The following is a 57,671-nucleotide window of genomic DNA, read 5'->3' as shown; positions in this document are numbered from 1 at the left end:
GGCGCGATCATGCCGGCGCGCGCACCGGCTTCGATCGACATGTTGCACACGGTCATGCGCTCGTCCATTGTCATCTTGCGAATCGCGTCGCCACGGTATTCGATGACGTGACCTTGGCCGCCGCCGGTGCCGATTTTCGCGATGATCGCAAGGATAACGTCCTTGGCGGTCGCATCGGCTGGCAGTTCGCCGTTGACGTTGATCGCCATTGTCTTAAACGGCTTCAACGACAGTGTTTGCGTTGCCATCACATGCTCGACTTCAGATGTACCAATACCGAACGCGAGCGCACCGAACGCACCGTGCGTCGACGTATGCGAGTCGCCGCACACGATCGTCATACCCGGCTGCGTGAGGCCAAGAATCGGCGCGAACGCGTGCACGATACCTTGATCAGCGTCACCGAGCGGATGCAGACGCACACCGAATTCCTTGCAGTTCTTTTCCAGCGTGCTCAGCTGCAACGCACTCGTTTTGTCTGGATTCGGGCGATCGATGTCGACGGTCGGCGTGTTGTGATCTTCCGTAGCGATGAGCTGATCAACGTGACGCGGTTTGCGACCTGCTAAACGCAAGCCTTCAAACGCCTGCGGACTCGTAACCTCATGCATGAGCATCAGATCGATGTACAGCAGGTCGGGTGCCCCATCGCTGCCCTTGCGCACCAAATGATCGGCCCAGACCTTTTCGGCCAGTGTCGTTCCCATTCGGAATTCCTCCTAATTTTTTTCTGCGAGGTCTTGTACTCTCGCGTTCTTCGTGGTATATAGCCTATGATTTGCACCTTGGACACAAGCGGCGGCGGCCGGTATATGAGATAAGATGTGGACTGACGTGTGCCATATTCCCCCGAATACCTCACGCTATCTCAAACGTGTTTGATCGCCATACCGCGCAACCCGCCCGAGCGCATTTTGCGTTTCACTATGTGAGATGGCATAATCAACGACTATGACTTCTCCCAGCGCAAACGAGACAACCACGCCCGAAGAGCGGCTTGACAACCAGACGATCGACGACACTCAGCCAGACGATATTGAGACGGCTGAGACTGCCGAAGCTGCCGAGGATGCAGCAGATGATGCAGATGACGCAGCAACCGAAGCGGACGGCGAAATCCATTCCGGCGTCGGCGTACTCGATAAAACAGTAAAAATCCTTGACGCGCTCGAATCTGGCCCAGCCACGCTCGGTCAGTTGGTCGCGGCGACCGGACTGGCGCGTCCGACCGCGCATCGTCTAGCAATCGCACTGGAACGGCATCGCTTTGTACTGCGCGACCAGCACAGCCGATTTGCGCTCGGCTCGCGTTTCGCTGAGCTGGCTGCGGCCGCTGGCGAAGATCGACTGCTGACTGCTGCTGGACCGATTTTGCAAACGCTGCTTGATCGTACCGGTGAGTCTGCGCAAATTTACCGCCGTCAAGGCGATCAGCGCGTGTGTATCGCTGCTGTGGAGCGCGCTTCTGGCTTGCGTGATTCGATTCCGGTGGGCGCGATGCTGTCGATGGAAGCTGGCTCAGCTGCACAGATTTTGCTCGCGTGGGAAGATTCTGAACGCATGCATCAGGGATTGCGTCACGCAAAGTTCAGCGCGGCGAAGCTGGCTGCTGTGCGCAAACGCGGTTGGAGCGAATCGGTGAACGAACGCGAAGAAGGCGTGTGCTCGATTTCTGCGCCGATTCGCAACGCTTCCGGTCAGGTGATTGCCGCGATCTCAATTTCCGGCCCGTCTGGCCGTATGGGCAACGCACCCGGCCGCCGCTACGCGCCGCTGGTGATGGCCGCTGGCAAGTATCTGACCGATGCGCTGATCAAGGCATCCGCTGGCCGCTAAGTTTTCTCCACGCTTATCGGCGCAAGGCTGCGCGAATCCTGCTCCACAATGTCTTTTTGTGGAGCAGGTTCATGCCTTCACTGTCGGCTTTCACCGACGCAATATCGTACGCATACGCTTTACGCGAGCTCGGTTTGCCTACTAAATCACCAAATTCCAACAGTTGCGTGCGCGGATTGTACGGATGACGAATATCAAACTCGAACAGTCGCGCCGCCCGCTGTTCCGGCGCGGGACCGTACGAGCCAAATCCACAGGTCGGTGTTGCGACCATCATCAAACCGCCAGACTCGCCGACGAATCCGTTGCGATGATCGTGACCCGCGACAATACCGAAGTAACCGCCGTCTCGCAGCATCGCAAACTCACGACCGTCGTAATCTGGGCAACTAATTCCCTCGCCCAAGTAACTACCGGGCTGCGTTTTCGATTCATCCAGCACGTAATACTGCGATTCGTACGCGCGGTAACCCTGAATCGCACCCGGCGCGTTGCGTTCGGCGACCTTGAGCAGATCGTAGTACTGCGGAACCGGCATGTGCTGGAATACCAACGATTTCGCGCCAAGCATTTCTGGTACCGAGTACAGAAAGTTGAGCGTGCGCTGATCTGGCCTCGCGTAACCACCTTCAGGCGAGTAGTCGCCGGAATCTGCAACGACGAGCGCGAGGACTGTACGAGTACGATCAACATCCATGACCGGCAGCGCGAACGTGCCCGGTGCGAACGGATATACGCGCTGATCTGGCAGACCGCTCATCGGCGCGGCTTGTGCAGTTGGTATCGCGTATGTGCCGCCGCTGGATTGAGTACGATCGGTTTCAGATACAACTTCGATCGTTCCTGTCTTTACGATATCGCTGTCATCTGCCGCAGACTTGTCAGCAGTACTGTCGTCCGGCACAACGTTCAGGCATCCGGGAAACTCGCGGTAGATCGAGTCTAACTGTGCGTTGTCAAGTCCGCACTGGAAATCGTGATTGCCGTACGTGACCGCGAACGGAATCCCGCGGTCGACGAGCGGCTTGAGAAACGCTGCAATCTCTTTGCGGACCAGCGCACGCGTTGCGTCGAGCTGATCAGGTCGACTCGTTTTAGCCGGCGTCCAGCGACGTTTGCGGAACGTCGCCGCGAACGCAGTATCATATCCGGCGATCTGATTGCCAGTGAACACGACGAGATCTGGACGCGCGGCATCGAGCGCGGCTGCGATCAGTTTGATCGTGTCTTTGGCAACGTTCGGACCGTCTTGGATATCAGCAAGTTGCAGAATACGGAATTTGCCCGAATTATGGAACTGCAGACGACCCAGCCGAGCCGATACGGACAGCGGTCGCTGCTCTTCGCCACCTTGCGCGCGATCATGATTGAGTTCCGTCATGTCCTCAAGACTAACGCACTTCCTGAGAAGAAACTGAATGTTGTGGGGCGAGTTTTCAGTAGAAGAGGTATGAATCTGTATGAATCTTTAGGGACGCAGCGGGACAGTGACGTTTGTGTGGGCCTTGCGTGGGCATAAACTGTCTAATCCAAGTCCCCTTCTGTTCCCTTCCGCCGGAATATCACAAAAACAGGGGTCAAAACGTGATATTCCGGCGGAAATCAAACAAGGTCCGCCGGAATATCACGTTTCGGGACCTATTTGTGTGATATTCCGGCGGAACATCAGTCCCCTTCCGTTCTGTCTAATTCAAACTGCAATGTGGGCATAAACTGTTCATGAAAAAGCCAATTCCGCTTCCACATGAACAGTCCATGCCTACATCGTGTGTAAACAGACAGTCCATGCCCATGCCGCATTCTTACACGGTGGCTGGTATCGTGCTGAAAGACTACTGATGTGACATCCGCAACGTTATTGACAGGATTTTCATGGGTTTTATCAATTTCATCATCGAGCTACTGAAAGACCCGCGTGCTGCGATCGCAAGCTGGATTGCGATGGGCGTGGCGCCTACGCTCGGTTTTATTTTCCTCATTGTGTTCATCGAGACCGGTGTGGTCTTCTTCCCGTTCCTACCCGGCGATTCGCTACTGTTCGCGGCTGGTGTGTTTGCCGCGCCCGACGCAACCACAGGTCAGGTCGCACTGCCACTGCACTATTTATTGCCGGTTGTGTGGTGCGCGCCGATTATTGGCGACCAGTGCAACTATTTCATCGGTCATTTCTTCGGTCGCCGCATCATTGAATCCGGCAAAGTGAAAGCCATGACGCCGGAGCGCATTGAAAAAACCGAAAAGATGATCGAAAAGTGGGGTCCGCTCGCTGTGTTCCTCGGTCGTTTCTTCCCGTTTATCCGCACGTTTATGCCGTTTATCTCTGGCATTTCGGGTATGCGTTGGCGCAGATTCACCCCGTTCTCAATGCTTGGTGGTTTCGTCTGGTCGTCGCTGTTCACGCTGCTCGGCTACTTCTTCGGTAATATTCCGGCCGTGCAAAAGCACTTTGAGCTGGTGATCGTACTGATTTTGGCCGTATCGTTGATTCCAACGATTGTCGGTCTGCTCAAAGCCAAGTTCGGCAAGAAGAAGCCAGCCGATAACGAGTCAGGCGATCAGGATTCCCCAGTGATTCCCAAGCACGCCAAGTAACAGCTCCCGTCAGCACCCTCATGCGCGCGCTGACAACTGTGCCCCGCGTTCGCTGACAAGCATCACAGTGCCCCTCCACCGCGTTCGCTGACAGCCCCCCCCCTAGTGGCGGAAAACGCTCGCTGAGCATGTCCTCAGCGAGCGTTTTCCGCCACTACCTATATACCTCGAACGGTGGGTGGCGGTTTTCTCTCACTGAGTCACTCTCAGTGAGAGAAAACCGCCACCCACCGTATCGGGCAGTCAGTATCGGCCATTCACGGCCATCATTCCTAACCAGTTCCCACCGCCTATCCGTTCGTCTCAACTTCAAAAAGCCTTTTAACCAGTCGCACACATCGAAGCACAGTCCTCAGCAACGAGGTAACACACCCACTTATCTCTTATTTATAACTCTATAAATAACATGATAGACTTAAGCGCATAGCAGTGACCAACGGTGCAGCTATCGTGAATGCCGTACTCGTATCCCGGCCAATCGACAAACCGGATATCGAATGTTGTCAGAGAGGATGTTTCATGCAGTACATTGACCAAACTATCACCGGCATTGACGGCACCGAGGCGCGTTTCGTTGGCTATGTGATCGACAACTCCCCCGAAGTCGACATGCAACGTCGTCGCCCGGCCGTACTCGTCATCCCCGGCGGCGGCTACGAAATGACCTCTGACCGCGAAGCCGAGCCAATCGCGTTGAAGTTCGTGGGCGCCGGTTATAACGCATTCGTACTGCGATACTCGTGCAAGCCGAGCGTATATCCGACTGCACTGTGCGAGGCTGCTGAAGCAATGCGACTGATTCGTGCGCACGCCGACGACTGGCACACCAACCCCGATCGCGTGGCCGTGATCGGCTTCTCAGCAGGCGGTCACTTGGCTGCGAACCTCGCCACGAGCGTTGGCGACGACGATCTGGTCGCGCATAGCTACGATCCCGACGCGGTACGTCCGAACGCGCTCATGCTCGGCTATCCGGTGATTACTTCCGGACCGCTCGCCCACCGCGGCAGTTTCAACGCATTGCTCGGCCCGGATCGCAAGGACGATCAGGCGTGGCTTGACAAGCTGTCGATCGAGAAGCATATCGACTCGAAAACGCCGCCGGTGTTCGTCTGGCACACCGTACCGGACGACTGCGTACCGATGGAAAATACGCTAATGCTGATTTCCGCATGCAAGGCAGCTGGCGTGAGCATTGAGGCACACCTGTTCCCTGAAGGCGGCCACGGCCTCGCGCTCGGCACCGAAGAGACCGCGTGGGGCGGCCAAGGCAATATCTTCCCATGCATTCAAGTCTGGCCACGTCTAGCCATCGATTGGCTCGGCCGCCTGTTCGACTAGCCGTCGGCGTATCACCATACCACCCGACACATCGCGCCATCACGCACCTCAGTGCTCAGTTACGGCCTCCACAGCCCCTCCAAACGGCCGTAACTCAGCACTATCCGCACCCCACCATTGAGTTACGGCCTCCACAGCCCCTCCAAACGACCGTAACTGAGCACTATCCGCACCCCACCATTGAGTTACGGCCTCCACTCGCGCAACACGCCCGGAATCATAGCCTTATTTATAGAGTTATAATTAACGAAAGCACGACACCAATCGCGCACTCCGTCAACATAAGGAGGATGTGGTCATGACCGTCGCAGCATGGGAACGGTTCCTAAACGACGAGGCCAGCTGGCCAGCAGCCTCGCGCACCACGGAACACGCCACGGTGCGCGACACCACGTCAGGCACCACGTTCACCAAGCGCAAGCGCATGAGCCCCGAGGAACGCCATCTGCAGATCATGCGCGCCGCCACGAAAATCATTGCATCTAAAGGCTTCTGGGGCATGTCATTGCAGGATATTGCTGACGAAATAGGCATTACTGAAGCCGCACTCTACCACTACATTGACTCGAAAAACGAGTTACTGTACGCGATTTTGGCGGAAGATTACGATACACAAGACGCGGAAGAATATAACGCAGCTACTGCGGCAGTCACTGATGCGGACGGTCATCGCGTGTTCTATTTCCCGCGTTACTGCGTCAATATCGTGCTGTACAACTTGCAGCGACCGGAGATGGTACAACTGTTTTCGATGCTCAACGGCGAGGCATTGAATCCTGAGCACCCTGCACACAATTTCTTTATCGGCCGTCACCTGCGTAACTGGGAGCAGATCGGTTCGATGAACTGGATTATGCCGGACAGTTACGATGAAGAGCGGTTTTATCACGTGTATACGCTGGCGATGTCCGCGATGGACGGACTGCAGTATCGTTGGCTGGCGGACCATTCCGTAAACTTGTTGGAGGAATGGCTCGCGTTTTCTGACGAGATGTTCCCGGAAACAATTTGGAACGGATTCCGTGATCCGAGCGAACGTGAGCTCAACGACGACTGCTTGTTACCGCTCACACTGGCGTGGCGACAGTAGCACGACACGATTGACTACAGCACAAGCTACGCAGCAAGCGCATCACTACCAGAGATACTCGCCCCGCGTTCGGCCATGAACGCATCGTATGCACCGTAGAAGGCGGACACGTTTGCGTACCGGCAGCGCGTAATCGGTGTACGGAAATCCTTCCACGACGGATGCCGTTCAAGCGCCTGCCGAATCAGCGCAATGAAATCAGTCTCCTGACTAATCAAACCGCCGAGCAACACACACTGCGGATCCATTACCGCGATCACGTTGAAAATCGCGATCGCAATATATTCCGCCCAATCCTCCACGAGCGGGCGAATTTCCGGCTCATCAATGCGCCGCAGCAAGCTCGACGGCACTACGCTGTCCGCAGGCACATGGAATCGCTCAGCGTATCTCGTCGCGAGAGATGTCATACCAGTATATTCGTGTAACGTTTTCCAGCCACCAGTTTCATAATTACTGGCGATCATGCCGAACTCACCGGCACGCCATGCACGACCGCGGTGGAGTTTTCCGTCGATGACAATCGCGCCGCCCATACCGGTATCGGTGATCGTAATGACTACGAAATCATCGTATTTACGCGCGTTACCACGGTTTTTCTCCGCGATCGCCACGCAGTTTGCATCATTTTCCATCCATGTAGGAATCGACGTGCCGAGCGCGGCGTTAATATCGTCACCAAGACGATGATGTGAGATAGGCGCAAGTCGTCCGGATGCGGTTGCAAACTGCTGATCAACGTTGACGAATCCCGGCACGCTGAACGCAATACCGTCAATCGGCTCGGTTTGCTGGCGAACAATCTTAACTAGCGCCTGCAGAAAATCATCGTAACTTGCCGACGGTGTCGCGATGGACGACGGCACTCCCATGACACCGTTCGTCATCTGCATATATCGGGTAAAATTAAACCCGACTTCAAACGTCAAGATTCGTTGGACGCCGCTCATGGTTTTCCTCCTTATCGTCACCACCACAAACAACACCGCACGTCGAATGGCGACCAGCTTACGCCAGACACTGGTCGCCGTGGCGTTCGACTAACTTATCGTTCGACAATCACGATCTGATATGGAGCGAACGTCAGTTCACTGCTGAGTACGCTGCCGCTGAGTAGATCATTATGACCGGCGAGTTCCGGCACGACTACTCGCTGTTCGCGATCAGTCAGATTCATGACGAACGTGAACGTGCGGCCGTCGTCGCTCGTGCGTTCGGCAAACTCGACACCGTCCGGCAGATCGTGTGTGGTCAGTCCAGCCGCAGCGATGATCGGCTCAGCGAACGCATCCATGCCAGCCTCGTCAAGCGGCGTGCCGACGTAGTAGCATTCGCCGTCGCCGACCGCATGCACGCTGACGGCTGGCGTACCTGCGTAGAATTCGTCACCACCGTAGATCGCGAGCGCACGGGCGCCTTCGAGATGCATGATGCTTGCCACGATTTCGCCGGATGCCTGCCGCAGTGCGTCGCACTTGGCATCGCCGCAGAACTCGACCGGAATCGTCTCACCCGGTGCGATAGCATCGATTTCTTCAGCCCACACGCCGGCAAGCGCGCGCAACGGTCCGGGGTAGCCGCCCGGAATCACGAGATCATGTTCGTCGTGTACGGCGCTCATGTATCCGGTGATGAACCGTCCGCCGCCGCGCACATACGACTCAACCGCGTCCGCAACGCCCGGCTTGATCACCATCAACGCAGGCGCGACGACAATCGCATACTGCGCAAGCTGATCGGCTGGCGTCGTACTTTCGATCACGTCGACCGCAATGCCGCGCTTGTTAAACGCGCGATAGAAACGATGTACTTCTTCCGGATATGAGAATCCGGCGGTCGGACCAACGCAACCTTCGAGCGACCAGTAGCTATCCCAGTCGAACATGACGGCGACGCGAGCGCGTACGGTCGAGCCCATGATTTGCGGTGCGACGCGTTCCAATGCAGCTCCGAGCGCGGCCGTTTCGCGGAATACGCGCGATTGTTCCGTACCGTCGTGCGCGATGACTGCGCCGTGGAACCGTTCGCAACCGCCGATCGACTGACGCATTTGGAAGAACTGGACCGTGTCCGCACCGTGCGCGACCGCTTGCCAGCTGAGCGCAGCAACTTCGCCGGGACGCTTGACTTTGCAGTACGGGAACCAGTTCTGCTGATTCGGCGTCTGTTCCATGAGCATGAACGGTTTGCCACCGCCCACGCCGCGCATCAGGTCATGGTTGAGGCCCACACGGCTCGCCGGCATGCCCATGCCCGGGTAGTTGTCCCAGCTGACCACGTCCATTTCGCGACCCCATGCGAAATAGTAGATGTCTTTGAACGTGCCCATGAGATTCGTGGTGATCGGAGTGGCGGTGTCGTGCGCGCGCACGGCATCGCGTTCACCCTTGTAGCAGGCGAGTTGCGATTCGCTTTGGAAGCGACGATAGTCCATCATCAGGCCCGAGATAACGCCTTTTTTGAGGTCCCAGTCGGAGCCGAGTCCGTCACCGAGTTCGACTGGCGGCATGATATCGTCCCAGTCGAGGATCGTGTGACTCCAGAAATTCGCGCACCACGCGTAATTGAGCGCGTCGATCGTGCCATATTTCGCGCGCAGCCATGTGCGGAACGCTGCGGCGCAATGATCGCAGTAGCACAGTCCGCCGCCACCGCCGTACTCGTTGCCGATATGCCATGCGACCAATCCGGGCGTTCCAGCGTAACGTTCGGCGATCTTGCCAGCGAGTGCAGTTGACATCGTGCGGAAGACGGTCGAGTTCGGGCAGAAGTTATGACGGCCACCGAACACGCGACGCTGACTGTTGAACGTCGTGCGAATGACTTCGGGATGCGTACGCACGAGCCACGCGGGCAGTGCGGCAGTGCCAGTAGCGAGCACGATATTGAAGTGATGTTTGACGAGCAGATTGACAATCTTGTCGAGCGTCGTGAAGTCGTACGTGTGCTCGTCTCGCTGGAGTAGCGCCCACGAGAACACGTTTATCGTGGCCTCGTTGATGTGCGCGTCTTCGAGCATCTCGATATCATGCTCCCACGTGTCTTCTGGCCATTGTTCGGGATTCCAGTCGCCGCCGAAGAGGACTGTATCAAAAAGTGGTGTGGTCATTGGTGGTCCTTTATTTATTTAGGTCGCAAGCGTTATCTCGGCTCCCCTTATCAGGCGAGCCGAGATGGTGGCGGTCATACGGTGTAGCGGACGTTGGTGTAGGTGATTTCGCCGCGGCCGTGCGCGTAGACACCGAGCAGGATGCCAGTGAATCCACCTGCGTTGACGAAACTCAGCACTTTGCCGGGAATGTGTCCAAGTGGCTGCTCTTCGCCGGTGAACGTGTTCTTCACAGCGAAGTCGTAGCCGCGATCGTCGCCGCGCACGATCAGCCGTAATGTCGCATCCGCAGATTCGTGAACCGAGCCAACCACCGACGTCAATCCAGCGTTGTGCGCAACCGTCTCAATCGTCAGCAGTCCGTCATCGTCCGCCACGTGCACGGCGATCGTCAGATAATGATTCGCATTCGCGTACACAGCTACGCCAGTCTCGCCGTCCGTCAACTCGCGCGCATCGGCAAGCGTCGCACCGAACTCGAACCGGAAATCAGTCTGCCGTGTACCAACCATCGTCGGACCGTCATCAAGCGAAAAGTCCTGCTCAGCCGCGTGAATATCGATCGTCACACCGTTGGAATCACACAGCAAACCGTCCTCGCGCGGTACTGGGCCTGCGATCATACGCTTGTCGCCGCCACCGACCGTAAACCGTCCAGCCGCATCAATCGACGGCGTAATCCACTCGACGTCCCGTTCCAGCGAGTCGCCGCAACCGTTGAGCTCGCAGTCGTATGACTGGTCAGCGAGCGCCGGCCAATCGTTCTCCCACGTAAACCACACGGCGTACGGTTCGCGGCCGATCCAACCTTGCGCAGGATACTCGTCGTTATTACGCGTGCCGTGGAACACCATCAGCGTGCGCTCGTCGCCGAACCGCGCGCAATCGCAGTGGCCGATCGCCTGCAACGTCAAGTGCGTGGAACGATTGGTGATCAGCGGATTGCCGGCGTACATTTCGTACGGACCTTCCGGAGCGGTCGCGCGCGCGATGTTCTCCATGTGCCCGGATTCAGTACCGCCTTCCGCCCACATCAGGTAGTAGAAACCGCCGCGCTTGTACAAGTGCGGACCTTCCGGATTCGAGCCAGTGATACCGCCGCAGATACGCTGACGTTTGGTCAGTACTGTGCCGGTAGTCGGGTCGATTTTCGACAGGTAGATGCCGGCCGGTTCACGTTCGCCGCCCTCGTTGCCGCAGATGTACGCGGTGCCGTCGTCGTCGAAGAACAGGCTCGGATCGATGCCGGGCCAGCCGTCTACCCAGATCGGATCGGACCAACCGGCGTGCGGGTCGGCGGACGTGAGAATCATATTGCCTTTGTTGACGTTCGTGACGATGAGATAGAACGTACCGTCAAAGTACCGTAACGTGGGCGCGTAGATGCCTTGACTGTTGCCCATTGATTCGTATGGGAATTGAGTGGTGCGGTTCATGGCGTCGCCGATTTTATGCCAGTGCATGCCGTCTTCGGATTCAAACACGGGCAGACCGGGGAAATATTCGAACGAGCTGTTGACCATCAGATACGTGCCTTGCGGGGTCTCACAGATCGTCGGATCGGGGTGAAAACCGGACGCGATGCGGCGGGCCGGTTTGCAGTTGAACAGGGTCATGGAATCACCTTTGATTGTGTTGTGGCGCGCGATTACGCAGCGGCGGCGCGAATCAGACAGTTGACTCGCACCGCCGAGCAAAATATCAACAAATCACGCGTTGAGCGGGTCCGAACCCGGACGCACGAGGACCGGCAGGGTGTGGTAGTCGTACTGCTCGGTGTACCAGCGGCCCGGCTCGTAAGTCTTGCCAGTCAGCAAGTTCGCCCACGACTCTCCCGCGTGATCGCCGCCGGCATCCGGCACGTAGAAGCGCGCGGTGCCATCCTCGGAGAACACCGGAGCAACCAGCAGATCATCGCCCAGCATGTACTGGGTGTCGATGTCCTCGCAAGCCGGGTCAGTCGGGAACTCAAGCACCATCGCACGCATCATCGGTACACCAGTCTCGTGCGTCTCGTGCGCCATAGCTTCCAGATACGGCTTGAGCTTGAGCTTGAGCTCAGTGAACTCACGCGACACCTCGACCGCCTCGTCGCCGTACAGCCACGGCACCTTGTACTCGGTGGAACCGTGGTAACGCGAGTGCGAGCTCAGCAGACCGAACTGCGTCCAACGCTTGAACAGATCCGGGGTCGGCTTGTCCTCGAAACCGGCGATATCGTGGCTCCAATAACCAAAACCAGACATGCCGAAGCTTAAGCCCGCGCGCAACGACTCGGCCATCGACGGGTAGTTCGACGAGCAGTCGCCGCCCCAGTGCACCGGGAACTGCTGGCCGCCGACAGTCGCGGAACGGGCGAACAGGATCGCCTCATCTGCGCCCTTGGTCTCAACGAGTACATCGTAAACGGCCTTGTTGTACAGATACGTGTAGTAGTTGTGCATGAGCTCTGGGTCAGAACCGTCATAGTACTTCACGCCCTCGGTCGGGATGCGCTCGCCGAAGTCGGTCTTGAAGCAGTCGACGCCCTGTGCGACGAGATGCTTGAGCTTATCCTGATACCACTTGGTGGCTTCGGGGTTGGTGAAGTCGACGATCGCCATGCCGGCCTGCCACTTATCCCACTGCCAGACCTCGCCGTCGGTGGTCTTGATGAAGTAGCCCTTCTTGGCGCCTTCCTCAAACAGCGGCGACTTCTGGCCGATGTAGCTGTTGATCCACACGCAGACTTTCAGTCCGCGGTCGTGCAGCTTCTTGAGCAGACCTTCAGGATCAGGGAACTTCGTCTCATCCCACTCGAAGTTGCACCATTCGAGTTCCTTCATCCAACGGCAGTCGAAGTGGAACACGGACAGCGGAATGCTGCGCTCGGCCATGCCGTCGACGAACTCCATCACGGTCTTTTCGTCGTAATCGGTGGTGAACGAGGTGGACAGCCACAGGCCGTAGCTCCAGTCCGGCACCAGCGGCGGCTTGCCGGTCAGATCGGTGTACGTGTTGAGGATGCCCTTGAGATTGTCGCCACCGATAACCGAGTAGCTCATCTCCTCGCCCGGCACGGAGAACTGCACGCGGGAGACTTTTTCGGAGCCGACCTCGAAGCTCACTTTGCCCGGGTTGTCAACGAACAGGCCGTAGCCCTTGTTTGACAGGTAGAACGGGATGTTCTTGTACGCCTGCTCGGTACCAGTGCCGCCGTCCTCGTTCCAGATGTCGACAGTCTGACCGTTCTTGACGAAGTTCGTGAAGCGCTCGCCGAGGCCGTAGATTTTCTCGCCGACGCCGAGGTCGAGCTGCTCGGAGACGTGCAACTGGTTGTGGTCGTCGGTGACGAGGGCCTTGGCGCGCCAGCCGGAATGTGCGATGGTCTTGCCGTCGTACTTGTAGGTGAAGTCGATCGTCTCGCCCTTAGCGATTTCCAGCGTGAGCTTGCCGGAGGTGAAGGTCCACTGCTCGTCGGTTTCAGTGATTTCGACGTTCGGGTCGGATTCGTTGAGCGCGAACTTCGGGCAGCGGCTGCGGTCTTTCTTGAAGTTGATCAGGCGCGTGGTGATGATGTCTTCGCGAGGGGAAGTGACTTCGATCGTCAGGATGCCGCCGTCGAGCGTCTGACCTGGGTGATGAATCGGCACACCGAACGGGCAGAACAGGGTGATTTTCTTCGGCTCGACATTCGCAGCGTACACGTTTGCCGCGTATTTGACGTCGAATCCGTCTTTGACGAGCCAGCCGCCATTGAGGAACTTCATTGTCGCGTCTCCTTTTGCTGTGTTGACCACATGCTTAACGCATGGGTTCGCTCGGTTTTTATTATGTTATTTATAAGTCTATAAATAACAAGATTCGACACGCCGTGATTATGCGAATCCTCTCCTTCACGCGATGGAAAAATGATTCATTTTGACATCCCGTGCCCGAGTAACAACACATTACGCGGTCACGCGATGGATTGTAACGAGCCAATTCCATCGCGTGACCTAGATCCAATAACGAATCTCATCGTGGATAGTTGTCTTCAAATTAGAAATCAGCCCTGTACTCGTTTTGGAGACAATATTTCTGTCTGCAAATCCTCAAATATGGCTTTTCACGAAAGTAAAGACAACACATTCTTCCCGCAAATCCTTGAAATTCCGCCATTCTCTATTATTGCAGCATCATTAACCACGCACATCACTTGTCTCCAAATCCGCAAAAACATTCATAGACGATTTCAAGACAAAATTCCAGCACTCAGCACGGGAGACTCACCGCGCAACAGCCATCAAGCACAACTACAATATGCCTGCTCGTGGGCGATGAGGGGTTCGAACCCCCATCGCCCACATATTCAGCCAATATGCCCGGTCAGACGAATATCGCGCACGGATTCACCAACATAGACCACAGCCGCAGGGGCTACAGTGTACGCACCCGCACCGTTCGACCAATAGCGCAATGCGCGCGCAGCATCCAGCGTGATCTCCACCTGCCGACTCTCACCCGCACCAAGTGCGACCTTAGTAAACCCGCGTAACTCCTTGACCGGCCGGTCTTCACCCGTACCCTCAAGCCCGAAATACACCTGCGGCACGGCCTTACCCGCACGCTCCCCAGTATTCGTCACCGTGAACGCAATGCGAATCGCATCATCCACGCGACGCACATCGAGATCAGAATACGCAAACGTGGTGTAGCTCAAGCCGTGACCGAAGCAGAATCGCACCGGCACATCACGCGTCTCAAAATAACGGTAACCGACGTAAATATCCTCGTCGTAGCGCACATGCAGCCCCGGACCGAATGTACCGACCGAGTGCGCCGGCGAATCAGCGAGCGCGATCGGGAATGTCTCCGGCAGGTGTCCGCTTGGATTGACTCGGCCGAGTAACACTTCTGCAAGAGCCGTACCGGATTCGCACCCGTTATACCAATTCCACACAATCGCATGCGCACGGTCAGCCCACGGCATGGCGACTGGCGAACCCGCAACAAACACGAGCACCGTGTCGGGAGCGACGTCAAGAAGCGCGGAAATCAGCGCATCCTGACCGTATGGCAGTTCAATCGTCTCGCGATCACGACCTTCAAGATCATGCTCATGATCAAGACCACCAACAAACACCACCGGATCACCGCTCGCTGCATACTCGCGGGCGCGGGCTACAGCTCCATCGCGCAATGCGGCCGCACGCTCGGCATCGTCAGCAGCTGAACCGACCGAGTTCTCAAGACTGTCTTCCTGCCATGAATCGTCCTGCACAACCTGCTTTGCATCGTAACCGAGCACGTACTCAATAGTCACGTTGCCGCCGAGTTGACCGTTCAACCCGAGTAACGGCGTAACCTCATGCAACGCCTTGATAACCGCACTGCCACCGCCGTTAGAGTGGATGCGGTCTGCGTTCGCACCGACAACAAGCACGCGGCGCAGCGAGCCCTCGTTCAGCGGCAACACCGGCCGACCAGACACACCGGCATCGTTTTTGAGCAGCACAATCGACTCACGCGCCACGGTAAGCGCTTTCGCAGCGTGCGCGATCGTCGCGTAGGAGCCGGCCTTGCGAGCTGGTTTCGTACCGTCATCGGCGGGCAGCATGTGCAACGCATCCATGACGGCGAGCACACGCAATACCTTGGTGTCCACGTCCGCTTCGCTCACCTCGCCAGCTGCGATCGCTCGTCGTAGCGGATTCGCGAAATAATACTCGTCAAAGTTTGGCGTGACGGACATTTCGACGTCGAGTCCGACGCGCGCGGATGCAGCGGTACGCTTAACCGCACTCCAGTCGGAGACGACGAATCCATCGAATCCCCATTCGTCGCGCAGAATATCGTCGAGCAGTTTCTTCGATTCGCAGCACTGTTCGCCGTTCACCAAGTTGTACGCACCCATGATCGACAGCACACCGCCGCGTTTGACCGCATCCTCGAACGCGGGCAGATAGATTTCACGCAGTGCACGCTCGCTGATGGTTTCGTCGACGTCGAGTCGATCAGTTTCCTGACTGTTGGCCGCGTAATGCTTAGCGCAGGCGGCGACGTCGGATTCCTGCACGCCGCGAATGTAGGCAGCACCCTGCTCTCCGGCAAGATACGGGTCCTCGCTCATGTATTCGAAGTTGCGGCCGCACAGCGGGCTGCGTTTGATATTGAGTGAGGGGCCGAGGATGACATCCTTACCACGGCCGCGCGCCTCTTCGCCGAGCACTTCGCCGACGGTGTGCGCGAGCGCACGATTCCACGTCGATGCAACAGCCGAGCCAGACGGCAAATACGTCACGCGATCACGCGTATTCCACAGCGGTGCCCAGTTGTCGTTGTGCAGCTCCTCGCGCGGCCCCATCGGACCGTCATCCATGTGAAATTCGGGGATGCCGAGTCGCACAGCTCCGCCGCTTTTGAACAGTCCGGCGGCGTGGATGATGTCGACTTTCTCGTCGAGCGTGAGTTGGGCGAGCAGTGCGCGCGCCTTGGCTTTGTTGGTTTCAGTGATAGTAGTCATGATGTCTCTCTTCCGTAAGTGTTTTGTACTGATGCTCTGCGTGATAAGTGATGTACGTATGCGCTTATGTACGACTGCGTACGCCGGTTTATTTGACGCTGATCCTGAAGCCGAGCGGCACATCCGTCGCGATGCCGGCACGCAAGGCCGGTTCGATGACGAGGCCGTCGTCGGTGCGCTCGTAGTGCACCGGTCCGGAGCCGAGCTGTTCGACACCGGTGACGATGCCGTGGAACGGTGCCACCTTGCCGTCATGGTAGGCGGCGAATGCGGCGCAGGTGAGCGTGCGAGCGCCGTCCGGGTTGAGGCAGAATGCGTACACGTCGCCGTCTTTCGCAGTGAATCGCCAGTCGGCGGCCGTGTACTGCAACGCGTTCTGGTCCGCGAACGAGCCTTCTGCGGCATGAGTCGGTCCTTCTTCGGCGATTTTCCACGGTCGAGTGCCGTAGATGCCGTCGCCGTTCGCGTCCAGCCATGTGCCAATCGATTCGAGCAGTTCGCGATCGTGAGCGGCGATCGAACCGTCCGCACGCGGGCCGACGTTGAGCAGCAGGTTGCCGTTTTTGCTGACCGTATCGACCAGCGTGACGATCAGTTCGGCGATGCTCTTGTAGTCGAGCGTGTTCGTGTAGCACCACGAGTTGCGTGCGATGGCGGTGTCGGTTTGCCATACGTACGGCGTCGCGGTGGCGAGACCGCCGCGTTCGACGTCGTACAGTCCCGCACCCCATGCCATGCCGTCCTGCTTGTAGCAGATGATGACCGGCACGTCCCATTCGACACCGCGGTTGTAGTAGAAGGCGGCCAGTTTCTTGATGTACGGCTTGAACGCGTCGTGCTGGATCCACCAGTCGAAGTACAGCATTTCCGGACGGTAGTTGTCGATCAGCTCGCACACGCGCAGCAGCCAGTCGTCGAGATATTCCTCGGTCGGCCGCGGCACGGAGAACAGGTCTTGATTGTCGGGCTCGGGCATGGCCGGCCAATAGAAATCACCGCGATGCATTGGCTCAGCCGCGCGCACATCGGAGTCAAATTCGCGTCCGTGACTCATGAACCACCAGTGTTCGGCACGGTGATTGCTGGTGGCGAAATGCAGTCCGTGACGCAGCGTCGCTTCGCGCAATTCACCAATGATGTCGCGGTGCGGGCCGGTTTCGACCGTGTTCCAGTGCGAGAGATCACTTGCGTACATTTGGTAGCCGTCGTGATGTTCGGATACCGGGAAGTAGTACCGTGCGCCGGCAGCCGCGAACAGGTCGAGCCATTCGTCCGGATTGAATCGCTCGGCGGTGAACATCGGAATGAAATCCTTGTAGCCGAAATCGCTTTGCGGGCCGAAGGTTTCGCGGTGATGGTCGAATTCGGGGTAGCCTTCGATGTACATGTTGCGCGAATACCATTCGTTGCGGTATTCGGGTACCGTGTACAGACCCCAGTGGGTGAAAATGCCGAATTTCGCGTCCGGGAACCAGCTAGGTACCTGTACGCGGGATAGCGATTCCCATGTGTCGCAGTAGGGACCGGCTTTGATCACGGCGTCTATGGTGTTCAGATCGATCATGGATGCTCCTCATGTGTCTGTGACTGATTGCGGTTGCGCGAATGCGCGCATATCTGCACGTATCTGATTACGTTGGTGCACGTTCGTCCGACCGGCAATTGATCGCGTGCGTTCAGTCGCCGAATGTGGTGCGGTTCCAGTCGAAACCGACCGCCTGGCACCATGCGCGGGCGATGATCATCGCACCCCGCTCGTAAGGATGCACGCGGTCCTGACTGGCGAGGCAACCATGCAACTGGGTGAGCCAGTGGTCGACGGCGGCTTGCGTATCCACGAAAATCGCATTGTTGCGTTCCGCCACGCGTTTCGACGCGGCCGCGAACTCTTCGATTTTGGCGCGCATGATGTCGTGCGGATTCGGCTCGAACATGAACGGACGCATGATGATGAATCCTTTGAGGTTCGGGGATTCGCGGCGCGTACGCTCCAGCAGTTCGTCGTAGATGCGTTCGTAATCCTCGACCGTGTTGAGACGGGCCTGCCACAGTGGTCCGTCATAGTATCGCCACGCGTCGTTGACGCCGATCATCACCGACACATAGTCCGGATTCATGCCGATGATGTCGCTGTCCCAGCGTTCGGCCAGTTCGACGATGTCGTTGCCGCTGATGCCCTGGTTGATCGTACACAGCGCACGGTCGGGGTATACGGCGGTGAGCAGATTGTGCAACGTGTTCACGTAGCCGTGTCCGTAGCCCCAGCCGCCGGGAATGGCGGTTCGGTCACGATCGGCGTCGGTGATGGAATCTCCCGCGAATACGATGCGGGCATGTTTCGGGAAAATCAGCATGATGGTTGCCTTATGCGCGTGCGGATATGCGAAGGGCACCGGGATTCGGTTGCCGGATCCGGTGCCCTTGATGGCTGCGGGCCGATGATCGTCAATTGCCGTCATCGACCGCGACCTGTTGAGTTATGTGGGTTGTGCTGCGGGCCGCACATCCTGACCGTTCAGGAACGGACGCCCCGCATCACGTTCACTCGGAATCGTTCGGACTCACTTGGATTCACTCGGAATCGGAAGAGGAATCCTTGTTCTCCGCCTGATAATCCTTGACGGCGGCCTTGCGGGCGGCGTCCTGATCCTTGGCGTTCTTCATGTCCACTTCGAGGACCTGATCGATGCCGAGGCCCTTGACGGTCTCACGCATCTGATCCATGATCTTCTCGGCTTCAGCTTCGGAGGAGGCGAAGGATGCCTTCCACGAAGCGTTCACGATCTCGGTCTTTATGGAACCGCGCAGGGTGGTGATCTGGGAATCCTCATCCGGGGTCATGTAGGCGGAGCCCGGAGCGACCTCGATCATGTTGTTGGCCTCGAGGTACTCCATCGTGGTCTTCGCGCCGCCCATGTGAGAGGACCAATCCTGGTTCAGCGGGTTGTTGTTGGCCTTCTCGAGCTCGCTCGGCCACATGGTCGCGTTGTACGGGTAGCCGGTGTCCGGATCGTTGTCGTTGACGTTCACGGTGGTGAAGTTCAGCGCGGAGATGCCGTCGGAGTAGGAGCCGCCGCCGTACTCTTCCGGAACGTTCTCGCTGGCGCCGGACAGCACGCTGGAACCGAAGTCGGTGAGCACCGGCTCGCCGTCCTTGATCTCCCAGTTCAGACCCTTCGGACCTGCGGCGCCACCGGTCTGGGCGCCGGAGTCATACACGCCTTCCGCGGAATACAGCCAGTCGATGAACTTGACGAGACGCTGCTTGTTCTTGGCCTGGGAACCGATGCCGATGAAGGTCTTGCCACCGGTCGGGGTGGAGCCGTAGGAGAAGATCTTCTGATCCTTGAGCGGGGCGATCATGAAGCCCTTGCCGGCAGCCTTGTTCTCGTTGGTGTTGTAGGCGGCCTGACCGAGCCACGGCCAGAAGGAGAACAGCACCTTGCCTTCCTTGTACTTGGAGTTCATGGTGTCGTAGTTCTGGGTGGTCGACTCAGGATCGACGATGCCGGCGCGATAGGCGGCGTTGAAGAACTTGATGGTGCGGTCGTAGATGCCGTCCTTGTCGGTGATGGACTGGTACTCGGAACCGTCGGCCTTGGCCAGCACGAAGCCCATCTCGTCGAAGCCGTAGAAGCAGGTCGGCTGCTTGGCGTTGTTCATCATGTTGCCATCCCAGTCCTTGAACAGGGACATGGCGTAGATGTCGTTACGACCTTCGGTTTCGCGGGCCTTGTCCTGCATCTGCTTGAGCACCGGGATCAGATCCTCGAGGGTATCGATCTCCGGGTAGCCGATGGCCTTGTAGTAATCCCAGCGCAGGTACGGGCCGAACGTCGGTTCGAGGCCTTCGGACGCCTCGGTCGGAGCCTTGTCGGAGACGGAGCCCGGGATGCCGTAGACGCCGGAATCCACACCGATGACATCGTTCATGGCGTCGATGGCGGCCTGATGGTTCTTGATGTTGTCCATGCCGTCGAGGTACGGGGTCATGTCGGCGAGCAGCTTGGCCTTGACCATCTTGGAGCCGTAACCGCCGTCATAGCCGTAGATGATGATGTCGCCGAGGTTGCCCGAAGCGGAACGGGTATCGAACAGGGTGGAGCCGCCGCCGGCCACGTTCGGAGCGATGATGTTCAGCTTGATGTTGAACTTGTCCTTGATGATCTTGGCGAACCAGCCCTTCTGTTCGCCCTGGTAGTTGGCGAGGCCGTCGAAGACGTCGACGGTCATCAGCGATCCATCATCCTTCTCGGAAGCGGTCTTGTCGCCACCGCAGGCCGCCAGCGACATCAGCAGCGCCACGCTCAAGCCGGTGGCGAACACCGCTTGGATCTTCTTCTTGATTTCCATAATGGAATCCTCCTTGGTTCCTTTGGTTTCCCTAGATTGAGGAAAAATTGTTGTGATTCAGTTATGAGATACGACTGGTTTGTTTGAGGCCTACCGGCCTCACTCAGGCTGAACCTATGAACAGTCCACAGGGCTTCGCGTTACGCGTCAGCCCTTTACCGCTCCCAGCATCATGCCTTTGACGAAGAAGCGCTGGAAGAACGGGTAGACGAACAGGATCGGGAGCACGACGATCACGGAGACCGTCATACGGATCGAGGTCGGGGTCTGCTGCGTGGCCAGTGCCGCGACGTTCATTGCGGTGCCGGCGCTCGCCTTCACCGACGCGGCCAGTGCATTGGCCTGATTGATGTAGGTGTACAGCAGGTACTGCAGCGACCACAACTTGGAGTCGGTCATGTAGATCAGCGTGTCCTGGAAGGAGTTCCACTGGCCGACCGCGGAGAAGATGCCGACCGTTGCGAGGATCGGGGACATCATCGGCAGGATGATCTTCCAGAAGACCGTCAGCGTGCCGGCGCCGTCCATTTCGGCTGCTTCCTGCAGCGAGTGCGGGATGGATTCGACGAAGGTCTTGACCAGGATGATGTTGAACGGCTGGACGATGGCGGGCAGCACGTAGACCCAGAAGTTGTTGGTCAGGTGCAGGTTCTTCATCGTGATGAACATCGGGATCAGACCGGCGTTGAAGTACATCGTGATGACGATGAAGCGGTACCAGAACTTGCGTCCCCACATCTTCTCCTGCGTGAACATGAAGCCGAGGAACGCCGAGGCGCCGACGGTGAGCACCGTGCCGATCACGGTACGCGCCGCGGAGATGAACGCGGCGGTGCTCAGACCGGAGAGCGCGAAGACCGCCTTGTAGTTCTCCCAATGGATGCCCTGCGGGATCCAGTTCACTTCGCCGGCCGCGGAAGCCGAGTTGTTCGAGATCGAGTTGATGATCAGGTAGTAGAACGGGTACACGCAGATAAACGCGAACAGCAGGAAGAAGATGATGTTGAAGACGTTGTAGACTTCCTCACCGCGGGTGCGACGCTGGGCGGGAGCTACGCCTTGCTTGAAGTTCTTAGCCATGATGATGCTTCCTTAAATCTCGAGAAACCAATCAGACGATCGACACGCCGCGGGTGCGCTTGGACAGCCAGTTGACCAGGATCAGCAGGCCGACGCTGACCAGCGACTTGAGCATGGAGATGGCGGTTGCCAGCGACAGCGAGCTGTTGCCCATACCGACGTTGTAGACGTAGAGGTCAAGGACCTGGATGTGCTGCATGTTGAAGGCGTTCTGGAAGACGTAGTACTGGTCCATGCCGTTGTTCAGGAAGTTCGAGATCGAGAGCATGAGCAGCACGAAGTAGGTCGGCAGCAGCTGCGGGATGGTGACGTGCCAGATCTGCTGGAAGCGGTTCGCACCATCCACCTGCGCGGCCTCGTACAGTTCCGGATCGATGCCGGCGATGCCCGCGAGGTACATGATAGAGCCCCAGCCGAGGCCCTTCCAGATGCCCCACAGCAGCATCTTGAGCCACGTATGGGAATCGGAATCGAGGAACTTAATCGGCTCGGAGATGAGGTGCAGGTTCTGCAGCAGGGTGTTGAACATGCCGGTGGTGGAGAACATGGCGAACGCGACGGCGTAGACCAGAACCCACGAGATGAAGTTCGGCAGCGTGGTGAGCGTCTGGATGAGGTTCTTGAACCAGCGGGCGCGGATCTCGTTCAGGGCGATGGCGAACACCAGCGGGAAGAACGAGGTGAGGATGTTCAGTCCGGACATGGCGAAGGTGTTGATGAGCACCTGGCCGATGGTCTTGAGCTGAGCTGGGTTCTGCACCATCATCTTGAACCACTGCAGGCCCACGAATTCGCTTTCGGACAGCGGAATCGGCGGCTGGTAGTCGAAGAATGCGTAGATCCAGCCGAACAGCGGCAGGTAGCAGAACAATACAGCCAGGATGAGGAACGGGACGATCAGCAGCCACAGCTTGACGCCGTGCTGCTTGGTTGTTTCGACCTTGTTGCCCTTGCGACCTTTGCCGCGCTTGGTCTTCGCGTCAAGCGCTACGGAGGCCGCAGACGAGCCGTTGCTCGTCGCCATGCTTCCGCTCTCCTCGTGCGATTGCATCATTCCTCCTTTGGTTGTATTGATGCATCGATGCCCGTTGCGAATCCGCGACTTCAATCGTCGCAACCATCCGCAGAACTCTTATTTATTAACTTATAAATAAGATTATATGCATCTCCACAACTTTGTCAAATGATTAATAAATAAGCAGTGTATACTTGGAATTCCAACGAAAAATGGCTCAATGAGAACGTTCACGGCACGCCGAGGCAGGAGGAATCCTTGAAATTTTTTGACCCTGATAACCGCTTCTGGCAATTCATCAGCCTATGCCTGAGGTACACGGTCCTCAACCTGCTCTTCCTAGTCACCATCATCCCGATCGTCACCATCGGACCGGCGCGAGCCGCACTATATAGTACGGTGTTCGCCTACACCGACAACGAAGACATCAATCTCGGCCGAGAATACCTCAAACGGCTCAAGCGCGAATTCCTGCCCGCACTCGGGTCGTCGGCCATCTTCCTCGTCCTGCTGGCGTTCGCAACCTTCGCCTTCGTGTTCTGGAACGCGCTCGACACCGACATCGCCTATCTCACCATGCCGATCCTCATCATCGTCGCGGTTGTCACACTGCTTACGTTCGAATACTATTCGCCGCTGCAGGCGCGATATGCGAACTCCTTCACGGCAACGCTGAAGAACGCATTCATGATGCCGTGGGCGGCGTTCAAGTACACGCTCGGACTGCTCGCCATCGACGTAGCCGGTGCCGCATTGTTCGTATTCACCGGATGGTTCCGCATCGCGTTCATTGTGCTCGGCTTCTCGTGGCTCGCTTACGCGAAATCGCTGATTTTCCTGCGCGCGTTTGACCATGTCAGCGGCGACCCGAATACGCCGCGCGAGGCGCCCGATTACTCACTGCCGACCGGCTCGTTGCAGTAAATGCCGCATTTTGTCGTATGCATTAGGTCTTTAGGCCCCTGTTTCGTTTCCCTTACCGTATTCCCCATGCGTTGGTGCGCCCCTTTGCGCATCTTCATGGTGCGGTAAATTCCCCATCGTGCGGTAAATTCCCCATGATGCGGTAAATGGTTGGCGGCGATTGATGCACAAATGGCGGAATTACGCCATTTTGCAAAACCGCATCATGGGAGGTTTACCGCACCATGTGATGTTTACCGCACCATGGGGAATTTACCGCACGATGGGAGCTCGCGGAGGGGGCACACCTTGTTTATTTGACCATTAAGCCTGACACGCTGGAGCTGGGCGGCGCAATAAGGGTTTATTCGCGAGCGCCCGCAGGCAGCGCAGCACATCCAGATTCATCCGGAACAATCACACGACCAGTCGGCTGCTGACTCAATGTATACACCTTATAGCCTTCATTAAATCTTCACATCTGAAGTTGCACGTGAGGGGAAACCATATTATAGTGTTGCAAGTTGTCCTGCGGAGCAAGACAACATCCACGGGGCTATAGCTCAGTTGGTAGAGCGCTTCGTTCGCATCGAAGAGGTCGTGGTTTCGATTACCATTAGCTCCACGAAGGCCGATTCCATTCCACCGGGATCGGCCTTTTTTTCTTTCTCAAAACCGTTGATTTGATTAGCGTTCGGAATTAGCTTCGCCGAGGAAAGCGGCGCGATACGTGATAAAAAGGCCGTAACTGAGTCACGATCATTGGGAAAGGACTCAGTTACGGCCTTCAGAGTCAGTCAAACCAGCAAACGCAGAGGACAGCTCAGACGATCTTCGGCATCGGCGTAGTCAGCGACGTGGTAAGGTTCACCTGCACCAAACCGGCGCCGGCGTGTACCTCAACCTTCTTGAGCGTCACTGTGCGCTCGTCTTCCGGCAAGCGGTCGTTATCGGTCATCGTAGCCGGCGACTTGACTGCAACGAGCGCAAGATCAGCCAGCGAAATACCAGCCGACTCGCACAGGGCAACAGCTGCATCGCGCGACGGGATGAAGCCATCCTTAAGCAGCACGCGCTCAGCCGGCACGCCGTACGCATGCTCAGCCACCCACTTCACGTTCTCGATCACCGACATACCCTTGTGGCTGTGCGGACGAGCCGGCATCGAACCGTTGAGCAGCACATCCACAAACGGATCGAGTTGGTCGGCAATACCCTCGCCACCGTCACGGTACAGGTTACCGATAATCGGGTTACGGAACTCCAGCTTGGCCGCAGTCTCACGCAACGACGGAATCTGATCATCCTCACCATCCCACAGATTGATCAGCGGGAAGGCTGGAATATCAAGTCCTTCGAGACGTTCCACGTGGAACGGGTAACGCCATGCGAGGTCCGGATCGTCACGCCACGTCGACGCACGAGTCACGACAACTGCCGCACTCGGCCACTGCGCGCCGAACTCACGGCAAGCAATGTCGAGCCACTTCTGTGCGCCAGCGTCCGTACCGTAACCGGCTTCAACAATGACCACGTCGTGCAGCGAACAAGCCATTTCAACCGAAATCAGCGTCGGAATACCGATCGACACGTTCGCAAACGGACCGCCGTGCACATACACCGGCGAACCGTTCACTGTTTCAGTCAGCGCCGGCTTAACCGCATCGGACAGGATGCCGGTGATACGCCACAGGTCCACGAACTCGCCGAACGTTACGGCCTTGCCGTCCTTCGTACCGGCGATCATCTTCGAGACTCGCTCGCTGATTTCGTCCATCGAACGAGACAGGCAGACGATCTGCATGAGTTCGGACGTCGGCGTGAGCACGACCTTCTCGGCGACGTTGTTCTTGCCCGCGTCCACGGTGATCGAACGCAGCGAACGCGACGGCACTTCGGAGACGCGAGGCACGAGAATCGTATCGATGCGACCCTCGTCAACCGCTTTCTCAGCGAAGGAGACGAGCAGGTTCTGCGCTGCTGCAATCGCAGCCATTTCGCCGGTCAGACCCCAGTCGATGAGCTCAGGGTGAGTCAGCGATGCCTTGCCACCGCCGGACGCACCGCCCTTTGAACCAGCTGCAGTAATGCCCATGCTCGGTTGACGCAGTACAGCAGTCGCGTCGATACCGCGCGCACGCAACGCGTCAATGAGCGCGATCGTCGTGGTGGTTTTACCTTCGCCACGGCTTGCCTTGAGTGGCGTATCTGCGGTGACGAGCACGATCTTGCCGTGCTTGCGCGGCGCGTCCGGATTGGCTTTCAGCCAGTCCATGTAGCCGAACGCGTCGATTTTCTTGACCAAACCGTATTGGCTGGTGAAATCTTCGATGGAAGTCATGTACGCGAAGTTCCTTTCGTTCCTTGATGCCGCTAGCAATACCACTATTGTGAGGCCATTAGCGTGATACTGCTAGCACAACCTAACGCAACATATGACGATATCAGAAGTCAGACAGGTGGAAAGCGTTCTTCATCTTCATGCTGGTGTTGTACAGCACAACATCGAGCAGCTTGTCCGTCTCGACCTTGAGTCGATCGGCCAGTTGCTGGTTCGCCGCAGTCAATGTTTCGCGAGCTGCCGCGTTCTCGCGTAGCTCAGCGATAATCTCATCCGGTTCCATCGGCTGCACGTCGAGGTCAGCGTCCGCATCGAACTCGTCGATATCGTCGAGATCGACGTCGTCAGCCGCCGCGTCCGCAACATCAGCCACGTCGTCATCGTCCGCGTCCGCCGGCCACACGCCGTCAAGCGCGTTAATCGCCGCGTCTGTTTGCGCAACCAACTGGTGACCGAGCGCGCCAGTCTTCTCCTGATACCGCTCAACGAACGGCTCGTTATCAGCGAACTGCGCGTCGCACAACGCGGCGATCACACGATTCGCCCAGTAGAAGTTTTCGGTAGTCACGCGCGTGGTCGTATCTTCCAAGTACGCCGGCGTCGCGTCAACGTTCGTGTAGAACGGCATGAGCGTGTTGAACGGGTTGGAACCGTACGCAATCCACTGGATCGCTCGACTGACCTGCGGACGGTACGGACGAATCTGCATAACCGACAGCTGGCTTTGACGGTTGATACCGATCGGACGGTACATGTGACGCGTGTGTTCGTCACCGAGCTTGCCGTACGGATCGTACAGAGTGCCCTGATAGTGGTTCGACAGGACGACCTTGATATCTTCAATCGTAACCTTACGTTCCGGCTGGCGCGCCCACGGAATATCGTTCGATTCCGGCGTGTGATCGGCGTCCGGACCATCCCAAACCTCGTCGTACGGGTTGAGGAAACGCTGCATCGCCCACGCGCGCGGCGTGTTGTACACGTGGTCCATGTCAGAGTGCGAGCCGAACGCGTCACGCGGGTTGAACGGGCTCGTCGACTCGACAGACAGATCGAGATGATTGTCTTCGATGAACTCAGCCAAGTCAGCGGAGCACATGTGATTTTCTTGATCACCGAGCGCATCGTCGAGATCGAACTCGTCGATACCAAGCTGGTTCGGCATGGTCACGTACGCTTCGTCCGGCACACGCTTGGCGATCCAATGATGGCCGCCGACGGTTTCCAGCCACCAAATTTCGTTGACATCGCAGAACGCGACGCCATTCATCTCGTACGTGCCGTACTGTTCGAGCAGCGAGCCGAGACGTTCGACGCCTTCGCGCGCGGTTTTGATATACGGCAGGACGAGGGTGACGAAATCTTCCTCGCCGATACCACCGAGGACTTCCGGCTCGTAGTCATCGCTGTTTGGGTCGCCCTTGGCTGGCTGGTAGGCGACGAATGGGTCGGCTCCGAGTACGCGCTCGTTCGTGGTGAGTGTTTCGGTGGCGCTCATCGCAACGTTTGCCTCGTTGATGCCGGCTTCACCCCAAATGCCCTGCTTGAGATCAGCGTTTGGCGCAGCCGTGTAGCGCAATGGTTCCTCGTCGCTTAAGTCGATGACGAGGTGCGAGATCACGCTGTGGTAGGTTTTCGGCTGTTCTTCGGGCTTGACGACGATGAATCGTTTCGGATTGAACTCACCGTTGCCGCTATCTTCGTTGCGGGCGATGATCGTGGAACCGTCGTAGCTGGCGTCCTTGCCGACCAAAATTGTGGTGCAGGCCATATTGTTTCCTTTCCTTTCTTATTGGATTAGCGGTTACTCCCATGATGCGGTTAGGCGGAAAACACATTTTGGCGGAAAATAGCCATTTTCGCTCACCGCACCATGTGATGTTTACCGCATCATGCTTTGCCGGTAACGAAGATACCGCCTTGATCGGGGGTTTCGCCGCAGTTTCTCAGTGCGTGAAGCAGTTCGTTGAGCCAAAATCCCTGATTCAATCCGGGCAATGGCTCTTTCGTACCCCACACGTGTAGGTAGTAGTCGTGATCTTTGTCTGGCGGCTGCGGACCGTTGTAGCGCATGGTGATCGCCGGGTCGTTGTCGCGGCCGAGGAATTTAGATGCCGATGAGTTGCGACCTTGCACGGCTTCGGGAATCATCGAGGGCAATTGACGAGAGAAGTCTGGTGGAATTTGCAGTGCGTGCGAATCGTTGAAATCGTACATAAGCGCGTCAATCGGCAGGTTTGCGAGCGTCCAGTGAATCCACTCGAATCCGCATACTGGAATCGAATCCGGGTCAGTGAACGACCAGTGCAAATAGCGTACGCTAGGATCAATCTGATCAATGTAGAACGGGAAGGAGATGACGGGCACGCCGCCATTGCGGTATTCCGGCGCGGCGGCTTTCGCGAAGTCGTCGGGCACCACCGTGAAATCAGCGGAAATCTTCATGCATCCCAGTGTATCGCGCGCATGTGTCGACTACTATTTTTTTGAGTAGGTTACATAGTCGGAATTACCGCTGACATACGCCAATATCGACCATCTACAGAAACCGTAAGACTGCCACCATAATCTGATAACAATCTACGATACCGTTCAAGCCCTGAATGCACGTTCTTGTCGTCGTGCTCATCTCGTTCTGCAAGAGTATGAATTACATCAGTCACATGCAACACAACATTGTTGTTTTTCGTTTCAACGGTCACAATATATCCATACCGCGGATCAGCATATTTAGCGATATTATTATATGATTCTTGAATCAAACCAAATAATAACGAACGAAATGTAGCGTTCACTCCTACAGGAAAATTTTGTGTTATTGCATATTCGCCGTCAATTCCAATGTTGCGCAATAATTGATATTTATCCTGCATAAACTCAATTACATCTGCATGAATATCAGATTTAACATCCTGAATATCATTATTATAATTTGTTTCAAGATCGATAACAAAAGCCCTAGCTTTTTCCACAGCATCATTTACTACATTACGAGCAATACCTATATTGCTTTCAACTAGATAATCTTCATTGATAAGTAACTGTATATTAGTAATACTCCCAAGTATTTGGTCATGTATATCTCTGGCTACTCGATGCCGTTCACGCATTACAGAAACTTGTTTTGCAAGATACTCTCGTTGAGCACTATACGACAAAACTAAACCTATGCAGAATGCGCATACGTACAACATAATAACAGGTAAAACATATACTAAATCGTAATTATCATTCCCATTCCCAAACAAATCAAGAACATGCGACAGACAAGATATTATTGCCGCACAAACACCATAACAATAATCTATCGAGACAAGCACTATCACACTGAACAATACTGGGAAAAAGAGAAAATACGGACTATCTATAATAAAGATTGCTTTTGCCATCCACAATACAATAAGCGTCCATGACCCCACTATCGGAAGATAATATTGAACACCAATACAAACACAACTCACCATACATATGAACCAGTATTGTAGTGTCTGCGTTTGCAGCGTCGAATTAATTATTACACTGACTACATAAATACATAGTACGATAATAATCGATATTCGCACTCTATAAGATGCTTGCTTATTGTCATGAGCGTAATTTATAAAAGATGAAGATTGTGACATATCGATAACGCCTCTTTGCGATTTCGAGCATGAACTTTTAACAATATATGGTGAATATGCGAAAAAACTGTATCAGATGTAATACGCATCGATGATGCAATCTCTTCAGTCGACATTCCATTGTCATAGCAGCGAAGTATTTCTAGCTCGCGAGGACTAGGAATATCAATTTTATTATGTTGTAGAACTTTATTGTTTTGTTTCATCTGAACATGAGATTGCGTAGCGCTCAAGAAAGGGGAATGTTCAGGATAGGATTTTCCCTGAGATACATGCTCAATAGCACGTACGAATTCCTCTGAAACAATGTCTTTCTTTTGCAATAACGACTGAGCGCCAGCAGCAACCAATGGCTCAACGAATGACGAAAGCGGGTATGCTGTTACACACAATATTCCAATATCCGAAGTGTGATTTCTTATCAAACGGCATATATCAATTCCACTAATGCCATTAAGCATAAGATCTACAATTACAACGTCAGGCAACGTACTATCAAACCGTACATGTTCTAAAATTGTTTGAGAATGATCACATTGCCAGAGTATTGTACTTTGGGGAATACGACGCTGTATTACTGAAGCAATCATCATCGATGCACAATAATCGTTATCAACAATGCCTACAGTAAGCCCATCCTTAACAGCATTCATATTTTTCTATTATACGTTAAGCGCACATCTGCACAGGTATAAAGAAAAACTGGAAAGTATTTGCCATACGGCAGAGAACTCACATACTCTAGAGTTGAAACTTAGCATTATCTTCAAGTCAGCGGTGACTTGAAGTGGTCCCCAGCATATTAAATATATTACAAAAAGGACACAAAATGTTACATAAACAATATGATAAGACAAACAGAATATTATCCAGCATTATATGCTCAGCTTTCGCACTCGTTATCATGTTGATGCCATCGCAAGCATACTCCTCTGATGCTATGACAGATGATGAATACCTATTACACGCCGGCATGCCTATCATCGAAGTTCAAAACATGGACCCTGACATCAAACATGTCATAGCCACTGATCTTCAGCAACAGAATCTTCCATATAAGTACATCGAAACTAGAGAAATTGGAAAACCATACTATACACGGTTGGCCGCTGGACTCCCAAACGGACTCTCTGGGATTCGTTTTTATGCTAGTTCATTCAAATCAGGAAATAACATTTCTATATATCCCACGTACGAATTCACTGATTACAAACAACCAGAAGGGAAAGACACATTCTCAATATACTTCGCAGATGCTGTAAGACCCAATACTTATGGAGGACAGATATGGCATAAAGATCAATATATGAACGACTGGCGCACAACTTCCTCCAGCAAGATGATACCGACTGAGGTATCATTACAAGGCGCAAATTTTTCTGGCCAACAATTAGGAAATCCTGACTGGAAAATGAAAATCAAAGGCTGCGCGTGGGTCCACGCGACAGTCGGTGACAGAAATGATAAGAGAATAGTTGTAAACTATGTTTACAATCCAAATAAAATGAATTATTCAGTAAGCTTTAACCTCGGCAAGTTTGGATTCTCTATAGACCCACCAGAAAAAGTTTATTCGACTGGAACAGCTTTATCACTCTCCTATTAATTTAGCAATAGTCAAGTGGTCGTTGTCACCGGAAATTCCGAACAAATAGCCACTTGACTCTAAGAAAAAGGAACGACGATGAACACGCGATTCATGCAAGCTACACGCATTTCTGTGATCAAAATCGTGTTGATTGCGATCACTTGTATCAGCGTTATCGTGCTGTGCGTCCTGCTGTATTTCCGCGTTGGTTCGGAATCTATCGGTTTTATGTTGGTCGAAGTCGATAATGTAGCAGTAATTAATACTAATAAAAGTACTAATTTGCAGTTCACTATTACTTATTTAGCAGAACACGACTGGCCTCAGTCAAGCAAAACAATACAAGTTACTGATCGCGAGCTCCTCGACAAACTGCACTCTATGAGCGCTGCGGAAATACGGAATATACGCTATGTCGACTTTGCGTATAGCATACCCGGCAATGTCGTTCGGTCAAACGAAGCGCTCTCTTTCAACTTCAATGAAAATACCGTGTACTACGTAACCGATTGGGATGCGTATGCGCGCATTACGGGCGCGCAAGTTATTGACGACAACGGTAATTCGATATCCATACTCCAACAATAAGCACACCGATCACGCGATGAGCGCGCAGAAGAGGGCTTCAAACAGGAGCGTAGGGTTGCCGTTGCCGGCGAGACGGCGGCGTGCGGTTGCGATCTCGTCGAGTCGACGCACTGCGCCGTCGCGCGTTAATCGCACGGACAGCTCCGCGATTGCCTCGCGATTTTCAAGATTGATTACACCGACTGCTTCTTCAGCATTATTCTGCATCACCGCAACGTCGCGATACACGGACGCGATCGAGTTCAACGCACGATCGAGCACGTCACGACTGCGACGAGTCGCTTGCCGTTTCAGCTCGTCCTTTTTCGCAATCTGATTGTATGCGCCACGCAAGTTCGTCGGGATTCGATCGCGCTCCCCCAGCCCGTTGATACGGCGAAAATCCGCCTCGGCACGCGCCGCTTGCCGCTCTACATCCGCTTCAGCTTGGCTTTTTGCATTGTCGATGAGATTGCCGGCGAGCAATACCGCGTCGGACGCACGATGCAAACCGAGCACGCCGACGATAAGTTCGTCGCGGTCAGTCATCACGCGTTCGTCTGTCGCGTACAGTCGCGCGACGCCGATATGACCTTCAGCAAGTCGGGCCGCGCGCGCAGCAACATGCTCAGTAAACCGCTGATCGTCCGGCAGCGTTGGATTGACCGTGTTCATCAGGAACGCGGCAACCGCTTTGGTTGGCGGCACGGCGAGGTTGACGATGCGCGTGCGCGAACGGATGGTAGGCAGCACGTCTTGCGCACTTGGAGCACACAGCAACCAAATCGTGTGTTCGGCCGGCTCTTCGATTTCCTTGAGCAGCACGTTTGTGGTGCGTTCGAGCATGCGATCGACGTCTTCGATAATAATGATGCGCCACGGCGCGGTGCCGGGCATCTGCTCGCTGACACCGATCAGGTCGCGCACTTCGTCGATACCGATGGTGACTTTGTTTGTGGCGAGCACGGTGACGTCTGGATGCGTGCCGGCGAGAACTTCGCGCGTGTTTTTGGTTGGTTCGTCATGTAAGCCATGATCGGGACTTTCGAGCGCGGCAGCGAATGCTTTGGCGACGTTGGAGCGACCGGAGCCGGGAGGTCCGCAGATCAGCCATGATTGGGCGATTGCCTTGGGATCGCCGGTCGAGATGGCTTTGAGCTGGTCTACGACTGGTTTCTGGCCGACGATCGTATCCCATACACTCATTGCGCACCTCCTTGTAGCAGGGTGTCAATATCGGTGCGAATCTGTTCCCACACATCGTTGATTGACTGGTTTGCGTCGATGACGCGGAACCGGTCCGGCTCGGCGGTAGCGAGGTCGAGGAACGCTTGGCGCGTGCGATGTTGGAAGTCATTGCCGGCGGATTCCATACGATCTTCAGCATGTTGCAGACGCGCGTGGGACGCGGCCGGGTCCATGTCGAGCAGGTATGTGCGCTTGGGAAGCAGGCTATCGGTGGCCCACATGCTTAAATTTCGGATTTCTGCGGCGGTCAGCTCACGGCCTCCAGCTTGATAAGCCAACGATGAGTCGAGATAACGGTCAGTGATGACTACTTCGCCGCGTTCAAGTGCCGGACGAATCGTTTCAGCCACATGCTGCGCGCGATCGGCAGCAAAAATCAACGCTTCTGCACGCGGGGCAATATCAGCCGCATCCGAAGCAACATTGTACAGCAGCAATTGGCGTAATGCTGTGCCGAGCGGAGTACCACCCGGCTCGCGGGTTACGAGGACAGCGCGACCACGCTCTTGCAAGTAAGCGCGCAACCGTTCGACTTGCGTGGTTTTGCCTACGCCGTCAACGCCCTCAAACGAAACAAACAGTCCGGTCATGCTGTTCACCTTAGCAAGTTCTCACAAACTTTCGCATCCTTGCGCGCCGACTTCTAACTAAACGATTCACCAACTCATCCGCGCTATGACGGGAAGTCGCTCAAGTTCCGATGAAGACAGCGCCACTCAGTTTGCACTCGCGCACAACCCTATCTTGCAGTTCTAGGTTTTTCCCTGAGAAGACCAACTACTTTAGCGCTACTTAGGGGGTAAAAATAACGGTTTTTTACCCCCGTTCTGGAGGTTTTAGACACGGTTCCACACGACATCTACCTAGAACTGCAAGATAGCTCTCCATTTATGCCACAAACGGATTTCATTACAGCAAGTTACAACATCGAAAACCGTCGAGGACAGATGACACTGATAACGCACTCGACGGTTTTTAGCTGAGCTCACAGTAAGAGACGATTACGCAGCTTTCTTTGTTGACGTACTCTTGCGCGTGGTGGTCTTTTTGGTTGTGGACTTCGCTGCCGTCTTGGTGGTTGACCTTGTAGTTGTCTTTGCAGTTGACTTAGCCGACGTGGTTTTCCTTGCAGTAGCCGTACTCTTGCGCGTGCGCTTCTTAGCTGGGCCAGCAGCGCGCTTTTCCGCAAGCAGACGGAATGCTTCAGCCGGTTCAATCGACTCAGGCGTGTACTGCTTTGGCACAGTACGATTTGTCTCGCCGTCTGTGATGTATGCGCCGTAGAAACCGTCCTTAATGGTCACCGGCTTGCCCGTCTCCGGGTCCGGACCAAGCTCGCGCAGCGGCGGCTTAGCCGCACCACGTCCACGACCACGTCCATACTTCGGCTGGGCGAACAGTTCTTTCGCCTTATCAAGGTCGACCGTAAAAATCTCGTCCTCAGACGCCAAAGAGCGCGTTTCGCTAGTACCGTCCGCTCCTGTCTTGGTCAGGTATGGGCCATAACGTCCGTTATTGGCCTCAACCTTCACGTCCGAGACCTCTCCGGTTTCAGCGTTCGTCTCCTCGTATGAGCCGACAAGCCGTGGCAGGCTGAGCAAACGCAATGCATCCTGCAACGTCAACGATTCGGGGCTCATCGTTTTAAACAGCGACGCCATCTTCGGTTTCGGCGCGGCAGCGGCGGACGCAGTTTTGCGCGTCGTCTTTTTCGCACCGGCGGTTTCGCCATCCGCGCCCCTAGACACACCCTCAGACTCACCGCCATCGCCCCCGGCCGCCACGCCAGAACCAGAAGCCCCCGCCTCAGCCGGCACCAGCGCCACATACGGCCCAAACCGCCCGTTGCGCACCTCAACCGTGCCACCCGACACCGGGTCCACACCAAGCACGCGCGGACCGCCCGCATTATGCTCGATCAGATCATGACCAACTTCAACGGTTAACTCGTCCGGCGCCAACGTATCCGGCAGGGAGGCACGCTTTGGATTGCCTTGCGCATCCAAATGCTCCATATCCTCAAGATACGGACCATACCGACCCACACGCACATGCAGACCATCGCCAATATCAATCGTATTAATCGCACGCGCGTCAATCTCACCGAGCTGCGCTACCTGCTGTTGCAAACCAGCGTGCGCCTCGTCCGCATTCGCCGCCGCACCGTCGCCAGAACCGAAGTAGAACCGAGTCAGCCAATCGCGACCAGTCTGGCGACCGTGCGCAATCTGATCAAGCCCGTTTTCCATATCAGCCGTAAATTCGTAATCCACGTACTTCGGGAACTTCGTCTCAAGCAGCTTAATCACTGAAAACGCAAGCCACGACGGAATCAGCGCGCGACCGCGTTCGTACACGTATCCACGGTCGATAATTGTCGAAATAATGCTCGCATATGTTGACGGACGGCCAATTTCCTTAGCTTCCAAGGTCTTCACCAGCGACGCTTCCGTATAGCGAGCCGGCGGCTGGGTTTCGTGACCATCCGCGGCCACATCCTGCGCAGCAACCTGCTGACCGACGTTCATCGGCGGCAGTGACGCGTTCTCCTCACTGTTTTTCGCAGTCTTGCTGTTGCTGCTGTTGCTGTCATCCGCACCGGCGTTGGTTTTCTCCGCAGCAGTCGCAACAGTCTTGCGTCCCTCGCCGGTCGCTTTCATGAATCCGAAGAACTCGATCACGGTACCAGACGCTTGGAAAATCGCCTCACCAAACTCGCCGCCAGCCGGTGCACTCAGTCGCACAGTCGCGGTCGAACCAGTCGCGTCGGCCATCTGCGACGCCAACGTACGCTGCCAAATCAGCGTGTACAGTCGCAGCTGATCCGGCGGCACAAGACTCGCCAACTCAGCTGGGTCGCGGAATCGTGCGCCAGCCGGACGAATACATTCGTGCGCTTCCTGCGCACCAGCCGTCTTCGTCGCATACTGCTTAGGCGCGTCCGACAGGAACGCTTTGCCGAAATGATATTCGACAGCGTTACGTGCGGCCGCAATCGCCTCTTGCGACAGCGTGACCGAATCGGTACGCATATACGTGATGTAACCGTTTTCATACAAGCCTTGCGCAGCGCGCATTGTCTGCCGCGAGCTCATGCCGAGACGATTACCAGCGGTCTGCTGCAGCGTGGACGTAGTGAACGGCGGCTGCGGACGGCGACGATATGGTTTGGACTCGGTTGACAGTACCGTAAACGCGGCAGATTTCAACGTTTCAGCCACCGCGTGAGCGGACTGTTCGTCAAGCTGACAGATGTTGCCAGCGAATCCGTCCGGCGTGAGCTTGCCGTCCGCACCGAAATCTTTAGACACGGCGAGTCGCTTGCCGCCGAGCGAGATCATACGCGCGTCGAACTGCGTATCGTTGCCCTCGGCGTCGGGCGCGACGAGTTCGGCGGTCACATCCCAGTATGGCGCGCGAACGAACGCCATACGTTCGCGTTCGCGCTCGACGATCAGTCTCGTCGCAACCGACTGCACGCGGCCAGCGGACAGTCCGGGACCGACTTTGCGCCACAGGACTGGCGATAGTTCGTAACCGTAGAGACGGTCGAGAATACGGCGCGTTTCTTGCGCATCAACCATCGCACCGTCCACGTCACGCGTGTTGGTCAGCGACGCTTTGATCGCTTCAGGCGTGATCTCGTGGAACACCATGCGCTTAACTGGCACTTTCGGCTTGAGTGTTTGCACGAGATGCCACGCGATCGCCTCTCCTTCGCGATCTTCATCAGTCGCGAGATAGAGTTCGTCGGCGTTTTTCAGCGCAGATTTAAGTTCGGAAACGGTTTTTTTCTTGTCACCGTCAACGATGTAATACGGCTTGAACCCATCCTGAATGTCCACGCCGAACTTGCCGTACTTCTCCTTGTCGGCGGCGGGCACCTGGCTGGGCTGTGCGAGATCGCGAATATGACCCACCGATGCCTTGACGGTGTATCCGTTGCCGAGATACCCGCCAATTTTCTTGGCTTTGGTGGGAGACTCCACGATGACGAGCTTGCTGCCGGTTGCCATGACTGCTCCTTCAATACTTGCCTGACGCACGTCATCTTAACCATGACGTGCGGTCAAAGGCTAATGCGCGCGGTTTTTACCGATTGTTGTCGGCGATGCTGGCGGTGTCGCGACGTGCGAGCGAGCGGGCGCCGCCCGCGCGACTGGACAGTCGTGCTAATCACGCGGTGGCGCAGGCGGCGCGCCGATCAAACCGATCCGACTCAGCGGAGCGGCGGTCAACTGTCGCATCGCAAGCACCAGCCCAACCGTCAACGACGTCACTGCAGCCACGCCGACGATCGTCGACAAATACGCGCCTGACGCTGACCACGCCGCGCTCAACGCGAGTCCCGGCAACACTTGCCATATCACGTACGTCGCGTACAGGCAGCCGAGTACACCAGCCGTGATCATAATCGTGCCCACAATCTGGATACTCGCTGACGACACACGAGTACCAGGATCATCCATCCCGTTGCGCGCGGTCACAGCGAGTACGAGCAGCGTGCAGCCTCCAACCAGCAGCACCGACATCACCGCGTCGCTCGGCCGGTGCCAGCTGCCAACGATCACCGACAAACCGATCAACGAGGAAAATACAGCGGCAATCAGTGCGCACGCAGCACGCCAGACGCGCGACACGGCGATCAGTAACAAAATTACGGCCGTCGCGGCGAGAATCGTGTGACCGGACGGCGCAGAATTCGCGTGCGGCGTGGCGGTATCGATCAGATACGGCCGCGGCAACAATTCCTTGAGGAACGTGGCCGCATAGCACAGTACCGCGATCGCGGCTGCCTGACCGATCAGCAGCCACCGTTTGCGCACGATCATCACGATGAGCGCGGCGAGACCGAACAGCAGCGAAAAGACAACCGTGAGATTCAACGGGGCTGGCAGAAGATTGTCTGCGATGAACGGGTCGAGCGCGGCAGCGAGCCAGCCGGGTAGCGCATTATGCAGGCCGGTGACTACGATTTCATCGTAGGATTGACCGGTTTCCGTGCGTACGCCGAGCCACCACACACCGAACGCGGCGGCGATGAGGAGTGCGCCGAAGACGATGCACAGGATGCGGGCGGAGATGCGCGGGCGGACAGCGAGCGGATCGAGCGCGGCGAGACCGCGAGCGATGGCGGTTGAGTCGGCTGGATTGGCTGGATTGAAGGCACTGTCAGGATTCGCTGGAACTGAGCCTGATGCGTGCTGTAACTGTTGCGACGGCACCGGGTTGACTATTGATGACGCGCGCGATGTGTGTGATACCGATTGTGGTAGCGCCTCGAATGGCGTGAACAGCGGCGCGGGAGCCGGCGTCGACGGTGACGAAGGCTGATCGGAGCGCGGTGTTGTAGGTGTTGGTTCGTCGGTCATACGCATGACTCTACGGTGGCGGGTGGTCTGTACATCGAGCTTCCGCCGGAAATCGCGCAGACGACCTTCTCATCTCCCCTTTCAGTCCTCTCAGCGTGACATTCCGGCGGAGATACGCCGCTTTACCGCCGCAATATCACGCTAACAGCCCTGTTTCTGTGACATTCCGGCGGAAGTATGCCGTCTCTCCGCCGCAAAATCACAAAAACCGGGTGCTAAACGTGACATTTCGGCGGAACTATGCCGTCTCTCCGCCGCAAAATTACAAAAACCGGGCACTAAACGTGATATTCCGGCGGAAAGTACATGATTCTCCGCCGGAATATCACATGTCAAGCCCCATTCACGTGACATTCCGGCGGAAGTTAGCTGAGTTCCGCCGCAAAATCACACTCGAGCACACACGCGATGGATTGTAACGAGTCAATTCCATCGCGTGACCAAACCTCCACACACCCCAATATGCGTGGCGGTTTTCGCTCACTGAGAGGGCGCTCAGAGAGCATTTTCTGCCACGCACCACCGTCCCCACTGCCGCTCACGGTTACACACCATCTCAAGTGGCAGAAAACGCTCACTAAGCACACCCTCAGCGAGCGTTTTCTGCCACGCAGGAGAAGGTCAACAAATAAGACCCACATTTCGACCCCTAGCCCCCAACAAGCCCCGGAGAAAAGAGAAACCCCCACGCACCCGTCAGAGGCCACTTACCCTTGCTGCATTCCTGCCCTGGGGGAGTTGGGTGACATAGCGCCGCGTGGAGGCTTTCACTAGTGTACATCATGCCCGGACACCGCATGTCCCGCGCGGCGCTCAGATACGCTCACATCACCTTATGATGGCGGAATACCGCCATTCTCACCCATAACTCGTCCACGCCACGATTTGTAAGAATTCCGCGGAAATCACCATCGCGCACCCCCGTATTCAGGCATAATCACCCACATTGTTCAACTGGGGTGGCTACGGTGGTACATCATGGTCGCACATTCACGCAGTACTTCACACGGCTCACATCGATCGGCAGCAAGTCACACCAGCCGACGCACCGCCTCATCCGGCGCACGCCGAACCGGCACATCTGCCACATCCAGCCGCACCAGTCGACCCGGATCGCACCGCGCAAACAACCATCGCCGTCCCAACGGTCAGCGCAACCGAGGCAGCCGTCATCTCATTCTTAAAATCGTCCTCGCGCTATTCGCACTCGGTATCGCAAGCGGTATCGCAGCATTCGCATACTTGTATATCACCACTGAAATTCCGCAAGCTGACAAAATCGCACTCTCGCAGAAAACTACCGTCTACTACGCTGACGGCACCACCGAAATCGGCTCGTTTGCCGAGCAAAACCGCGAAATTATCCAGTGCAGCGACTTGCCTGACTACATTGGCAAATCGATCGTCTCCTCCGAAGACCGCACGTTCTACACGAATAAAGGTATCGATCTCAAAGGCATCGGTCGCGCGCTCGTCAACAACCTGACCAAAGGCACACGGCAGGGCGGTTCAACAATCACACAACAGTACGCGGAACGCTACTATCTCGGCGAAACTACAACGTACGTTGGCAAGGCGCGCGAAGCTATTCTCGCGCTCAAACTCGCGCAAGCACAGGATAAAAACGAGATTCTGTGCAACTATATGAATACCATTTACCTCGGCCGCGGCGCGTACGGTATTCAAGCTGCAGCGCAAGCCTACTTCGGCAAGAATGCGAAAGATTTAACCTTAAGCGAAGCCGCGATGATCGCCGGCATTATTCCGTCCCCGTCATCGTGGGACCCGGCAATCAACAAAGACATGGCTACCCAACGCATGACCCGCGTGCTTGGCATCATGCAAGATGACGGCTACATCACCGCCACAGAACGCAAGACCGCCGACAACCTGCCGAATACCATCACATACTCGCCGAGCAATGTGTTCGCTGGATACAACGGCTACCTACTGACTACGGTTGAAAACGAACTCATTAAATCGGGCACGTTCACTAAAGACGACATCGAAACTGGCGGATACAAGATCATCACTACGATCGACAAATCGATGCAAGAAGCGATGCAGGAGGCTGGCAACGAGCGGCCGGACGGCATGCCGGAAACGCTCGAAATCGGCGGTATTGCAGTCGATCCGCGCGACGGCACCGTCAAGGCTATGTACGCTGGTTCAGATTATTTGACCCACCAGTACAACAATGCGACGCAAGCCAATTTCCAGCCCGGCTCAACGATGAAACCGTTTGCATTGCTGGGTGCCGCGCAAGAGGGCGTGAATTTCAACACGATGTTCAATGGCAACTCACACCAGCATTTCTCCGGACTCGAGAACGAGGTGAACAACGCGCTCGAAATAAATTGGGGCAATATCAACCTGTATCAAGCCACAGCCAACTCAGTCAACACGGTGTTCATGAACGTCAACGAACACTTGACACCGCAGCGCACGGCCAAAATCGCGCATGAGGCCGGCATCACGAGCGATATTGATGAGACATCGCCGTACAACGTGCTTGGTATCAACGCGAGCACTGTGTGGGATCTCGCGCAGGGTCACTCGACGATCGCAGCGAACGGCGTAAAAACCACGCTGCACATCGTCTCGACCGTGACCGACTATCAGAACAAGGAGATGTACAAGGCTGCGGACACCAGCGAGCAAGTTTTCAATGCGAACGATTGCGCGCTCGTACAGAAGGCAATGCAAGGTACGACGACAAGCGGCACGGCAGCAGGCGTGGCAAGTGCGCTCGGTCGTGCGGTAGCTGGCAAGTCCGGTACTGCGAATGATGAGACGGCTGCGTCGTTCGTGGGATACGTGCCACAACTGCTCAATGTGTGGGCGATCTGGAATCCGGACGCGAACGGTTCGCCGCAAGTGGTGCCGCAGTTCGCGGGATACGGCGTGTCCTCGACCGGATATCCGGCGCACCTGTTTACTGAGTTTATGAGTCGCGCGCTCGACGGTATGGCGGTGGAGAACTTCCCGGCTGCGACCGATAACGGCAAGATTGGCGGACCGGATGGTACGTGGGGACTTGGCGCTAGGTACGGTACGTCGACTGGGTCGGGGTCCGGGGCACAGTCCGGATCACAGTCAGGCTCGAACGGCTCGGATAAGTCGACTGGGTCACAGTCAGGATCGGATAAGTCGTCCGGATCTCAGTCTGGGTTAACTGGATCGACTGACTCGCAGCCCGGATCGTCTTCAGGATCGCAATCCGGCAGTGCTGGTTCGTCGAATAAATCCGATACTAGTGAGACAAACAAGTCGGATACTAGTACTGACTCCGGCTCGACGGGAGGCAGCCAAACAACGCCGGGCGGAGGCACGTCAGATGGCAGTAACGGCACTCAATCTGGTGGCAATGCGTCACAAAACGGCGGCGCAGATAACTCAACTGGCTTAGGCAGCACCACCGGCAACTCGTCCAGCAGCGGCCAATAACGCCAGTCCACACACATGTAGTGGCGGAAATCTCTCGCTGAGTGCCGCTCAGCGAGAGATTTCCGCCACTACCACGACTTACGGTCTTTTTCAGACGCAAAAACGGCCGTAAGTGCGCACGATAGTTGAGATCATGCGCACTTACGGCCGTTTCACGATTCAGACAGTCAGTCAGACAGTCAGTCTATCGCCTACCGCTCGAAACGATTCACCGCAGAAATAATCGCCTTAAGCGAGCTGGTGATGATTGACGAATCAATGCCGACGCCCCAGATAATCTGGCTTTCAGCACCCTCACCAACCTGCGCTTCAACGTACGAAGCAGCCATTGCGTCAGTGCCGACCGACATCGTGTGCTCGACGTAATCCATCACCGACACTTCGATACCGAGGTTTGCGATCGCGTTGATGAACGCGGCGATCGGACCGTTGCCGATGCCAGACAGTTCGCGCACCACCGGCTCGCCAGCGTTCGCCGCACCAGCGCCACGGTCGAGCAGCTTTGCCTTGAGCACGGTATCCGACCCGTCCTCGCCGGAGGAAACCGACACCTTGAGCAGCTTCAGACGACCCCACTGCTTAAGGCTCTCGTCGCGCGTATCGCCAACAACCGCGCCAGCCGCCGTCGCACCCGACTCCTCAACCGGCAGATACTCGTCCTTGAACAGACGCCAGATATCCTCGTCCTTGACTTCCTTCTTCGTATCGTCCGCGTACTTTTGCACGATCTTGTCGAACTCGATTTGTAGACGCTTCGGCAGGTCGAGATTGTGGTTCGTCTTGAGCAGGTACGCCATACCGCCCTTGCCAGACTGCGAGTTGACACGAATAATCGCCTCGTACGTACGGCCAATATCCTTCGGATCGATCGGCAGGTACGGCACGAGCCATACGAAGCTGTCAAGGTCAGCACCAGCACGCTCGGCGGCTACCTGACGCGCTTCGAGGCCCTTCTTAATCGCATCCTGATGCGAGCCAGAGAACGCCGTGAACACGAAACTGCCCGCGTACGGGTGACGCTCGGAAATCTTGATCTGGTTGCAATATTCAACCGTCTTACGAATTTCCGGCACATTCGAATAGTCGATCTGCGGGTCGATGCCCTGCGTGAGCAGGTTCAGGCCAAGCGTGACGAGGTCGACGTTACCAGTGCGCTCGCCGTTGCCGAGCAAGCATCCTTCGACGCGGTCCGCGCCGGCCAGCATCGCAAGTTCGGTTGCGGCGACGCCCATGCCTTCATCGTTGTGCGGATGCAAGCTGATCACGATCGCATCGCGGTCAGTCAGGTTGTTGGAAACGTACTCAACCTCATCAGCGAAGACGTTCGGCGTAGTCATTTCCACGGTTGCCGGCAGATTGATGATCATCTTGTGCTCAGGAGTCGGCTTGATGACGTCGATTACCGCATTACACACCTCGACCGCATACTCCGGCTCGGTGCCGGTGAACGATTCAGGGCTGTACTCGTAGTACAGATCGATACCCTTGGCTTCAGATTCAAGGCTCTTGCACAGCTCGGCCGCATCGGTAGCTAACTGCTTGATTTCGTCCTTGTTCTTACGGAAGACGACTTCGCGCTGCAGCACGGATACCGAGTTGTAGAAGTGGACAATCGCACGCTTGGCGCCCTTGAGCGCCTCGTATGTGCGGCGAATCAGATGTTCACGGCACTGCGTCAGCACAACGATGGTGACATCATCCGGGATGAGCTCGCGTTCGATAAGCATACGAATGAAGTCGAAATCGGTTTCCGAAGCGGATGGGAAGCCGACCTCGATTTCCTTGAATCCGAGTGAGACGAGCAGATTCCAGAAGCGCAGCTTACGCTCGGAATCCATTGGGTTAACGAGCGCCTGATTGCCGTCGCGTAAATCGACTGAGCACCAGCGCGGCGCACGCTGCAAGCGTTTGCCGGGCCATGTGCGCTGCGGATAATCGAACGGCACCTGCTTGTCGTAGGCAACGTACTTGGTGTACGGCATTTTGCTTGGCTTCTGCGGGTCGCCGATGAATCGTGCCGGAGGCAGCAGCGGGTCGTTATTCCCTCCGTTGGACGCCGCGGCAACCGCCGCAAGATCAAATACTGATGACTGATCCTGACCCATCACTCCTCCTTTTCTTGATATGCCTCGTGTTTCGGGGTTATGTGCCGGCAGTCACGCCGGCCGCACAGTTTACATGTAAGTAACATGCACAACCCCTCATCATACCGGTCTTAGCCCGGCAAATCGCCGCAGTTTCGCTATACGAGCTACACGTTATCCGGTCACGCGATGGCAAAACACCGCAATATGCCATCGCGTGAAACTTACGAACGAGCCACTTCACAATAAAGCACTAAGCAAACCGCTGGTTGCGCAAACGTGATGCTCCCGCACAGATTGCGCGCGCTGCTTGCCTCACGCACATGTAACACGGTTAGATAGGGTGCATGACACACCGCACCGAAAACACCACAAGTGCCGCGCAGCACACATCGACCACACCGAACACCACGAACACCACCCCACCGCTCAAGTTCCGCGCAAACGGCACCTTCCGCGTCCTGCAAATGGCCGACATCCAAGACGGCCCCAACGTCCACCCCGACACCATCCGCATGATCGAAGCCGCAATCAAAGCGTCCGATCCCGATCTCGTCGTCTTCACTGGCGACCAAATCCGCGGCTACGATCCGGCCTATATCGACACATTCCTGCGTCGGCGCGGCGAAAATCCTGGCGCGAAAGTCCGCCTCGTCACCGAAATCGAGGCCAAACTTCAAGGCATTCACCGTCGCATCGCAGCACGCCGCAACCCTGATCTGCCACCGACCGAAGACGTCGCCACTCTCGACGATCTGCTCGACGACACGCGTCAGAAAGTGCGCGACACGTTCAGCGCGTTCCTCGGCCCGATTATCAACGCGAAAGTCCCGTTCGCCGCAACATACGGCAATCACGACTTCCAGTGCGGCATCCTCGCTGACGAACAGGACGATATCTACCGCGAGTATCCGGGATGCTTAAATCCGAGCGATTCGATCGAACCGGGCACGTTCGCACTGCCGATCGCCGCGTCCGACGGTTCAGGCCGCATCGCGATGGCCGTCACAATGATCAACTCGGGCGACTACGCGGGCAAACCGGAGGAAAATGACGCGCAATATCCGCGTTATGTCACCAATTCGCGCGGTCTTGACCTCGCGGATTCCGACGGTTACGGCACGCCGAGCGAGGCCGCGATCGCGTGGCTCGCTGATACGCAACGTTCGTTGGCAACGCGCAACGGCGACGGTTTGCCAGTGCCGACGATCGCATTCCAGCATATTCCGCCGCAAGAGTTTTACGATTGCCTGACTGAAGTGCCTGCGTGGACGCCGAACGCGGTTGAGGGCGCGCGCAATTACGCCGGTCACTGTTATGTGCTTAATCAGGCGATTTGCCGCCCAGGTTCGCGCCTTGGCGAGGCGATCGGTTGCGCGGATGAAAACGTGGGCGAAGTCGCGGCGATGCGTGACGCGGGCGGCTATTTTGCGCTGTTCTGCGGGCACGATCACAAGAATTCGTTCGTCGCTCACGCTCACGGCTTGGACTTGGGTTACGCGCCAACGTGCGGATTCGAGTGTTACGGTCCGAAGTCACGGTATCGTGGCGTGCGTTTGTTTGAGTTCCATGAAGATGATCCGCGCGACTACATGACGCGCATGCTCACGTGGGGCGAGCTGGTTGGCCGATACTCAAGTAACGAGTTGCGCGTATTCTTTGAGGATCACTGTATTACTGACGCGATCGGCGTGCGCAACGAGCTGCGTCGACCGCAAGTGTTTGCAGGCGTCGCACTCGGCACGACTGCTGCGTTTGCTGCCGTAATCCGCGCGATTATCCGCCAACTACGGCGATAACATCCCCCTCACGCACGTTCCATGATGTGGTAATTTCCCCATGATGCGGTAAACACAAAATAACCCCTTTCTGCAGAATGGCGGAATTACGCCATTCTGGTAAACCGCATCATGGGAGATTTACCGCACCATGTGAGGTTTACCGCATCATGGGAGGTATTCGCGAACCGAATACTGACGCGCGTTGACAGATCGTCAATTACGGGCATACACTTGCCGCAGTACCGGCGTAGTGTACCGGGACTGCGGCAAGGAGTAGCAACATGACATCACGGCAGACAGTCACAGCCAACGATATGACGCGCGGCGACGCACGACGTGCGCAAATCGTACGCGCAGCTCGCGAAGCATGCCTAGACACCGGATTCGCAAAACTTACGATCAGCGATATCGCCGAACGCGCCGGCATGACGCGCTCGCTGTTTTACCACTATTTCACCGACAAAGGCGAGGTTGCCGACGCGGTGATTGACGACACGATCAGTACGATGCTCACCAAACTCCAGCAGTGGAACGCTGAACGTGAACTCGGCAATATCAGCAAAGCACTTGACGATATCGTGCGTCTCACGCGCACAATTATCGCCGACGAGGGACCATTTAGCGCCAAACTCATGCAGTCCGGCAACGCGGAACTGTATATTCGATTTATTGATCGCGCGGCCGATCGTATCGCTGATTATTTCTGTGAAACAACCGTGCGTGATTTTGAGAAGCTACACGGACTGCCGATTCGCAATATTCACGAATCGTTTTATACGTTGATTGTCGGGCTTATTTCGCTGATTCGATTGCATCCGGAGACGCCGGATGTGGTGATTCGGCAGGTCGCCGCGCAAACCTTGCATATCGACGGGTATTTAGACTGAGCAACCATACGATTAGTTATCCAGTCGTATCAACGACTACATCAACGCCGCATCACCAGCCGGTAATAGTGATCAATCAGCTGATCAACCAGCGCAGGCCACGTGCGCCCTTGTACCGCCGCAAGTCCAGCCTCGCCCATCGCGCGGCGCAACGACTCGTCCGCAAGCAACCGCGCCACGCACTCGTACAACGTCTCATCGTCGCTCGGATCAAACAACAGTCCAGTTCGTCCATCATCCACAAGGTCCAACGGACCGCCGCTCGCCGGCGCAACCACCGGCAACCCGCTTGCCATCGCCTCTTGAATCGTCTGACCGAACGTCTCTTCCGCACCAGTGTGCACGAACAAGTCGAGCGCAGCGTACGCGTCGGCGAGCGCATCGCCGTGCAGCATGCCGGTGAATATCGCGTGCGGCAACAACTCACGCAGCGCATCTTCACTCGGTCCGCCGCCGACCACGACTAACTGCATGCCGAGTCCGTCGAGTACTGTGAGTCGTTCGACCTGCTTTTCGGGCGCGAGTCGGCCAACATAGCCAACCACCGGTAACGTGCCGCCGTGACTCCACGTTTCGTGTAACTGTCGCGCGTGCTCACCGTCGCGTCGAGTGGGCGTAAACAATGTTGAATCAACACCGCGCCCCCACAGTTGGATGAGCTTGGGGTCGACGCCGAATTCTTCGAGCCGTTGCCGCGCTTGCTCAGTGGGCGCGAGCGTGAGCGTGGCTTTGTTGTGCATTTGTGCGATGCGTTGCGCGACAATTTGCTCGGCTTGCTCGCCGGCCGCACGACTGATACGACGCAGCCATTTCGCGTGGCGCGGTTTGCGCAGGGAGTCGCCGAGGAGACTGATTTCGGCGTCGTCAATACCGTCCGCGAGCCCATCGGTGATCGTACCGACGGCTTGTCGCGCGAATCGGCGCGCGTATTGCGCAACGTCGGTTTGGTAAATGGCAACCGTTGGAATGTGGAGACGATGACCGGCGATGAGAGCCGCGTGACCGAGTTTCGAGATTGGCGCGGCAACATGGATAATGTCAGGTCGCCAGCCAGATTCGGCGAGCTCAGTGATCGAGCGGATGACTGACGTTTTGCGAGGGATAGCAACGTAGAATCGCTGAATTGGCCACGATGGGACGGTGTCGACGAGGAAACCTTCGACAGTACCGTCGTCGGGCGCTGGTTGCGGGGTGATCAGATATGCGTCGATGTCGCGTTCAGTGAAGCGTCGCAGAATGTGTCGAATACTGCCGCTGACGCCGTTGGTTTGTGCCATCGAGGTTTCACTGACAATAAGGACACGCTTGGGCGCGGCGGTGTTTGTGTTATTGCTTGTTGCATCCGACATATCTGACGTGTCTGACGTGTCGTTGTTGGCATCGTTATCATTCACCGTTCGCGCGCTCATTGACCGCAATCCCCTCTCGGCACTCTCATTCAACATGCCGGTCATCCCGCATGCGTAGGCGTACATGTCTAGACATGCGAGGCGACTGGCACATATGTCGTCTTGCCGAACAAGTTTAGAAGACTACGTAAGCCGCATCATTACGGCACCCCGCTTGTTCATTACCCCGCCGCCGTGTATTCACATTATGACGAAGTCGGCTGAGAGGGTCTGCGCCAGAAGTTCGTGTACGATGTTCGCGATTCCCCTTGAAGGACGTTGCCGTAAAGCTGTCGCATCTCGGCTCCCCCTGTCAGGGGAGCTGGCCGCGAAGCGGTCTGAGGGGTAGCCGCACCCTTGGAACATTCAACCCGCGAAACAGCTCATTCTGCAAACACACGTTTTGTTAGCTCAGCTACCGCAATCGCGCACACTGCTGAGCGCACGCCGTCGGTCACGTGCAGCTCGACATGTTCTCCCGCCGCCGCATACTCAGGCATTTGCACGACGGCGAGCGCTTCCCCGTAATACGTGTCGGTCTCGCCAGTCAAAAAACTGCCAAGATTGTGTGGCGCGGCGCAACCAAAACCAAGAAGTCGTCCACCAGTCACCCGGGCGCGTAACAAGCCGCGTTCGAGCGGTTTGGTGATGCCGTGATCGTCGGTATATCGTACACGCACGAACGCAAGTCGCCCCGGCTGCACGGCAACCGCACTAGCAACCGTACCGATAACCGCCACGGAAGACGTGCTGCCGTCACTGTCACCACTGCCGTCACAGATAGTCGCCGACCCAGTCGCCACTCCAACCGTCGGCCACTCAACTTGCGCTCGCAGCTCGGTGCAATCCCCAGCGCTGCGCAACGACCGCCGTCCAATCTCACGTCCCGCCGCATCATACGCAACCGCAGTCACTTCGCCAGGCATCCAGCGGCACACAAATCGCGCCACGCAATCGTCGTGCAACACACGCCGACCAACTTCACGACCGTTCACCAGCAACGCAACGCACGCCGCCCGCGCATATACTTCGACGCGCGCCAGCCGACCATTGCAGCCGTTCCACGACCACGAGTCGATCGCGTTACTCATTTTCCACGCGCTCGGCGAATGCTTGTCATTCGTGTGATTCACCGGACACACCGCAATGTACGGCCCGCGATCGGTGCCCGCTTCGAGCGCAACCCGCGTGTACAGTGCTTCGCCGAGCGGTCGCCCGGTTAAATCAAGCCGTCCCGAGCCGGCTGTCAGCCAGCCATAGCCGATACGCAACGGCGCGTAATCCTCGTACTCCCACGAGCCAATACCCGCCTCGCCCATGTAATCCATGCCAGCCCATACAAAATCGCCGAGCACGCGCGGATGCCGTTTAGCAAACTCGCGGAACCGGTACGCATCCTCGCAGAACGTTTCTGAACCGAGGATGAGCCGATGCGGATACTCGCGCAGGTCGTGCGTGTACCGTTCGATGCCATAGTTGTAGCCAGCGATGTCGAGCTGCGCGAACGCGTCGCGCGTTACCCAGTCACAACATGGCAGCACGGCCGCACGTTTCATGACTTTCGCACCGAGTATGACCGTGAGTTTGTTGAAAAATTCGCTGCCGACTAGCCGTCGACGACCGGGCAGTTTGCCGCGCTGACGACGGCGACGCGCGCGTTCGGCTTCTTTGGCGGCTTTGCGGTCGGAGTAGAAGCCGAGTCCGATAGAACTGAGGAAGTTGAAGAAAATGTTAATGCCGCAGGTGACGGGTCGTGTTGCGTCGAGTCGGTGCAGGTAATCGGTCATGTCGCGTGTAAGCCTGATGCCGCGCGATTGTGCGGTTTCGCTGACTTCGTTGCCAATCGAATACATGATAACGCTGGGATGATTGCGATCTTTGACCACCATACTAGCAAGGTCGCGCCGCCACCATTGGTTGAAATAGTTGACGTAATCATGTTGTGTTTTGTGAATATACCAGTGGTCAATGTACTCGTCCATAACGAGCATGCCAAGTTTGTCTGCCGCGTTGAGGAGTGCTTTCGAGCAGGGGTTGTGCGCGGAGCGAATGGCGTTGTAGCCGTTGGCTTTGAGCAGGGCGACTTTGCGTTCTTCCGCGTCCGGGTAGGCGCAGGCGCCGAGTACGCCATTGTCGTGATGAATGCATGCGCCTTGGATGATGACGCGTTTGCCATTGACAGTAAAGCCTTGCGAACCCCATGCGATAGTGCGGATGCCGAATGGGACGGTGGTAGTGTCGGTGGGGACATCTGTGGGGATGGAAGCGTCGGTGTTTGCGTGTGATTCGTTGCTGCTGGATACGTAATCGATGTGTGCTGTGTACAAATTCGGCGTATCCAGTGACCATAGCTGCGGATTTGTGATGTCAAGCGTGGCAGTGGCGAGCGCGGGTGATGATAATGATTCTGCTGAAAGTATTGCTTGTTCTTGAGATGTCGCCAATCGTTGCGATTGCGCGGTTATTGAGGCAACTGCCGCGCCGGATTGATCGGTAATGGTTACGTGAACTGTGCCGGGAGCGGTGGTGACGATGCGCAGTTCAATGCGTGCTGATTGTTTTGCGGATGTGGCAGCACTGTTGTTAACGTTACCGTTGCTCAGCGTGCGCACGGTCACACCGTCAAGTGCAATATGATCTCGCGGTGCTACCCACAGCGTGACCGGACGGTAGATGCCGGCTCCCGAGTACCACCGTGAGTTAGGTTGGTCAGCATTCCGCGCAATCACGCGGATTTCGTTGCTCTTTCCAATCACCAGCCGATCGGTCATGTCAACGGCAAAATTGGCGTATCCGTACGGTCGGAATGCTACTTGCTTGCCATTAACCCACACTTGTGCATTATGGTAAATGCCTTCACATTCAAGCATCATCGACATATTTGCGAGGGATGAATCTGGCGTGAAATGTTTCACATACTCGTAGTCGTGCCCCTCGAACCAGCCGGAGTTCACGCCGCTAATTGCGAGTGGTGAACGCGGTTCGGACAGCATCGCGTCATGCGGCAGTGTGACCGGCGTGAATGGCTCGGATTGTGCACCGGCATTGCCGGGAAGATGCCGATATGCCCATCCATGATTGAATTCGATTGCGCGCACTGCTCCTCGCTTTCACGCTCAACGCATTGTGTAGGTCCAAGCGTAGCGCGAACGGGGGCATTATGGGTGCTTTCTTCAATCTGAGAGGCAGATTGCTCATCGCGCAGGGGTCTTTCTTCAATCTGAGAGGCAGCTATGTTTGAATACCACGCTGTTTTTACCCCCGAAATACCCTAGGGAGGTAGGTATAGGATGCAATGACTGCCTCTCAGATTGAAGAAAGACCTCTGCAACAGCCGAAATCTGCCTCTCAGATTGAAGAAAGCCTTAATTGAGATAGCCCGTCATGCCGCAACGTGATGGCGCAGTCGAATGAACGCGCATCCTGAGGCCACAAACACAGCAACGACCGCCACGAATCCCCACAATGTCACGCCAATCGTACCGGGCATGACCAACGCCGGCGTCACAAACGCAAACAGACCACACAACAAACGCGAGAATCCAAGAATAAAGCCTTGTACCGCAGCACGTGAAGTCGGCGGGAATGTCTCTTGCGTCCACACTTTGCAAATCGCTTCACCGGCGAGCGGCAAACCAACATACATAATTGCAGTTGCAGCAACAATCACCCATAGTGAGCCGCCGCCAGCCGCCATCAATATCATGGCTGCGAGCGCAACGATGCCGCCAGCAACGAATAGTGGATTGCGCCAGCGGGTGTTAACAGTAACTGATACTGTCCAGTTTGCGGCAAACATCACCACGTATAGGATGATGCCAAGTCCTGTCGCGAGGCTTTGCGAGGCGTGCGCGTTGACGAGCATGTATGTCTGGAATTGGCCCCACGTATTGGCCACGAGATTCCACCCGATATAGAACACGAGTAGCGACACGAATGCAGGAATGAGCTGCTTTGGCATACCGAACGGACCCGTAGGGGTGCTAATACCAGTGTGTTGAATCACGGGATCACTTTCCGGCGCAGACGACGCCATTGAAGAATCCTCCGGTTGAGTAGATTGCGCGCTGCGCTCGGCATTCGTGTGCAGTGTTGCGAACTCTTGTGAGCGCAATCGCCACAACCACAGTCCGCAGGCTACGACTGCGAGAATGGTAAACATAATGCGCCCGCCAGTGGCACCGGGGAGCGCAGATACAGCGAATGCGATGAGCGACGCTCCGAGCATGCCGATCTGCCATCCGAGTTGGGTGACGGTGACGAGTTTTGAACCGGCAGCTGGGTCGTTCGCATCGCGTGACATGACGGAGATTGATACTGGCAGATCGAGTCCGGTACCGATTCCAACGATGGTGACGCCAATGAGTAAGATGATGAAATTCGGCGCGATTGCACAGAGTAGGAAACCGATCGTCGAGATGAGATTGACCCAGTTGAATATGCGAGTCATACCAAATCGGGCACACAGCCATCCGGCGAGAAGTGAGCCCGCTGCGATCGCGAAATTTAAGACTGCACTTAACGCGCCGACTTGGCTGGCGTCGAGTCCGAGTCCGAGCTGCCACATAGTAATTGTGGTCGACAGTCCAACGATGGCCGATGATCCAAGGAACGATCCTACGCCGCCACAGTAGCCAAGTCGCGTCAATGCACCGCTATGAACGGTGGCCGCCTGCGTTGCCGAACGAGACATACCATACTCCTTTATACGTATTCCATATTATGCTACACCGCAGAATATACATGCCATATATGCAGTAGCTAGTGCCCGCACCACGCTCAGCTCTATGCCCAACACACAGAGTTGACACTTCGTCAACATGAACACTATACTTATTGCCGCAATGCATTGACGAAATGTCAACACGCCCAATGAGGAGCGTTTCACAACGTGTTTCACGCACTGTTTCGCGCCGTCCATTGAGTGTGACATCAGCAGGAAGAAAGGACCATCATGCTGTTTCAGGTCTACGGCGACAATGCCATGTGGCAGTGGCTCGGCTGGCTACTCGTATTTGGATGTCTTATCGGCGCCAACGAACTCGCTCGCCGCACGAAAATCGGCGGTATTATCGCATTCCTCGTCGTCCCCGCAATCCTAACCGTATATTTTGTCGCCATTTACGTGGCAGCTGCAGCCGGTGCTGATTGGGCGCTCAACAACCCCACATACGTGCACATGACCAGCTGGTTCCACTACGCGAAACTGTATGCAGCCACTGCTGGATGCATCGGCTTCATGGCGCTCAAATACCGTTGGGGTGCCATCGGTAAATCCGACTGGTTCAAATGCTTCCCCTTCGTCATCGTCGCCATCAACATCCTCATCGCTGTTGTTTCTGACTTCGAATCCGCATTCCGCGCATGGGGTACTACTTGGGTTTCCACCGAAGGCGTGACGCTTATGGGCGGCTGGCACAACGTGTTCAACGGTGTCGCCGGACTGATCAACATCGCGTGCATGACCGGCTGGTTCGGCATCTACGTCTCCAAGAAGAAGGATGACATGCTCTGGCCAGACATGACATGGGTGTTCATCGTTGCATATGATCTGTGGAACTTCTGCTATACGTACAACTGCCTTCCTACCCACTCGTGGTACTGCGGTCTTGCACTGCTGCTCGCACCGACTGTCGCGAACTTCTTCTGGAATAAGGGCGGCTGGATTCAGAATCGTGCGAACACGCTGGCGATCTGGTGCATGTTCGCACAGGTGTTCCCGATGTTCCAAGACTATTCCGTGTTCTCCACACAGTCGGTGAACAACGCGAACGTCAACCTCACCGTGTCTATTGTGTCGCTCGTTGCGAATGTATTGGCACTTGGATACATCCTTATGCGCGCGAAGCGTCAGGGCGTGAACCCGTGGATTCAGGAAGTTTTCAAGGGCACACGCGACTACGAGCAGGCCATTGCCCGCGCTGCCTGATCATCCATCACACAAGCACATGCGGCCAGTATCCTGCGAGAAGTTCGTTGACGATGTTCTCGACTCCACTTGAAGGATGTTGCCTACAAACAGCTCTGCTGTTACGCGCAAAAAGCGCCGGTTATTGGGTCACGACCGTCTCGCTTGATCGCAGCAAGCGTACGGCTACCGTCATCGTCGGCATGATCGCGCGCAACAGCAGGCGGTACGAGCACGCGCAACGCACGATCTTGCGCTGCTACTTTCACTGGCAGATGGCCGATATACTCGCCATCTGCCATCAGTACCGGCGGCTCTTCACCGCTGGTAGCTCGCGTAATCTCAACCTCACGAACACGTTTCCAGCCGAACACGTGCGACGCCATAAGCCGACCGTTATACGCCTTAGAAATCGCATCAACAATCTCCAGCAGGTTCGGCATATGGTCAATCCAAATCATGTCCAGCAAACCGTCCGCAAACTGCGAATACGGTGACACTTCCAATCCGCCACCAATATGCCGCGAATTAGCAATCGTCACCATTGGCGAGATGATGTCGCGCTCTTCAACACTGCCGTCTGCGAGCGTGGCTTTGATGTGATAGCCATACTGTTTAAGATGCGCAATCTCAACGAGTACCGCAACAAAATATCGCAACGACCCGCCAGGCAATCGCGAATGATTCGCACGATCGTTAATACTCGCATCCAACCCGCAGTTGAGCATGCCACCGTAATACCGGTCGATTGGCGGTAACGAAACAGACTCGTCCGCATCAGCGTGCAATGTATCCGTCAACAGGTTGCCAGTCGCCGCATCAACCGCATACCCGCCCGGCAGCGACGTCACACGACCCATATCAACGTCAATATGACTACCGCGTACGATCGCACCCACGATACCTTCGATAGCCGTGTCAATACGGTTAACCGGCAAGCCAAGCCCGCGAGCGAAATCATTGCCTGAGCCAGTAGCGACAATACCAAGCGGCTTGCCGCTACAGCCCACAGCATTCGCGCCCAGCGCAACCATGCCGTCACCACCAACCACTACCAGATGCGTGTACGCATCAGCATGAGTGCGCGCGTTGGCTAAAGAATCATCGAAACTCGTACCAGTCAAGTCAATAACGTCAAAGTTATGACGACGACCGTTATCGATCAAAGATTCCATAACCTGCGCATCGATGACCGCACCCTTGCCCTTGTCGGACACCGGGTTGCCAATCATCGCGACCACTGGCCGCGCGTTGTTCGCATCGTTCATATCGCCCACGATAACCTAGCATGGCAACGCACGCCAGTACTCACGCGCAACGAATTGAATATCAGCCGCAGGAGACGGGACCAGCGCGCACCGAACGCGACACATACGGTGCAAACGGTACCTGCGTCGATACGCTCACAGATACTTGCACATCCTCAGCATCAGTTACGCACGAGTCCAGCGATGCTCCATTAGCTACGGCAATCGATCGAGCAACCGCACACGAATCAGCAGTACCGTTACGCACAGCCATAGCCGCAGATATCGCAGCTAGATCAGCAGCCGATTGTGCACGCGTCTGGCAGAGCAGCAAGTTGCCTGCTGACGCAATCGTTGCCAGCAGCACACCAACAACTATGATCAGCGCAACGCCAACCATCGTGCCGGAGCCACGATCAGCGCGGGTGAGACTACGTCTGACACGACGTACCGCAAGACTCACGTGCAGCATCATGACAGTACTCCCGTCGCAATACCCCGCACGCGAGTTGGCAACACACCAAACGGGTCAGGCACAACCGGACATTGCACTGTCACCGTCACTTGGTTACCGTCAATCCGAGTTTGAGTAGTCACATCATCGCCGGCCACCGCACGAGCAGTCGCTTGCGGATTCGCATCATCACCAGCCACGATCAACTCGCGTGCAACCGTCGCAGCAGCATCCTGACAGCGCATCGACACGAACACTGCCTGCGATGAGCCCAACAGCAAGGCAAATACTGCCACAACAGCGGGCAGCACTGAAGCAAATTCAGCCGTAGCCGCTCCGCTATCCGCATCCACATGACGCAATGCAGTGACTATTGACACTATGCGACGCACGAACCGTTCGCGTTGTTGTCGCGGCGGTGGACGACTGGTATGCCACCGGCGTCTCAGCATCGCACGAGTAAGGCTTGACGACGCTGAAACATCGCAATCAGGCGTCGTTTGTTGTCGCATGATAATCACCCAGCATTCAGTGCTTTTTTGACGATACTGGTCAGCAGCGTTTTAATACCATCCGACTTCACTATGGCAATCAGCACAGCCGCAAAGCTCGTCGCAGCAATCAGTACAACTGCATACTCGGCTGTCGCAGCACCTTCCTCTGGCTCGGCGGCAAGCGTGCGCCATCGTGCATCAATAAGACATAATTCGCGTCGGCCGCACTCGACCAGATCGGCAATGGTCCGTCTGGCATGCAAGAACAAACCGGGTTGTCCATCAACATTGATTGGAATTACATCACTCATAGCGTTCCTTTCACTCGAGTCCACAACCACCGTGGTTGCGGACCATCTACTATGCACGAATTTCTGATTTCACCGATTAAAAAATGGGTTATGTGGTCGAACGGTCATTAAGTTATCCACATACGGCGTGTTTATCCACAAAAAATGTGGATAAACACGCCGCCTTCACGATCGCCCATACTGCGATCGCTCACTTCGCCTACGGGAAACGCACTGCGTTCCCCGTTTCACGGATCAGTACGTCTATCCACAAAAAATGTGGATAACTCATGACATGAAAGAAGCAACAGTTGGAACGACACCGATAAGAATGAATGCAGGCAACAAGCACAATCCCGTTGGCATGAGCAAACGAACCGACAACTTCCCCGCAGCCTGTTCAATCCGCGCGCGCTCATCGGCATCAATCCGTTCTAACGTTGCCTCCAACCGAGCCACAGGCGAAACCCCACTACGCCACGACGGCTCCAACGACTCCTCAAGCAGCTCAAATAACGCATGCTCATACCCATCAACCTGCCCCGAATCATCATCCAACACAAACTCCGAGCCAGCCGAGCGCCATGCATCATGCCACGCAACCCCACGCAACAAGGCTGTCGCTACTTTGCGCAAACCCTCGCCAAATGAACCGCCAACCGCATCCCCGACCGCATCCAACGCGCGAGGAATAGACGAACCTTGCCGCACGGCAGCAATGAGCAACGCTAATATCGTCGACTCCTGCGGCAGTACTGTATCCGCACTGTCATCATGATTGCACTGTCCAACGTCAGTCAACATTGCCAGCCGACGATCACGCTGGCCCAACCCAGCCCATACCAAGCCGCCGACCGAGTCAGATCAATATCTTCGCAACCCATCGCATCCAGCGTCGCTCGAATACGATCATCCGGCAACAGATCTCGAGCCATCGCCTCGTTACTGCGAAACAGACGCGACAAACGAAACAAACCACGCCGCCGCGCACCAGTTACAGACCGAGTTTCGTTGTTCCCAAACGACGACGAAGCAGCGTCGCCAGCGTCACCGTCGTAATCGCTACGTACGGTCAGCATGAACGGCAGTCGAAGCGCATCCGCCACCGTGGCGCCCGGCAGAATCGGCTTTTGCGGCAAATATGCGACT

Annotated in this window: 41 protein-coding genes, 1 tRNA gene, 1 other RNA gene and 2 pseudogenes (1 of these 45 running past the window's edge); 12 read left to right on the top strand and 33 right to left on the bottom strand. The window is 56.1% G+C overall.

Annotated elements, in window-relative coordinates; all coding sequences use genetic code 11:
• On the bottom strand, positions 1–707 hold the 5' portion of the coding sequence (gene leuC / locus BHAP_RS07200) for a 3-isopropylmalate dehydratase large subunit (protein ID WP_094730059.1). It extends 697 nt beyond the left edge of the window; only the first 707 of its 1,404 coding nucleotides appear in the window; its start codon is at positions 705–707; its stop codon lies beyond the left edge, outside the window.
• Positions 708–951: 244 nt separating this feature from the next.
• Between leuC and BHAP_RS07195 the strand changes: the two genes are divergently transcribed.
• Positions 952–1,836, top strand: a complete 885-nt coding sequence (locus BHAP_RS07195) for an IclR family transcriptional regulator (RefSeq protein ID WP_244569341.1) — start codon at positions 952–954, stop codon at positions 1,834–1,836.
• 13 nt (positions 1,837–1,849) lie between these two features.
• On the opposite strand, the gene BHAP_RS07190 is transcribed toward BHAP_RS07195, so the two are convergent.
• Complete coding sequence (locus BHAP_RS07190; RefSeq protein WP_094730058.1) at positions 1,850–3,217, bottom strand: metallophosphoesterase; 1,368 nt, start codon at positions 3,215–3,217, stop codon at positions 1,850–1,852.
• Between the two features lie 491 nt (positions 3,218–3,708).
• On the opposite strand from BHAP_RS07190, the gene BHAP_RS07185 reads away from it, so the two are divergent.
• The 3 genes from BHAP_RS07185 to BHAP_RS07175 all read left to right on the top strand — a co-directional run bounded on the left by BHAP_RS07185 (position 3,709) and on the right by BHAP_RS07175 (position 6,859).
• Positions 3,709–4,428 (top strand): DedA family protein, encoded by a 720-nt coding sequence (locus BHAP_RS07185; protein ID WP_094730057.1) that lies wholly within the window; start codon positions 3,709–3,711, stop codon positions 4,426–4,428.
• A gap of 519 nt (positions 4,429–4,947) precedes the next feature.
• Positions 4,948–5,769, top strand: coding sequence for an alpha/beta hydrolase (locus BHAP_RS07180; RefSeq protein ID WP_094730056.1), 822 nt, complete (start codon positions 4,948–4,950; stop codon positions 5,767–5,769).
• Between the two features lie 298 nt (positions 5,770–6,067).
• The gene (locus BHAP_RS07175; RefSeq protein ID WP_094730055.1) at positions 6,068–6,859 is read left to right on the top strand and encodes a TetR/AcrR family transcriptional regulator; all 792 of its coding nucleotides are present in this window, start codon (positions 6,068–6,070) and stop codon (positions 6,857–6,859) included.
• 26 nt (positions 6,860–6,885) lie between these two features.
• On the opposite strand, the gene BHAP_RS07170 is transcribed toward BHAP_RS07175, so the two are convergent.
• The 10 genes from BHAP_RS07170 to BHAP_RS07125 all read right to left on the bottom strand — a co-directional run bounded on the left by BHAP_RS07170 (position 6,886) and on the right by BHAP_RS07125 (position 22,939).
• Positions 6,886–7,809, bottom strand: coding sequence for an ROK family protein (locus tag BHAP_RS07170; protein WP_094730054.1), 924 nt, complete (start codon positions 7,807–7,809; stop codon positions 6,886–6,888).
• A 95-nt stretch (positions 7,810–7,904) separates the two neighbouring features.
• Entirely contained in the window at positions 7,905–9,968 is a 2,064-nt protein-coding gene (locus tag BHAP_RS07165) for a beta-galactosidase (protein ID WP_094730053.1), read from the bottom strand.
• Positions 9,969–10,042: 74 nt separating this feature from the next.
• The gene (locus tag BHAP_RS07160) at positions 10,043–11,584 is read right to left on the bottom strand and encodes a glycoside hydrolase family 43 protein (RefSeq protein ID WP_094730052.1); all 1,542 of its coding nucleotides are present in this window, start codon (positions 11,582–11,584) and stop codon (positions 10,043–10,045) included.
• Between the two features lie 93 nt (positions 11,585–11,677).
• Positions 11,678–13,717 (bottom strand): alpha-xylosidase, encoded by a 2,040-nt coding sequence (yicI, locus tag BHAP_RS07155; RefSeq protein ID WP_094730051.1) that lies wholly within the window; start codon positions 13,715–13,717, stop codon positions 11,678–11,680.
• A gap of 581 nt (positions 13,718–14,298) precedes the next feature.
• A complete protein-coding gene (locus BHAP_RS07150) occupies positions 14,299–16,452 on the bottom strand; it encodes a beta-glucosidase (protein ID WP_094730050.1) in 2,154 nt (717 codons plus the stop codon).
• An 88-nt stretch (positions 16,453–16,540) separates the two neighbouring features.
• The gene (locus BHAP_RS07145; RefSeq protein ID WP_094730049.1) at positions 16,541–18,016 is read right to left on the bottom strand and encodes an alpha-L-fucosidase; all 1,476 of its coding nucleotides are present in this window, start codon (positions 18,014–18,016) and stop codon (positions 16,541–16,543) included.
• Between the two features lie 112 nt (positions 18,017–18,128).
• The gene (locus BHAP_RS07140; RefSeq protein WP_244569340.1) at positions 18,129–18,911 is read right to left on the bottom strand and encodes an SGNH/GDSL hydrolase family protein; all 783 of its coding nucleotides are present in this window, start codon (positions 18,909–18,911) and stop codon (positions 18,129–18,131) included.
• A 112-nt stretch (positions 18,912–19,023) separates the two neighbouring features.
• Entirely contained in the window at positions 19,024–20,805 is a 1,782-nt protein-coding gene (locus tag BHAP_RS07135; RefSeq protein WP_094730048.1) for an ABC transporter substrate-binding protein, read from the bottom strand.
• A 147-nt stretch (positions 20,806–20,952) separates the two neighbouring features.
• Positions 20,953–21,885, bottom strand: coding sequence for a carbohydrate ABC transporter permease (locus tag BHAP_RS07130; protein ID WP_094730047.1), 933 nt, complete (start codon positions 21,883–21,885; stop codon positions 20,953–20,955).
• Positions 21,886–21,916: 31 nt separating this feature from the next.
• The gene (locus BHAP_RS07125; RefSeq protein WP_094730046.1) at positions 21,917–22,939 is read right to left on the bottom strand and encodes an ABC transporter permease subunit; all 1,023 of its coding nucleotides are present in this window, start codon (positions 22,937–22,939) and stop codon (positions 21,917–21,919) included.
• Between the two features lie 219 nt (positions 22,940–23,158).
• Between BHAP_RS07125 and BHAP_RS07120 the strand changes: the two genes are divergently transcribed.
• Both BHAP_RS07120 and BHAP_RS07115 read left to right on the top strand, forming a co-directional pair.
• Entirely contained in the window at positions 23,159–23,824 is a 666-nt protein-coding gene (locus tag BHAP_RS07120; protein ID WP_094730045.1) for a YesL family protein, read from the top strand.
• Positions 23,825–24,355: 531 nt separating this feature from the next.
• A tRNA-Ala gene (locus BHAP_RS07115) sits at positions 24,356–24,428 on the top strand.
• A 198-nt stretch (positions 24,429–24,626) separates the two neighbouring features.
• Here the strand turns inward: BHAP_RS07115 and BHAP_RS07110 are convergent.
• The 5 genes from BHAP_RS07110 to BHAP_RS07090 form a co-directional block, all read right to left on the bottom strand.
• Positions 24,627–26,144: a formate--tetrahydrofolate ligase gene (locus BHAP_RS07110; RefSeq protein ID WP_094730044.1), complete on the bottom strand. Its 1,518-nt coding sequence runs from the start codon at positions 26,142–26,144 to the stop codon at positions 24,627–24,629.
• A 103-nt stretch (positions 26,145–26,247) separates the two neighbouring features.
• Positions 26,248–27,915: a C69 family dipeptidase gene (locus tag BHAP_RS07105; RefSeq protein WP_094730043.1), complete on the bottom strand. Its 1,668-nt coding sequence runs from the start codon at positions 27,913–27,915 to the stop codon at positions 26,248–26,250.
• 119 nt (positions 27,916–28,034) lie between these two features.
• Positions 28,035–28,589: a YbhB/YbcL family Raf kinase inhibitor-like protein gene (locus BHAP_RS07100; protein ID WP_094730042.1), complete on the bottom strand. Its 555-nt coding sequence runs from the start codon at positions 28,587–28,589 to the stop codon at positions 28,035–28,037.
• A 50-nt stretch (positions 28,590–28,639) separates the two neighbouring features.
• Positions 28,640–29,533 (bottom strand): sensor histidine kinase, encoded by an 894-nt coding sequence (locus BHAP_RS11485; RefSeq protein ID WP_143248757.1) that lies wholly within the window; start codon positions 29,531–29,533, stop codon positions 28,640–28,642.
• A 209-nt stretch (positions 29,534–29,742) separates the two neighbouring features.
• Positions 29,743–30,420: a response regulator transcription factor gene (locus BHAP_RS07090; RefSeq protein ID WP_094730040.1), complete on the bottom strand. Its 678-nt coding sequence runs from the start codon at positions 30,418–30,420 to the stop codon at positions 29,743–29,745.
• 287 nt (positions 30,421–30,707) lie between these two features.
• Between BHAP_RS07090 and BHAP_RS07085 the strand changes: the two genes are divergently transcribed.
• On the top strand, positions 30,708–31,373 hold the full coding sequence (locus tag BHAP_RS07085) for a hypothetical protein (protein WP_211279704.1): 666 nt from the start codon (positions 30,708–30,710) through the stop codon (positions 31,371–31,373).
• 78 nt (positions 31,374–31,451) lie between these two features.
• Entirely contained in the window at positions 31,452–31,943 is a 492-nt protein-coding gene (locus tag BHAP_RS07080) for a hypothetical protein (protein WP_094730038.1), read from the top strand.
• Between the two features lie 9 nt (positions 31,944–31,952).
• Here the strand turns inward: BHAP_RS07080 and BHAP_RS07075 are convergent, their stop codons facing one another.
• From BHAP_RS07075 to ffs, 6 genes and pseudogenes are all read right to left on the bottom strand, one after another.
• Entirely contained in the window at positions 31,953–33,128 is a 1,176-nt protein-coding gene (locus BHAP_RS07075; RefSeq protein WP_094730037.1) for a DNA polymerase III subunit delta', read from the bottom strand.
• Positions 33,125–33,760: a dTMP kinase gene (gene tmk / locus BHAP_RS07070; RefSeq protein ID WP_094730036.1), complete on the bottom strand. Its 636-nt coding sequence runs from the start codon at positions 33,758–33,760 to the stop codon at positions 33,125–33,127. The genes BHAP_RS07075 and tmk overlap by 4 nt, the downstream gene beginning before the upstream one ends.
• 411 nt (positions 33,761–34,171) lie before the next feature.
• Entirely contained in the window at positions 34,172–34,918 is a 747-nt protein-coding gene (locus BHAP_RS12145) for a topoisomerase C-terminal repeat-containing protein (protein ID WP_420807722.1), read from the bottom strand.
• A gap of 69 nt (positions 34,919–34,987) precedes the next feature.
• Positions 34,988–37,186: pseudogene (gene topA / locus BHAP_RS07065) on the bottom strand (type I DNA topoisomerase); the annotation flags it as partial.
• Between the two features lie 156 nt (positions 37,187–37,342).
• The gene (locus tag BHAP_RS07060; RefSeq protein ID WP_158216450.1) at positions 37,343–38,542 is read right to left on the bottom strand and encodes a phosphatase PAP2 family protein; all 1,200 of its coding nucleotides are present in this window, start codon (positions 38,540–38,542) and stop codon (positions 37,343–37,345) included.
• A 673-nt stretch (positions 38,543–39,215) separates the two neighbouring features.
• Positions 39,216–39,312, bottom strand: an RNA gene (gene ffs, locus BHAP_RS07055) — signal recognition particle sRNA small type.
• Between the two features lie 208 nt (positions 39,313–39,520).
• On the opposite strand from ffs, the gene BHAP_RS07050 reads away from it, so the two are divergent.
• Complete coding sequence (locus tag BHAP_RS07050; RefSeq protein WP_094730033.1) at positions 39,521–41,989, top strand: transglycosylase domain-containing protein; 2,469 nt, start codon at positions 39,521–39,523, stop codon at positions 41,987–41,989.
• Between the two features lie 191 nt (positions 41,990–42,180).
• On the opposite strand, the gene leuA is transcribed toward BHAP_RS07050, so the two are convergent.
• Positions 42,181–44,094, bottom strand: a complete 1,914-nt coding sequence (gene leuA, locus BHAP_RS07045) for a 2-isopropylmalate synthase (RefSeq protein ID WP_094730032.1) — start codon at positions 44,092–44,094, stop codon at positions 42,181–42,183.
• Positions 44,095–44,540: 446 nt separating this feature from the next.
• On the opposite strand from leuA, the gene BHAP_RS07040 reads away from it, so the two are divergent.
• Both BHAP_RS07040 and BHAP_RS07035 read left to right on the top strand, forming a co-directional pair.
• Positions 44,541–45,872 carry a metallophosphoesterase family protein gene (locus tag BHAP_RS07040; protein WP_094730102.1) on the top strand — a complete coding sequence of 444 codons (1,332 nt, stop codon included), beginning with the start codon at positions 44,541–44,543 and terminating at the stop codon, positions 45,870–45,872.
• A gap of 263 nt (positions 45,873–46,135) precedes the next feature.
• Positions 46,136–46,741 carry a TetR/AcrR family transcriptional regulator gene (locus BHAP_RS07035; RefSeq protein WP_094730031.1) on the top strand — a complete coding sequence of 202 codons (606 nt, stop codon included), beginning with the start codon at positions 46,136–46,138 and terminating at the stop codon, positions 46,739–46,741.
• A 41-nt stretch (positions 46,742–46,782) separates the two neighbouring features.
• Here the strand turns inward: BHAP_RS07035 and BHAP_RS07030 are convergent, their stop codons facing one another.
• From BHAP_RS07030 to BHAP_RS07020, 3 genes are all read right to left on the bottom strand, one after another.
• Positions 46,783–48,150, bottom strand: coding sequence for a glycosyltransferase (locus BHAP_RS07030; protein ID WP_158216449.1), 1,368 nt, complete (start codon positions 48,148–48,150; stop codon positions 46,783–46,785).
• A 362-nt stretch (positions 48,151–48,512) separates the two neighbouring features.
• Positions 48,513–51,227, bottom strand: coding sequence for a glycoside hydrolase family 2 TIM barrel-domain containing protein (locus BHAP_RS07025; protein ID WP_094730029.1), 2,715 nt, complete (start codon positions 51,225–51,227; stop codon positions 48,513–48,515).
• 284 nt (positions 51,228–51,511) lie between these two features.
• On the bottom strand, positions 51,512–52,822 hold the full coding sequence (locus tag BHAP_RS07020; RefSeq protein WP_094730028.1) for an MFS transporter: 1,311 nt from the start codon (positions 52,820–52,822) through the stop codon (positions 51,512–51,514).
• 261 nt (positions 52,823–53,083) lie between these two features.
• On the opposite strand from BHAP_RS07020, the gene BHAP_RS07015 reads away from it, so the two are divergent.
• On the top strand, positions 53,084–54,058 hold the full coding sequence (locus BHAP_RS07015) for a DUF5692 family protein (protein WP_094730027.1): 975 nt from the start codon (positions 53,084–53,086) through the stop codon (positions 54,056–54,058).
• 101 nt (positions 54,059–54,159) lie between these two features.
• Here BHAP_RS07015 and BHAP_RS07010 read toward each other — a convergent pair whose 3' ends face one another.
• The 6 genes and pseudogenes from BHAP_RS07010 to BHAP_RS11885 form a co-directional block, all read right to left on the bottom strand.
• Positions 54,160–55,305 carry a diacylglycerol/lipid kinase family protein gene (locus BHAP_RS07010; RefSeq protein WP_094730026.1) on the bottom strand — a complete coding sequence of 382 codons (1,146 nt, stop codon included), beginning with the start codon at positions 55,303–55,305 and terminating at the stop codon, positions 54,160–54,162.
• A gap of 61 nt (positions 55,306–55,366) precedes the next feature.
• Positions 55,367–55,759, bottom strand: a complete 393-nt coding sequence (locus tag BHAP_RS07005; RefSeq protein WP_094730025.1) for an Rv3654c family TadE-like protein — start codon at positions 55,757–55,759, stop codon at positions 55,367–55,369.
• A complete protein-coding gene (locus BHAP_RS07000; protein WP_338024689.1) occupies positions 55,756–56,250 on the bottom strand; it encodes a TadE family protein in 495 nt (164 codons plus the stop codon). Before BHAP_RS07000 ends, BHAP_RS07005 begins: the two co-directional genes overlap by 4 nt.
• Positions 56,251–56,255: 5 nt before the next feature.
• Positions 56,256–56,543 (bottom strand): DUF4244 domain-containing protein, encoded by a 288-nt coding sequence (locus BHAP_RS06995; RefSeq protein WP_094730024.1) that lies wholly within the window; start codon positions 56,541–56,543, stop codon positions 56,256–56,258.
• A gap of 267 nt (positions 56,544–56,810) precedes the next feature.
• Positions 56,811–57,326, bottom strand: a complete 516-nt coding sequence (locus tag BHAP_RS06990; protein ID WP_244569338.1) for a type II secretion system F family protein — start codon at positions 57,324–57,326, stop codon at positions 56,811–56,813.
• Between the two features lie 47 nt (positions 57,327–57,373).
• Positions 57,374–57,671 (bottom strand): annotated as a pseudogene (locus BHAP_RS11885) (ABC transporter ATP-binding protein); the annotation flags it as partial.

The organism is Bifidobacterium hapali (genome assembly GCF_002259755.1).
GTDB lineage: Bacteria > Actinomycetota > Actinomycetes > Actinomycetales > Bifidobacteriaceae > Bifidobacterium > Bifidobacterium hapali.
Note: the sequence above shows the minus strand (reverse complement) of the source record. Positions and strands in the feature narration are given on the sequence as shown.

Bases quoted from the DNA above. Each gene is read 5' to 3' on its own strand.
- BHAP_RS07195 (WP_244569341.1), top strand. From the start codon at position 952: ATGACTTCTCCCAGCGCAAACGAGACAACCACGCCCGAAGAGCGGCTT.
- BHAP_RS07190 (WP_094730058.1), bottom strand. From the start codon at position 3,217: ATGACGGAACTCAATCATGATCGCGCGCAAGGTGGCGAAGAGCAGCGA.
- BHAP_RS07185 (WP_094730057.1), top strand. From the start codon at position 3,709: ATGGGTTTTATCAATTTCATCATCGAGCTACTGAAAGACCCGCGTGCT.
- BHAP_RS07180 (WP_094730056.1), top strand. From the start codon at position 4,948: ATGCAGTACATTGACCAAACTATCACCGGCATTGACGGCACCGAGGCG.
- BHAP_RS07175 (WP_094730055.1), top strand. From the start codon at position 6,068: ATGACCGTCGCAGCATGGGAACGGTTCCTAAACGACGAGGCCAGCTGG.
- BHAP_RS07170 (WP_094730054.1), bottom strand. From the start codon at position 7,809: ATGAGCGGCGTCCAACGAATCTTGACGTTTGAAGTCGGGTTTAATTTT.
- BHAP_RS07165 (WP_094730053.1), bottom strand. From the start codon at position 9,968: ATGACCACACCACTTTTTGATACAGTCCTCTTCGGCGGCGACTGGAAT.
- BHAP_RS07160 (WP_094730052.1), bottom strand. From the start codon at position 11,584: ATGACCCTGTTCAACTGCAAACCGGCCCGCCGCATCGCGTCCGGTTTT.
- yicI (WP_094730051.1), bottom strand. From the start codon at position 13,717: ATGAAGTTCCTCAATGGCGGCTGGCTCGTCAAAGACGGATTCGACGTC.
- BHAP_RS07150 (WP_094730050.1), bottom strand. From the start codon at position 16,452: ATGACTACTATCACTGAAACCAACAAAGCCAAGGCGCGCGCACTGCTC.
- BHAP_RS07145 (WP_094730049.1), bottom strand. From the start codon at position 18,016: ATGATCGATCTGAACACCATAGACGCCGTGATCAAAGCCGGTCCCTAC.
- BHAP_RS07140 (WP_244569340.1), bottom strand. From the start codon at position 18,911: ATGACGGCAATTGACGATCATCGGCCCGCAGCCATCAAGGGCACCGGA.
- BHAP_RS07135 (WP_094730048.1), bottom strand. From the start codon at position 20,805: ATGGAAATCAAGAAGAAGATCCAAGCGGTGTTCGCCACCGGCTTGAGC.
- BHAP_RS07130 (WP_094730047.1), bottom strand. From the start codon at position 21,885: ATGGCTAAGAACTTCAAGCAAGGCGTAGCTCCCGCCCAGCGTCGCACC.
- BHAP_RS07125 (WP_094730046.1), bottom strand. From the start codon at position 22,939: ATGATGCAATCGCACGAGGAGAGCGGAAGCATGGCGACGAGCAACGGC.
- BHAP_RS07110 (WP_094730044.1), bottom strand. From the start codon at position 26,144: ATGACTTCCATCGAAGATTTCACCAGCCAATACGGTTTGGTCAAGAAA.
- BHAP_RS07105 (WP_094730043.1), bottom strand. From the start codon at position 27,915: ATGGCCTGCACCACAATTTTGGTCGGCAAGGACGCCAGCTACGACGGT.
- BHAP_RS07100 (WP_094730042.1), bottom strand. From the start codon at position 28,589: ATGAAGATTTCCGCTGATTTCACGGTGGTGCCCGACGACTTCGCGAAA.
- BHAP_RS11485 (WP_143248757.1), bottom strand. From the start codon at position 29,533: ATGGCAAAAGCAATCTTTATTATAGATAGTCCGTATTTTCTCTTTTTC.
- BHAP_RS07090 (WP_094730040.1), bottom strand. From the start codon at position 30,420: ATGAATGCTGTTAAGGATGGGCTTACTGTAGGCATTGTTGATAACGAT.
- BHAP_RS07085 (WP_211279704.1), top strand. From the start codon at position 30,708: ATGACAGATGATGAATACCTATTACACGCCGGCATGCCTATCATCGAA.
- BHAP_RS07080 (WP_094730038.1), top strand. From the start codon at position 31,452: ATGAACACGCGATTCATGCAAGCTACACGCATTTCTGTGATCAAAATC.
- BHAP_RS07075 (WP_094730037.1), bottom strand. From the start codon at position 33,128: ATGAGTGTATGGGATACGATCGTCGGCCAGAAACCAGTCGTAGACCAG.
- tmk (WP_094730036.1), bottom strand. From the start codon at position 33,760: ATGACCGGACTGTTTGTTTCGTTTGAGGGCGTTGACGGCGTAGGCAAA.
- BHAP_RS07060 (WP_158216450.1), bottom strand. From the start codon at position 38,542: ATGACCGACGAACCAACACCTACAACACCGCGCTCCGATCAGCCTTCG.
- BHAP_RS07050 (WP_094730033.1), top strand. From the start codon at position 39,521: ATGGTCGCACATTCACGCAGTACTTCACACGGCTCACATCGATCGGCA.
- leuA (WP_094730032.1), bottom strand. From the start codon at position 44,094: ATGGGTCAGGATCAGTCATCAGTATTTGATCTTGCGGCGGTTGCCGCG.
- BHAP_RS07040 (WP_094730102.1), top strand. From the start codon at position 44,541: ATGGCCGACATCCAAGACGGCCCCAACGTCCACCCCGACACCATCCGC.
- BHAP_RS07035 (WP_094730031.1), top strand. From the start codon at position 46,136: ATGACATCACGGCAGACAGTCACAGCCAACGATATGACGCGCGGCGAC.
- BHAP_RS07030 (WP_158216449.1), bottom strand. From the start codon at position 48,150: ATGAGCGCGCGAACGGTGAATGATAACGATGCCAACAACGACACGTCA.
- BHAP_RS07020 (WP_094730028.1), bottom strand. From the start codon at position 52,822: ATGTCTCGTTCGGCAACGCAGGCGGCCACCGTTCATAGCGGTGCATTG.
- BHAP_RS07015 (WP_094730027.1), top strand. From the start codon at position 53,084: ATGCTGTTTCAGGTCTACGGCGACAATGCCATGTGGCAGTGGCTCGGC.
- BHAP_RS07010 (WP_094730026.1), bottom strand. From the start codon at position 55,305: ATGAACGATGCGAACAACGCGCGGCCAGTGGTCGCGATGATTGGCAAC.
- BHAP_RS07005 (WP_094730025.1), bottom strand. From the start codon at position 55,759: ATGATGCTGCACGTGAGTCTTGCGGTACGTCGTGTCAGACGTAGTCTC.
- BHAP_RS07000 (WP_338024689.1), bottom strand. From the start codon at position 56,250: ATGCGACAACAAACGACGCCTGATTGCGATGTTTCAGCGTCGTCAAGC.
- BHAP_RS06995 (WP_094730024.1), bottom strand. From the start codon at position 56,543: ATGAGTGATGTAATTCCAATCAATGTTGATGGACAACCCGGTTTGTTC.
- BHAP_RS06990 (WP_244569338.1), bottom strand. From the start codon at position 57,326: ATGTTGACTGACGTTGGACAGTGCAATCATGATGACAGTGCGGATACA.